This is a genomic window from Streptomyces clavifer, assembly GCF_036345975.1.
GTDB classification, from domain to species: Bacteria; Actinomycetota; Actinomycetes; order Streptomycetales; family Streptomycetaceae; genus Streptomyces; species Streptomyces clavifer.
On record NZ_CP107793.1, the window covers coordinates 2,120,715 to 2,177,026 of the forward strand.

The 56,312-nt window shown below is 72.3% G+C and carries 51 protein-coding genes (1 of these 51 only partly in view); 29 read left to right on the forward strand and 22 right to left on the reverse strand.

Annotated elements, in window-relative coordinates:
• Window positions 1-321, forward strand: the 3' portion of a protein-coding gene (locus tag OG927_RS09060) for a phosphatase PAP2 family protein (protein ID WP_056784510.1). The gene continues 663 nt to the left of window position 1, outside the view; 321 of the gene's 984 nt are visible here — the last part of the coding sequence; its start codon lies beyond the left edge, outside the window; the stop codon is at window positions 319-321.
• Between the two features lie 103 nt (window positions 322-424).
• On the opposite strand, the gene OG927_RS09065 is transcribed toward OG927_RS09060, so the two are convergent.
• On the reverse strand, window positions 425-3,418 hold the full coding sequence (locus OG927_RS09065) for a bifunctional [glutamine synthetase] adenylyltransferase/[glutamine synthetase]-adenylyl-L-tyrosine phosphorylase (RefSeq protein ID WP_124282572.1): 2,994 nt from the start codon (window positions 3,416-3,418) through the stop codon (window positions 425-427).
• Between the two features lie 145 nt (window positions 3,419-3,563).
• Here OG927_RS09065 and OG927_RS09070 point away from each other — a divergent pair, with 145 nt between their 5' ends.
• A complete protein-coding gene (locus tag OG927_RS09070; protein WP_124282571.1) occupies window positions 3,564-4,115 on the forward strand; it encodes a pyridoxamine 5'-phosphate oxidase family protein in 552 nt (183 codons plus the stop codon).
• A gap of 25 nt (window positions 4,116-4,140) precedes the next feature.
• Here the strand turns inward: OG927_RS09070 and OG927_RS09075 are convergent, their stop codons facing one another.
• Both OG927_RS09075 and OG927_RS09080 read right to left on the reverse strand, forming a co-directional pair.
• Window positions 4,141-4,929 carry a putative protein N(5)-glutamine methyltransferase gene (locus tag OG927_RS09075; protein WP_124282570.1) on the reverse strand — a complete coding sequence of 263 codons (789 nt, stop codon included), beginning with the start codon at window positions 4,927-4,929 and terminating at the stop codon, window positions 4,141-4,143.
• A 338-nt stretch (window positions 4,930-5,267) separates the two neighbouring features.
• Window positions 5,268-6,767: an MDR family MFS transporter gene (locus tag OG927_RS09080; protein WP_206431855.1), complete on the reverse strand. Its 1,500-nt coding sequence runs from the start codon at window positions 6,765-6,767 to the stop codon at window positions 5,268-5,270.
• A 146-nt stretch (window positions 6,768-6,913) separates the two neighbouring features.
• Between OG927_RS09080 and OG927_RS09085 the strand changes: the two genes are divergently transcribed.
• Entirely contained in the window at window positions 6,914-7,504 is a 591-nt protein-coding gene (locus tag OG927_RS09085; RefSeq protein WP_056784523.1) for an acyl-CoA-like ligand-binding transcription factor, read from the forward strand.
• Window positions 7,505-7,714: 210 nt separating this feature from the next.
• Here OG927_RS09085 and glnA read toward each other — a convergent pair whose 3' ends face one another.
• The gene (glnA, locus tag OG927_RS09090) at window positions 7,715-9,076 is read right to left on the reverse strand and encodes a type I glutamate--ammonia ligase (RefSeq protein WP_057573648.1); all 1,362 of its coding nucleotides are present in this window, start codon (window positions 9,074-9,076) and stop codon (window positions 7,715-7,717) included.
• 243 nt (window positions 9,077-9,319) lie between these two features.
• On the opposite strand from glnA, the gene OG927_RS09095 reads away from it, so the two are divergent.
• The 4 genes from OG927_RS09095 to OG927_RS09110 all read left to right on the forward strand — a co-directional run bounded on the left by OG927_RS09095 (window position 9,320) and on the right by OG927_RS09110 (window position 13,328).
• Window positions 9,320-10,003: a DUF3105 domain-containing protein gene (locus OG927_RS09095; RefSeq protein WP_319100008.1), complete on the forward strand. Its 684-nt coding sequence runs from the start codon at window positions 9,320-9,322 to the stop codon at window positions 10,001-10,003.
• Complete coding sequence (locus tag OG927_RS09100) at window positions 10,000-10,746, forward strand: DUF305 domain-containing protein (RefSeq protein WP_319100009.1); 747 nt, start codon at window positions 10,000-10,002, stop codon at window positions 10,744-10,746. Before OG927_RS09095 ends, OG927_RS09100 begins: the two co-directional genes overlap by 4 nt.
• A 126-nt stretch (window positions 10,747-10,872) precedes the next feature.
• Entirely contained in the window at window positions 10,873-11,298 is a 426-nt protein-coding gene (locus tag OG927_RS09105; protein WP_056784536.1) for a CBS domain-containing protein, read from the forward strand.
• 275 nt (window positions 11,299-11,573) lie between these two features.
• Window positions 11,574-13,328 (forward strand): NAD+ synthase, encoded by a 1,755-nt coding sequence (locus tag OG927_RS09110; protein WP_319100013.1) that lies wholly within the window; start codon window positions 11,574-11,576, stop codon window positions 13,326-13,328.
• 96 nt (window positions 13,329-13,424) lie between these two features.
• Here the strand turns inward: OG927_RS09110 and OG927_RS09115 are convergent, their stop codons facing one another.
• The 4 genes from OG927_RS09115 to OG927_RS09130 form a co-directional block, all read right to left on the reverse strand.
• Window positions 13,425-14,633: an MFS transporter gene (locus OG927_RS09115; protein ID WP_056784541.1), complete on the reverse strand. Its 1,209-nt coding sequence runs from the start codon at window positions 14,631-14,633 to the stop codon at window positions 13,425-13,427.
• A 581-nt stretch (window positions 14,634-15,214) separates the two neighbouring features.
• Entirely contained in the window at window positions 15,215-16,240 is a 1,026-nt protein-coding gene (locus OG927_RS09120) for an endonuclease/exonuclease/phosphatase family protein (RefSeq protein ID WP_056784545.1), read from the reverse strand.
• A gap of 167 nt (window positions 16,241-16,407) precedes the next feature.
• Window positions 16,408-17,085, reverse strand: coding sequence for a TetR/AcrR family transcriptional regulator (locus OG927_RS09125; RefSeq protein ID WP_330319956.1), 678 nt, complete (start codon window positions 17,083-17,085; stop codon window positions 16,408-16,410).
• Window positions 17,086-17,377: 292 nt separating this feature from the next.
• On the reverse strand, window positions 17,378-19,000 hold the full coding sequence (locus tag OG927_RS09130; RefSeq protein WP_056784551.1) for an MFS transporter: 1,623 nt from the start codon (window positions 18,998-19,000) through the stop codon (window positions 17,378-17,380).
• 161 nt (window positions 19,001-19,161) lie between these two features.
• Here OG927_RS09130 and panB point away from each other — a divergent pair, with 161 nt between their 5' ends.
• The 3 genes from panB (at window position 19,162) to OG927_RS09145 (ending at window position 22,039) form a co-directional block, all read left to right on the forward strand.
• Window positions 19,162-20,049 carry a 3-methyl-2-oxobutanoate hydroxymethyltransferase gene (panB, locus tag OG927_RS09135; RefSeq protein WP_056784554.1) on the forward strand — a complete coding sequence of 296 codons (888 nt, stop codon included), beginning with the start codon at window positions 19,162-19,164 and terminating at the stop codon, window positions 20,047-20,049.
• A gap of 122 nt (window positions 20,050-20,171) precedes the next feature.
• A complete protein-coding gene (locus tag OG927_RS09140; RefSeq protein WP_330319957.1) occupies window positions 20,172-21,194 on the forward strand; it encodes an ATP-binding cassette domain-containing protein in 1,023 nt (340 codons plus the stop codon).
• Window positions 21,191-22,039, forward strand: a complete 849-nt coding sequence (locus tag OG927_RS09145) for an ABC transporter permease (protein WP_319101556.1) — start codon at window positions 21,191-21,193, stop codon at window positions 22,037-22,039. The genes OG927_RS09140 and OG927_RS09145 overlap by 4 nt, the downstream gene beginning before the upstream one ends.
• Here the strand turns inward: OG927_RS09145 and OG927_RS09150 are convergent, their stop codons facing one another.
• Entirely contained in the window at window positions 22,040-25,378 is a 3,339-nt protein-coding gene (locus OG927_RS09150; RefSeq protein ID WP_124282564.1) for a BTAD domain-containing putative transcriptional regulator, read from the reverse strand.
• A gap of 124 nt (window positions 25,379-25,502) precedes the next feature.
• Here OG927_RS09150 and OG927_RS09155 point away from each other — a divergent pair, with 124 nt between their 5' ends.
• A complete protein-coding gene (locus OG927_RS09155) occupies window positions 25,503-26,318 on the forward strand; it encodes a site-2 protease family protein (protein WP_056784564.1) in 816 nt (271 codons plus the stop codon).
• A 4-nt stretch (window positions 26,319-26,322) separates the two neighbouring features.
• On the opposite strand, the gene OG927_RS09160 is transcribed toward OG927_RS09155, so the two are convergent.
• The 3 genes from OG927_RS09160 to OG927_RS09170 form a co-directional block, all read right to left on the reverse strand.
• Window positions 26,323-26,508 (reverse strand): hypothetical protein, encoded by a 186-nt coding sequence (locus OG927_RS09160; protein WP_056784566.1) that lies wholly within the window; start codon window positions 26,506-26,508, stop codon window positions 26,323-26,325.
• An 80-nt stretch (window positions 26,509-26,588) separates the two neighbouring features.
• Window positions 26,589-27,299 (reverse strand): NADPH-dependent F420 reductase, encoded by a 711-nt coding sequence (npdG, locus tag OG927_RS09165; protein ID WP_124282563.1) that lies wholly within the window; start codon window positions 27,297-27,299, stop codon window positions 26,589-26,591.
• A 10-nt stretch (window positions 27,300-27,309) separates the two neighbouring features.
• Complete coding sequence (locus OG927_RS09170) at window positions 27,310-27,648, reverse strand: hypothetical protein (protein ID WP_124282562.1); 339 nt, start codon at window positions 27,646-27,648, stop codon at window positions 27,310-27,312.
• Window positions 27,649-27,767: 119 nt separating this feature from the next.
• Here OG927_RS09170 and OG927_RS09175 point away from each other — a divergent pair, with 119 nt between their 5' ends.
• Window positions 27,768-28,370, forward strand: a complete 603-nt coding sequence (locus OG927_RS09175) for a hypothetical protein (protein WP_056784572.1) — start codon at window positions 27,768-27,770, stop codon at window positions 28,368-28,370.
• Window positions 28,371-28,479: 109 nt separating this feature from the next.
• Window positions 28,480-29,751 (forward strand): MFS transporter, encoded by a 1,272-nt coding sequence (locus tag OG927_RS09180; RefSeq protein WP_056784573.1) that lies wholly within the window; start codon window positions 28,480-28,482, stop codon window positions 29,749-29,751.
• 10 nt (window positions 29,752-29,761) lie between these two features.
• Here the strand turns inward: OG927_RS09180 and OG927_RS09185 are convergent, their stop codons facing one another.
• The gene (locus OG927_RS09185; protein ID WP_056784576.1) at window positions 29,762-29,989 is read right to left on the reverse strand and encodes a hypothetical protein; all 228 of its coding nucleotides are present in this window, start codon (window positions 29,987-29,989) and stop codon (window positions 29,762-29,764) included.
• Window positions 29,990-30,047: 58 nt separating this feature from the next.
• Here OG927_RS09185 and map point away from each other — a divergent pair, with 58 nt between their 5' ends.
• Both map and OG927_RS09195 read left to right on the forward strand, forming a co-directional pair.
• Window positions 30,048-30,905 (forward strand): type I methionyl aminopeptidase, encoded by an 858-nt coding sequence (gene map, locus OG927_RS09190; protein WP_056784577.1) that lies wholly within the window; start codon window positions 30,048-30,050, stop codon window positions 30,903-30,905.
• Between the two features lie 183 nt (window positions 30,906-31,088).
• Window positions 31,089-31,754, forward strand: coding sequence for a biliverdin-producing heme oxygenase (locus OG927_RS09195; protein ID WP_056784580.1), 666 nt, complete (start codon window positions 31,089-31,091; stop codon window positions 31,752-31,754).
• A gap of 55 nt (window positions 31,755-31,809) precedes the next feature.
• On the opposite strand, the gene OG927_RS09200 is transcribed toward OG927_RS09195, so the two are convergent.
• The 3 genes from OG927_RS09200 to OG927_RS09210 all read right to left on the reverse strand — a co-directional run bounded on the left by OG927_RS09200 (window position 31,810) and on the right by OG927_RS09210 (window position 35,639).
• Window positions 31,810-32,481: a PhzF family phenazine biosynthesis protein gene (locus OG927_RS09200; RefSeq protein WP_056784583.1), complete on the reverse strand. Its 672-nt coding sequence runs from the start codon at window positions 32,479-32,481 to the stop codon at window positions 31,810-31,812.
• A gap of 94 nt (window positions 32,482-32,575) precedes the next feature.
• Window positions 32,576-34,171 (reverse strand): HtaA domain-containing protein, encoded by a 1,596-nt coding sequence (locus tag OG927_RS09205; RefSeq protein WP_330319958.1) that lies wholly within the window; start codon window positions 34,169-34,171, stop codon window positions 32,576-32,578.
• A 55-nt stretch (window positions 34,172-34,226) separates the two neighbouring features.
• Window positions 34,227-35,639 (reverse strand): HtaA domain-containing protein, encoded by a 1,413-nt coding sequence (locus tag OG927_RS09210; protein WP_056784589.1) that lies wholly within the window; start codon window positions 35,637-35,639, stop codon window positions 34,227-34,229.
• 130 nt (window positions 35,640-35,769) lie between these two features.
• Here OG927_RS09210 and OG927_RS09215 point away from each other — a divergent pair, with 130 nt between their 5' ends.
• From OG927_RS09215 to OG927_RS09245, 7 genes are all read left to right on the forward strand, one after another.
• Complete coding sequence (locus OG927_RS09215) at window positions 35,770-36,837, forward strand: heme/hemin ABC transporter substrate-binding protein (protein WP_330319959.1); 1,068 nt, start codon at window positions 35,770-35,772, stop codon at window positions 36,835-36,837.
• Entirely contained in the window at window positions 36,834-37,919 is a 1,086-nt protein-coding gene (locus OG927_RS09220) for a FecCD family ABC transporter permease (RefSeq protein WP_056784593.1), read from the forward strand. Before OG927_RS09215 ends, OG927_RS09220 begins: the two co-directional genes overlap by 4 nt.
• Complete coding sequence (locus OG927_RS09225; RefSeq protein WP_319101541.1) at window positions 37,916-38,755, forward strand: heme ABC transporter ATP-binding protein; 840 nt, start codon at window positions 37,916-37,918, stop codon at window positions 38,753-38,755. Before OG927_RS09220 ends, OG927_RS09225 begins: the two co-directional genes overlap by 4 nt.
• A 187-nt stretch (window positions 38,756-38,942) precedes the next feature.
• Window positions 38,943-40,079 carry an iron uptake system protein EfeO gene (gene efeO, locus OG927_RS09230; protein ID WP_124282557.1) on the forward strand — a complete coding sequence of 379 codons (1,137 nt, stop codon included), beginning with the start codon at window positions 38,943-38,945 and terminating at the stop codon, window positions 40,077-40,079.
• Window positions 40,079-41,335 (forward strand): iron uptake transporter deferrochelatase/peroxidase subunit, encoded by a 1,257-nt coding sequence (gene efeB, locus OG927_RS09235; RefSeq protein WP_124282556.1) that lies wholly within the window; start codon window positions 40,079-40,081, stop codon window positions 41,333-41,335. Before efeO ends, efeB begins: the two co-directional genes overlap by 1 nt.
• A gap of 40 nt (window positions 41,336-41,375) precedes the next feature.
• A complete protein-coding gene (gene efeU, locus OG927_RS09240) occupies window positions 41,376-42,344 on the forward strand; it encodes an iron uptake transporter permease EfeU (RefSeq protein WP_079099537.1) in 969 nt (322 codons plus the stop codon).
• A complete protein-coding gene (locus OG927_RS09245; RefSeq protein WP_330321307.1) occupies window positions 42,232-43,221 on the forward strand; it encodes a hypothetical protein in 990 nt (329 codons plus the stop codon). The genes efeU and OG927_RS09245 overlap by 113 nt, the downstream gene beginning before the upstream one ends.
• A 52-nt stretch (window positions 43,222-43,273) precedes the next feature.
• On the opposite strand, the gene OG927_RS09250 is transcribed toward OG927_RS09245, so the two are convergent.
• Both OG927_RS09250 and OG927_RS09255 read right to left on the reverse strand, forming a co-directional pair.
• Window positions 43,274-44,017: a bifunctional DNA primase/polymerase gene (locus OG927_RS09250; protein ID WP_056784607.1), complete on the reverse strand. Its 744-nt coding sequence runs from the start codon at window positions 44,015-44,017 to the stop codon at window positions 43,274-43,276.
• A 120-nt stretch (window positions 44,018-44,137) separates the two neighbouring features.
• Entirely contained in the window at window positions 44,138-44,779 is a 642-nt protein-coding gene (locus OG927_RS09255; protein WP_330319960.1) for a TetR/AcrR family transcriptional regulator, read from the reverse strand.
• Between the two features lie 148 nt (window positions 44,780-44,927).
• Between OG927_RS09255 and ddaH the strand changes: the two genes are divergently transcribed.
• Window positions 44,928-45,836 carry a dimethylargininase gene (ddaH, locus tag OG927_RS09260; RefSeq protein WP_371612234.1) on the forward strand — a complete coding sequence of 303 codons (909 nt, stop codon included), beginning with the start codon at window positions 44,928-44,930 and terminating at the stop codon, window positions 45,834-45,836.
• Here ddaH and OG927_RS09265 read toward each other — a convergent pair.
• Entirely contained in the window at window positions 45,833-46,834 is a 1,002-nt protein-coding gene (locus tag OG927_RS09265) for a small ribosomal subunit Rsm22 family protein (protein WP_209470632.1), read from the reverse strand. The two genes, ddaH and OG927_RS09265, sit on opposite strands and share 4 nt — an antisense overlap.
• 146 nt (window positions 46,835-46,980) lie before the next feature.
• The gene (locus OG927_RS09270) at window positions 46,981-48,312 is read right to left on the reverse strand and encodes a Bcr/CflA family multidrug efflux MFS transporter (protein ID WP_056785912.1); all 1,332 of its coding nucleotides are present in this window, start codon (window positions 48,310-48,312) and stop codon (window positions 46,981-46,983) included.
• A gap of 83 nt (window positions 48,313-48,395) precedes the next feature.
• On the opposite strand from OG927_RS09270, the gene OG927_RS09275 reads away from it, so the two are divergent.
• Window positions 48,396-49,403 carry a Gfo/Idh/MocA family protein gene (locus OG927_RS09275; RefSeq protein ID WP_209470630.1) on the forward strand — a complete coding sequence of 336 codons (1,008 nt, stop codon included), beginning with the start codon at window positions 48,396-48,398 and terminating at the stop codon, window positions 49,401-49,403.
• 26 nt (window positions 49,404-49,429) lie between these two features.
• Here the strand turns inward: OG927_RS09275 and OG927_RS09280 are convergent, their stop codons facing one another.
• The gene (locus OG927_RS09280; protein ID WP_209470629.1) at window positions 49,430-51,094 is read right to left on the reverse strand and encodes an alkaline phosphatase D family protein; all 1,665 of its coding nucleotides are present in this window, start codon (window positions 51,092-51,094) and stop codon (window positions 49,430-49,432) included.
• A gap of 142 nt (window positions 51,095-51,236) precedes the next feature.
• On the opposite strand from OG927_RS09280, the gene OG927_RS09285 reads away from it, so the two are divergent.
• From OG927_RS09285 to OG927_RS09300, 4 genes are all read left to right on the forward strand, one after another.
• A complete protein-coding gene (locus OG927_RS09285) occupies window positions 51,237-51,989 on the forward strand; it encodes an SDR family oxidoreductase (RefSeq protein ID WP_124282549.1) in 753 nt (250 codons plus the stop codon).
• A 147-nt stretch (window positions 51,990-52,136) separates the two neighbouring features.
• On the forward strand, window positions 52,137-52,601 hold the full coding sequence (locus OG927_RS09290) for a lamin tail domain-containing protein (RefSeq protein WP_319101524.1): 465 nt from the start codon (window positions 52,137-52,139) through the stop codon (window positions 52,599-52,601).
• Between the two features lie 331 nt (window positions 52,602-52,932).
• Window positions 52,933-53,787 (forward strand): PhzF family phenazine biosynthesis protein, encoded by an 855-nt coding sequence (locus tag OG927_RS09295; protein WP_330319962.1) that lies wholly within the window; start codon window positions 52,933-52,935, stop codon window positions 53,785-53,787.
• A 26-nt stretch (window positions 53,788-53,813) separates the two neighbouring features.
• Window positions 53,814-54,137, forward strand: a complete 324-nt coding sequence (locus OG927_RS09300; RefSeq protein ID WP_330319963.1) for a MazG-like family protein — start codon at window positions 53,814-53,816, stop codon at window positions 54,135-54,137.
• A 7-nt stretch (window positions 54,138-54,144) separates the two neighbouring features.
• Here the strand turns inward: OG927_RS09300 and OG927_RS09305 are convergent, their stop codons facing one another.
• On the reverse strand, window positions 54,145-54,756 hold the full coding sequence (locus OG927_RS09305) for a TetR/AcrR family transcriptional regulator (protein ID WP_330319964.1): 612 nt from the start codon (window positions 54,754-54,756) through the stop codon (window positions 54,145-54,147).
• Between the two features lie 104 nt (window positions 54,757-54,860).
• Here OG927_RS09305 and OG927_RS09310 point away from each other — a divergent pair, with 104 nt between their 5' ends.
• Window positions 54,861-56,312, forward strand: coding sequence for an MFS transporter (locus OG927_RS09310; protein WP_124282547.1), 1,452 nt, complete (start codon window positions 54,861-54,863; stop codon window positions 56,310-56,312).

Consider the following 56,312-nt stretch of genomic DNA (forward strand, 5'->3'; position numbering starts at 1 on the left):
AGCGCACCGTGGGCGCGGATCCTGGGGCTGCTGTACCCGACGGCCACGCTCGTCGTGATCGTGGCGACGGCGAACCACTTCTGGCTGGACGCGGTGGGCGGGATGGCGTGCCTGATGTTCGGCTACGCGGTCTCGTACGCCTGGTACGGGTCGCTGCCGCACCGGCTGCCGAAGCGGGTGCGTCCGACGGGGGGCCGCGGGCGTCCGCGCTTCCCGTTCCGGGGAAGGCGCGCGGCGGTGCCCGTGTCCTCGGCCGCGGCCCGTGCCGCGTCTCCGGCGGATCCGGCCCCGGCCCGCCCGGTCCCGCCGGGCTCCGCCTGACCTCCCCCGGGGCGGCTCGATGCGGCCCCCTCACCCGGGGACACCCCTCGGCCCGTCCGGCGCCCAGGGAGCGCGGCACGGACGGGCCGCGGTCGCCGGTTCCTCAGCCGGCCGCCCCGTAGAACCGCTCCTCCACCACCGCCCGCGCCCGCCGGGTGATCCGCCGGTAGTCCTCCAGCATGTCCCCCGCGTGCCCCGGCTCGTACCCGAGGTAGCGCCCGACCGCGGTCAGCTCCCGCGGGTTGGAGGGGAACGTGTCGCTCGGCCGTCCCCGTACCAGCATCACGGCGTTCCGCACCCGGGCGGCCAGCACCCACGCCTCGTCCAGGGTCTGCGCCTCCTCCGCGGGGATCAGCCCGGCCGCACAGGCCGCGGCCAGCGCCGCGCGCGTGCGGGTCGTGCGCAGGCCGGGCTCGGCCGAGCCGTGCTGCATCTGCATCAGCTGCACGGTCCACTCGACGTCGCTCAGACCGCCCCGTCCCAGCTTGGTGTGGAGCGTCGGGTCGGCGCCCCGCGGCATCCGTTCGGACTCCATGCGCGCCTTGAGCCGGCGGATCTCGCGGACCGCGTCCTCCCCCAGCCCCCCGGCCGGGTAGCGGAGCGGATCGATGAGGTCGACGAACGCGCGCCCCAGGTCCTCGTCCCCCGCCATCGGCTCCGCGCGCAGCAGCGCCTGGCTCTCCCAGACGAGTGCCCAGCGCCGGTAGTAGGCCTCGTACGACTTCAGGGTGCGCACCAGCGGACCGCTCTTGCCCTCCGGGCGCAGGTCGGCGTCGATCAGCAGCGGCGGGTCGGCCGTCGGCAGCTGCAGCAGTCTGCGCATCTCCGTGATGACGGTGTTCGCGGCCCGGGCGGCCTCCTCGTCGCTCACGCCCTCGCGCGGCGCGTGCACGAACAGGAGGTCCGCGTCGGAGCCGTAGCTCAGCTCGTGACCGCCGAAGCGGCCCATGCCGATGACCGCGAAGCGGGTCGGCAGGGTGTCGCCCCACTGCTCGCGGACCGCTGCGCGCAGGGCCCCCGAGAGTGTGGCGGCGTTCAGGTCGGTGACCGCGGAGCCGACCCGGTCGACGAGCGCGCCCGGATCCTGCTCCGCCGGGCTCTCCTCGGTGCCGTACGAGCCGATGAGGTCGGCCGCCGTCGTGCGGAACAGCTCCCGCCGCCGCACCCCGCGCGCCACCGCGACGGCCGCCTCGGCGCCCTGCGCCCGGCCGACCGCGGCCAGCACCTCCTGGTCCAGGTTCTCCCGGGTACGCGGCTTCAGCCCTTCCGGGGCGCCGAGTATGGCGACGGCCTCCGGCGCACGCATGAGCAGGTCGGGGGCGAGCCGGCCGGCCGAGAGGACCCGGGCGAGGTTCTCCGCCGCAGCCCCCTCGTCCCGCAGCAGCCGCAGGTACCAGGGGGTCTTGCCGAGTGCGTCGGACACCTGCCGGAAGCCGAGGAGCCCGGCGTCCGGATCGGCGGAGTCCGCGAACCAGCCGAGCAGCACCGGCAGCAGGGTGCGCTGGATGGCCGCCTTGCGGGACACCCCCGACGACAGTGCCTCCAGATGCCGCAGTGCGGCCGCCGGATCGGCGTACCCGAGGGCCTCCAGCCGGACGACGGCCGCCTTCGCACTGAGCCGCCTCTCGCCGGGCGCGAGCTGGGCGACGGCGTCGAGCAGGGGCCGGTAGAAGAGCTTCTCGTGCAGCCGCCGCACCACGGAGGCGTGCCGCCGCCACGCCTTGTTGAGCTCGGCGACCGGGTCCGTACGCAGTCCCAGGGAACGGCCGAGGCGCCGCAGGTCGGCCTCGTCCTCGGGAACCAGGTGGGTGCGGCGCAGCCGGTAGAGCTGGATGCGGTGCTCCATGGAGCGCAGGAAGCGGTAGGCGTCGTCCAGCTGCGCCGCGTCCGTCCGCCCGACGTACCCGCCGTCGGCGAGCGCCGCCAAGGCCGTCAGGGTGGATCCGGAGCGCAGGGTGCTGTCGCCGCGCCCGTGGACGAGCTGGAGCAGCTGTACGGCGAATTCGACGTCCCGCAGCCCGCCGGGTCCGAGCTTGAGTTCGCGGTCGACGCGGTCGACGGGGATGTTGTCGACGACGCGGCGGCGCATCTGCTGGACGTCGCCGACGAAGTTCTCCCGGTCGGCGGCCTGCCACACCAGGGGCGAGACGGCCTCGACGTACTCCGCGCCGAGCTCGGGGTCCCCGGCGACCGGCCGGGCCTTCAGCAGCGCCTGGAACTCCCAGGTCTTGGCCCAGCGCTGGTAGTACGCGAGGTGCGAGGACAGGGTCCGCACCAGCGGCCCGTTGCGGCCCTCGGGGCGCAGGTTGGCGTCGACCGGCCAGATGGTGCCCTCGACGGTGGTGTCGGAGCAGATCCGCATCATGTGGGCGGCGAGCCGGGTGGCGGCCTGCATGGCCGTCCCCTCCGCCCCGTCGACGGGCTCCGCCACGAAGATGACGTCGACGTCGGAGACGTAGTTCAGTTCGTGCCCACCGCATTTGCCCATCGCGATGACCGCGAGCCGGCACTGGGCGGCGTCGGCGGGCGCGGCGGTACGGGCGATGGCGAGGGCGGCCCGCAGTGTGGCCGTCGCCAGGTCGGCCAGCTCGGCGGCCACCTGCACGAGGTCCGTCGTGCCGCACACGTCCCGGGCCGCTATGGACAGCAGGGACCTGCGGTACGCGACGCGCAGCGAGTCCGGGTCGACGGCATCGGCGAGCATGTGCTCGAATTCCGCGACCCCGGGGTGCAGATCGGTGGCCTCGTAGGTGACGAGCGCCTGCCAGTCGCGCGGGTGGCGCGCCAGGTGGTCCCCGAGGGCCTCCGAGGCGCCGAGGACGCCGAGGAGCCGGTCCCGGAGCGGCTTGGCGGTGACGAGCGTGTCCAGCAGGATCTGCCGCTCGTCGGTCGCCTCCGCCTCGACGAGCCGGACGAGGCTGTGCAGGGCGAGGTCGGGGTCCGAGGTGGCACCGAGGGCGTCGAAGAGGACCGGATCGGACCGTACGGAGGCGAGCTCGGGAAGGTCGAGCAGCCGTTCGGCGGCGGACGGATCGGTGAAGCCGTGCCTCAGCAGTCGGGTGAACGTACTGCTCCTGCGTCCCGGCACCGTCGTCATTCCGTGTTCTCCTGCCCCAGCCGACCACACTTGCCCGCCCTCCGAGCCTAGCCGTGCACCGATGAATTGGGCGCGGAGGCGGAGTCCGTACTTCGTGGACACGATGACCGGACCGATCACACCCGACGCTTCCAGGAGGTTCGCCATGCCGGACGACGACAAGGGCGAGAACACCGCTGCCGCTCCGGGCACCGCCCCCGAGACGGAGCTGGACACCCGCTACAGCAGTGAGGGGGCCGCCGCACGTCCGTGGCGGGAGGCGGTCGTGCTCCTCACCGACGCCGAGCTGTACTGGCTCTCCACGGTCCGGCCGGACGGCCGCCCGCACGTCACTCCGCTGATCGGGGTGTGGTCGGACGGCGCGCTGCACTTCTGCACCGGCCCCTCGGAACGCAAGGCGCGGAATCTGGCCGTCAATCCGGAGGTCGTCCTGACCACCGGCGCCAACGCCCTCGGGGAGGGCTTCGACGTGGTGGTCGAGGGGAGGGCGGCGCGGGTGACGGACGAGGAGCGGCTGATCGCGCTGGCCGAGGCATGGGAGGCGAAGTACGGCTCCGACTGGCACTTCGGTGTCACGGACGGCATGTTCTCCAACGGTGCCGGTGGCCGTGCGGAGGTCTTCGCGGTGACCCCCCGCACGGCTTTCGGCTTCGCCAAGGGCGACCCGTTCGGCCAGACGCGCTGGCTGTTCGCCTGACCGCGGGCGCGCGGGCGGGCGGTGGCTACCGGGGGCGGGTGCCGATCACGACGGTGGCGTACAGCTCCTCGGAGACGACGACGCGGGCGACCAGTCCGCTGTCGCCGACCGTCCGCGCGGCGCGCGCCGCCTGCCGCTCGCTCGTCTCGACCAGCAGCCGTCCGCCCGGGGCCAGCCACTCCGGTGCCGCGGCCACCACCCGCCGCAGGACGTCGAGCCCGTCGCCGCCCCCGTCGAGCGCTACGCGCGGCTCGTGGACGCGCGCCTCCGCGGGCAGCAGGTCGACGTCGTCCGTGGGCACGTAGGGCACGTTGGCCAGCAGGACGTCGACGCGTCCGCGCAGCGAGCCGGGCAGCGGCTCGAAGAGGTCGCCCTCGTAGACCTGCCCCAGGCTCCCCACGTTGCGCCGCGCGCAGCGCACGGCCGCGGGGTCGACGTCGGTGGCGTGCAGTTCGACGCGCGGCAGCACCGCCGCCAGCGCGGCGCCGAGCGCCCCGGAACCGCAGCAGAGGTCGACGACGACGGCCTCACCGGAGCCCGGGGCGGCAGCCTGCCGGACGAGGAACTCGGTACGACGACGGGGCACGAAGACCCCCGGGTCCACGACGACCCGCAGCCCGCAGAACTCGGCCCAGCCCAGGACGTGTTCGAGGGGCAGACCACCGGTGCGGCGTTCGACCATGGCGGCGAGTTCCGCCGGATCCGAGGCGGTGGAGAGAAGGAGCGCGGCCTCGTCCTCGGCGAAGACGCAGCCGGCGGCACGCAGGGTGGTGACGATCGAGGAAGGGGTGAGCGGTGACAGGAATTCCGGCATGCGGAGAAGCCTTTCGGGGAAATCCGATGGGCGCTCCGCGGTCGCCTATGCCGTGTCCGGCACGCGGCGGCGAGGGATGAGCACCCGACCTGCGACAGCGGTAATGGGTCTCACCTCCTGGGTCGGTCCCGGTCTCGGGACGGGTCACACTACCGGAACGGGGCGGGCCGCCCCGCGTACCGCCCGTGCTCATCGCGCCGGTGCGCGTCCGCACGGGCCGCTCCGGCCCGAACCCGCCCCGCCCGTCGTGCGGATGGGTGCCGGGACGGCCTGTGCCCCCGCACCGTGACGGGTGCGGGGGCACGGGTGCCTGGGCACGGGTGTGTGCGGTGGTGCGTCTACAGGTCCACGCTGTCGCGCAGCTTCGTCGAGGTCAGGAAGAGGCTCGCGATCACACCGACGACCGCGATGCCGGCCGAGATCAGGAAGATGTGCCCGGTGGCGTCGCCGTACGCCGCGCGCACGATCTCCTGGATCTGCGGGGGCATCGCCGCCACGTTGAGCGTGGAGCCGCTCGACGCCGGGGCCCCGGGGTCGATGCCCGCCTTCGCCAGCCCGTCGGCGATCTTCGTGGCGACCTGGTTGGCGAGCACCGCGCCCAGGACGGAGACGCCGATCGTGCCTCCGAGGGACCGGAAGAAGGTGATCGCACCGCTGGCCGCGCCGAGTTCGCTGAGCGGGACGGTGTTCTGGAGGACGAGCACCAGGTTCTGCATCGACATGCCGACCCCGATGCCGACGGCGAGCATCCCCAGGGACACGATGACCAGCGAGGTCTCGTGGTCGATCGTGGACAGTCCCAGGAAGCCGAGGGTGAGGACGACGACGCCCGCGATGATGTACGGCTTGACCTTGCCGGTCCTGGAGACCAGCCGGCCCGCGACGGTCGACGAGACGAGCACACCGGCCATGAGCGGGATCGTGAGCAGCCCGGCTTCGGTGGGTGAGTAGCCGCGGCCGATCTGGAAGTACTGGCCGAGGAAGACCGCTCCGCCGAACATCGCCATGCCGACCGCGAGGCTCGCGACGATGGCCAGGGCGGGGTCGCGGCGGCGCACGACGTGGAGCGGGACGACGGGCTCCTTGACGCGGGCCTCCACCGCGACGGCCGCGCCCAGGATCGCGACGCTCGCGCCGACCATGACGACGGTCTGCCAGGAGAGCCATCCGAAGTCGTTGCCGACGAAGGTGACCCAGAGGAGCAGCAGGCTGACGCCGGCGGCGATCAGTGCGGCACCGAGGTAGTCGACCTTGACGTCGGGGCGGCGCACCTCGGCGAGGTGCAGGGTGCGGGTGAGCATGACGAACGCGACGAGGGTGAACGGTACGGCGATGAAGAAGCACCAGCGCCAGCCGAGCCACGACGTGTCGGTGATGAACCCGCCGAGCAGCGGTCCGCCGACGGTGGCGACGGCCATGACGCCGCCGAGGTAACCGTTGTAGCGGCCCCGCTCCTTGGGGCTGATCATCGCGGCGATGATCACCTGGACGAGGACCTGGAGCGCGCCCATACCGAGGCCCTGGACCGCACGGAAGGCGATCAACTGCTCGGTGGACTGGGCGAATCCGCAGGCGACGGACGCGACGACGAAGATGCCGATGGATATCTGCAGCAGCAGCTTCTTGCTGAACAGGTCGGCGAGCTTCCCCCAGATCGGGGTGGAGGCCGTGGAGGCCAGCAGCATCGCGGTGACGACCCAGGTGTACTGCGACTGGGTGCCGTTGAGGGAACCGATGATCTGCGGGAGGGCGACGGAGACCACCGTGCTGCTGATCATCGCCACGAACAGCACGATGAGCAGACCGCTCAGGGCCCGCATCACATGGCGGTGGTCCATGGGCGCGGCGTCGGTGGGCGCAGCCGTTTGTGCGCTCACGCGCAACCTCCGGAGGTTCGGGCAGGAATGGGAAGGCTTCACCCTACATGCACATTGGGCAATATTGCACAATGTGCAAAAATACTGAAGGTGTAGATAATGGCGTCATGGACAGCTCTGTGGGACTGCGGGAGCGCAAGAAGGAAGCCACCCGGCAGGCCGTGCACGAGGCGACACTGCGCCTGACCGTCGAGCACGGCTTCGATCGCGTGACGGTGGAGGCGGTCGCCGACGCGGCCGGCATCTCCCGCAGGACGTTCTCCAACTACTTCACCAACAAGGAGGACGCGCTCCTGTACGGCGAGGAGGAGCACATCCGGGCCTTGGTCCAGGAGGTCCGCAACCGTCCCGCCGAGGAGGACGCCTGGCCGGCGCTCCGCGCGGCGGTGGCCGAGTTCTCGCAGCGCATGGCACCACCGGAGCGCGAGTGGGCCGTCCGGACCCGGCTGGCCATGCGCCATCCCTCACTGCTCGCCCGCCAGCTCGCCAACCACGCCGCTCTGGAACGGGACCTGGCCGAGGCGGTGGCCTCCCGCCGGGGGCCGGCCGCGGAGGACGTACGCCCCCTGGTCCTGGCCGCGGCGTTCCTGTCGTCGCTGCGGATCGCGATGCGGCTGTGGATCGAGGAGGACGAGGCGCGGGGTCCGGGCGCGGTGATCGACGAGATCCTCGACGAGATGGGCCGCGGCTTCGTCTGAGGGCGGCGGCGCGCGTCCGCGTGTTCCTCCGCGGTACGTGACCACCGGACCGGCGCCGGAGCCCCGCCGGACCTCCGTCCCGCCTCCGCCGGACGACCGCCGGGCAGGGGGTCCCGCGAGCAGCCCCTCACCGGCCGCGCGGAGAAACGGCTTCGGGCCGACGGTGTGTGCCCGTCGGCCCGAAGCCGTTCATGTGTACGGGACCTGCGCCTACAGCACCGGCAGCAGCGCCTTCAGCTCGAAGGCCGTGACCTCGCTGCGGTACTCCTCCCACTCCTGCTTCTTGTTGCGGAGGAAGAAGTCGAAGACGTGCTCGCCGAGCGTCTCCGCCACCAGCTCGCTCTTCTCCATCAGCGCGATGGCCTCGCCCAGATTCTGCGGCAGCGGCTCGATGCCCATCGCGCGGCGCTCGGCGTCGGAGAGCGCCCAGACGTCGTCGTCGGCACCGGCCGGGAGTTCGTAGCCCTCCTCGATGCCCTTGAGGCCCGCGGCGAGCAGCACCGCGTACGTCAGGTAGGGGTTGGCGCCGGAGTCGATGGAGCGGACCTCGACCCGGGCGGAGCCGGTCTTGCCGGGCTTGTACATCGGGACGCGGATCAGCGCGGAGCGGTTGTTGTGCCCCCAGCAGATGTACGAGGGGGCCTCGCCGCCGGCACCCGCGGAGCGGGAGGAACCGCCCCAGATGCGCTTGTACGAGTTGACCCACTGGTTCGTCACGGCCGAGATCTCCGCCGCGTGCTTCAGGAGGCCCGCGATGAACGAGCGGCCGACCTTGGAGAGCTGGTACTCGGCGCCGGACTCGTAGAACGCGTTGCGGTCGCCCTCGAACAGGGAGAGGTGGGTGTGCATACCGGAGCCCGGGTACTCCGAGAACGGCTTCGGCATGAAGGTCGCCTGGACGCCCTGCTCCAGCGCGACCTGCTTCATGACCAGGCGGAAGGTCATGATGTTGTCGGCGGTGGAGAGCGCGTCCGCGTACCGCAGGTCGATCTCCTGCTGGCCCGGGGCGCCCTCGTGGTGGCTGAACTCGACCGAGATGCCCATCGATTCGAGCATGGTGATCGCCTGGCGGCGGAAGTCCATGCCGACGTTCTGCGGCGTGTGGTCGAAGTAGCCGGAACTGTCCGCCGGGGTGGGGCGGGTGCCGTCGACCGGCTTGTTCTTCAGCAGGAAGAACTCGATCTCCGGGTGGGTGTAGAAGGTGAAGCCCAGGTCGGAGGTCTTGGCGAGGATGCGCTTCAGCACGTAGCGCGGGTCGGCGAAGGACGGCGAGCCGTCCGGCATCAGGATGTCGCAGAACATCCGGGCCGTCCCCGGGGCCTCCGCGCGCCACGGCAGGATCTGGAACGTGCCGGGGTCCGGCTTGGCGATCATGTCCGATTCGTATACGCGGGCGAAGCCCTCGATGGCCGAGCCGTCGAAGCCGATGCCCTCGTCAAAGGCCTGTTCGAGCTCCGCCGGGGCCACGGCGACGGACTTGAGGTAACCGAGAACATCGGTGAACCACAGCCGTACGAAGCGGATGTCGCGCTCCTCAAGCGTCCTGAGGACGAATTCCTGCTGCTTGTCCATAGCCACATCCTTGCAGTTCAGACGGTCCGTGCACCACCGCCGGGGGTAGGGGAGACACTCCAGTATCACGACCCGGGATTTCACCCAGATTACGCACTCGGTGTGAGAGAAAGCACTCGGCCACCCACTACGATCGGCGCCCTGGGTGTGCAAGGGGTGCAGCGGCGGGCCCGCGGCCCCGCGCCCACCCGTTTCCCGACCCGTTCCGTCCCTCCCTACTTCTTGGCAGAAGGACCCGACGACATGAGCTTCGACCACCGGACCACCGTCGACCCGACGCGCAGTGCCGACCGTGCGCGGAGCCGCCGCAATCGTGTCGTCGCCATAGGCCTGGGTGCCGTCGTGGTCGCAGGTCTGCTCGCTTTCGGCTCCTACACGGTGCTGGAGGAGACCGCTTCGAAGGACTCGGGTACGGACTCCGGGACGCAGGACGCCAAGCAGGCGGAACCGACCGAGCAGGGGAAGCGGGGCCTGTCGGCCGAGCCCGTCGCGGGCGAGAAGTCGTGGGACGCGGCGAAGCTGACCCGCAATCACGTCGCCACCGACGTGGCGTACCCCATGGAGCCGCCGGTCGGCGGGGACCACGCCCAGGCCTGGCTGAACTGCGACGGCGTCGTATACGAAAAGGCCGTCCGGAACGTCAACGCGGTGCACTCGCTGGAGCACGGGGCGGTGTGGGTCACGTACAACGACGAGGCGGCCGACGGCGACGTGCGCAAGCTCGCGTCGCGGGTCGGGAGCACCCCGTACTCGCTGATGAGTCCCTACGCCGGCCAGGACGGAGCGATCATGCTGACCGCCTGGGGCAAGCAGGTCACGGTGGACGGTGCCGACGACCGCCGGGTGGCCCAGTTCTTCGCGAAGTACGTCCAGGGCGCGCAGACACCCGAGCCGGGCGCGCCCTGCACCGGCGGGATCGACGGGTGAGCGCGTCAGGCACCCGGCGTACGCGGTGGGTGGCGGGTTCCGCCGTGGCGCTCGCAGTGCTGTTCGCGGGGGCGGCGACGATCGCCTCGGCGCGGGACGAGGGAGCGGCCGCCGCTCCCCGTACGCCGTCGGCGGAGTCGGCGGACGCGGGCTTCGCCCGGGACATGGCCGTCCACCACCAGCAGGCCGTGGAGATGTCCTTCCTCGTCCGGGACCGCACACGGGACGAGGACGTACGGCGGCTGGCGTACGACATCGCCAACACGCAGGCCAACCAGCGGGGCATGCTGCTCGGCTGGCTGGACCTGTGGGAGCTGCCGAAGACCGCACCCGACGACCAGGGACCGATGGCCTGGATGTCCGGCGGCCACGACTCGCACGACGCGGGCGGCCCGCACGACGCACACGGCTCGCACGACGCGGGCGGCTCGCACGGGACCGGCGGGACCGCGCACGGCGGGGCCGGTTTCGCGGCCCATGACGGGGCCCTGATGCCGGGCATGGCCACCAGGACGGAGCTCGCCCGGCTCGGCAGGGCCGAAGGGGAACGGGCCGAGATCCTCTTCCTGCAGCTGATGACCGACCACCACAAGGGCGGTATCCCGATGGCGCGCGGTTGCGTCGAGCGGTGCACGGTCGGGGTGGAGAAGCGGCTCGCCCGGGGCATGGTCGAGGGGCAGCGGTCCGAGCTGGACCTGATGGCGGACATGCTCGCGGCGCGGGGCGCGGCACCCCGGTCCTGAAGCTTCCGGCGCCGGGGTGGGTGCACCCGAACGGGTGACAGCGGTCGCGTGCCCCGGCGATCCCGAGGACGATGGTTGCGCTCGGGGCCGTACGGCAGTGCCCACCGGCACGCAGGAGGAATCCCCATGACGACCGCCAAGGACATCATGCACACCGGGGCCCACTGGATCCCGGCCCACGAAACGCTGGACCGCGCCGCGCAGATGATGCGGGACCACAAAGTGGGGGCACTGCCCGTCTCCGCCAACGGTGAGCAGGACAGGATGGTCGGCATCATCACCGACCGCGACATCGTGATCAAGTGCGTGGCGTCGGGGCGCGACCCCTCGAAGGTCACGGCGGGCGAGCTCTGCGACGGAACGCCGCGCTGGATCGACGCGACCGCCGATGTCGACGCGGTGCTGGAGGAGATGCAGAGCCACCGGATCCGTCGGCTCCCCGTGGTCGAGAACAAGAAGCTCATCGGCATGATCAGCGAGGCGGACCTGGCGCTCCACCTCTCGGACGAGCAGGTCGCCGGCTGGGCGGAGAAGGTCTACTCCCGCTCCTGACCCCGACCGCGGCCCGGGGCGGTCGCGCCTCCCCGGTGTGCCACCAGGTCGCTCCCGTCCCGCCGCCGTGAGGCAGTCCCGGGCCCGGTGTCCCGTGTGCGCGCGAGGGGCACCGGGCCGTGGGCCGCCGGGGTCGCGGGATGCCGGGTCGTCGGGATGCGGGGTCGTGGGCCCGCACGCGGTGAGCTCCCCGGACCCCCCGCAAGCCTGCCGGAATCCGTTTCCCGGCAGGCCCGCCAGGACATCGCGTCAGAAAGACGATTACACTGGGCCGCGTGCCTCAACTACGTCTCGCACTGAATCAGATCGACTCGACCGTCGGTGACATCGCCGCCAACTCCGAGTCCGTCGTCCACTGGACGCGGCACGCCGCCGAGCAGGGCGCTCATCTGGTGGCCTTCCCCGAGATGGTGCTGACCGGATACCCGGTCGAGGACCTGGCCCTGCGGTCGTCGTTCGTCGAGGCCTCCCGGGCGGCGCTGCGCGCGCTCGCGGTCCGCCTCGTCGACGAGGGCTTCGGCGAACTGCCGGTCGTCCTCGGCTACCTGGACCGCTCCGAGCACGCCGCGGTGCGCTACGGGCAGCCCGCGGGGTCCCCGCGCAACGCCGCGGCGGTCCTGCACCGCGGGCGGGTCGCGCTGAACTTCGCCAAGCACCACCTGCCCAACTACGGCGTGTTCGACGAGTTCCGGTACTTCGTGCCCGGAGACTCGATGCCCGTCGTGCGGGTGCACGGCATCGACGTGGCGCTCGCCATCTGCGAGGACCTCTGGCAGGACGGCGGCCGGGTCCCGGCAGCCAGGGCCGCCGGGGCCGGGCTGCTGCTGTCGATCAACGCGTCGCCGTACGAGCGGGACAAGGACGACACCCGGCTCGAGCTGGTCCGCAGGCGTGCCCGGGAGGCCGGTTGCACGACCGCGTATCTGGCGATGATCGGCGGTCAGGACGAGCTGGTCTTCGACGGTGACTCGATCGTCGTCGACAAGGACGGCGAAGTGATCGCCCGCGCACCGCAGTTCGCCGAGGGCAGCGTGATCCTGGACCTGGATCTGCCGGCCGCCGCGGCCGTGGCCCCCTCCGGGGTCGTGAACGACGGGCTGCGCATCGACCACGTGGTGATCTCCGGAGAGCCCCTTCCGGCGTACGAGCCGGAGCTGGCCGGCGGCTATGCGGAGCGGCTGGAGGACGACGAGGAGCTGTACTCGGCGCTGGTCGTCGGCCTGCGGGCGTACACCGCGAAGAACGGTTTCAGCAGTGTGCTGATCGGGCTCTCGGGCGGCATCGACTCGGCGCTGGTCGCGGCCATCGCGTGCGACGCCCTCGGCGCCGCGAACGTGTACGGCATCTCGATGCCGTCGAAGTACTCCTCGGACCACTCCAAGGGAGACGCGGCCGAGCTGGCCCGGCGCACCGGGCTGAACTTCCGCACCGTGCCGATCGAGCCGATGTTCGACGCGTACATGGGGTCGCTGGGGCTCACCGGTCTTGCCGAGGAGAACCTCCAGTCACGGCTGCGCGGCACGATGCTGATGGCCGTCTCGAACCAGGAGGGCCAGATCGTCCTCGCGCCGGGCAACAAGTCCGAGCTGGCGGTGGGCTATTCCACGCTGTACGGGGACTCCGTCGGCGCGTACGGGCCGATCAAGGACGTGTACAAGACGTCGGTGTTCCGCCTCGCGAAGTGGCGCAACCGCGCCGCGGAGGAGCGCGGGCAGACCCCGCCGATCCCGGAGTCCTCCCTCACCAAGCCGCCGAGCGCCGAGCTGCGCCCGGACCAGGTGGACACGGACTCGCTGCCGGACTACGACGTGCTGGACCGGATCCTGGAGATGTACGTCGACCGGGACCAGGGTCTCGACGCGATCGTCGCGGCCGGCTTCGACCCGGAGTTGGTGGCGAAGACGCTACGGATGGTGGACACGGCGGAGTACAAGCGGCGGCAGTACCCGCCGGGCACGAAGATCTCGCCGAAGGGCTTCGGGAAGGACCGGCGTCTGCCGATCACGAACCGGTGGCGCGAGTCGGTCTGACGCGCGCGGGCCTGCGCCCGCCGCGTCAGGACTGCTGACACGAAAGGCGTACGCCGGAACCGTCCGGCGTACGCCTCCTGGGGTCGGGATGCGCGGTCAGCGCACCCCGGCCTTCTCCTTGTCGCGCACCCCGGCGGCACTCGCCACCACCCGGGAGGTCCCCGGGGTCCGGTCCAGCACGCCCGCCGTGACCGCGACCGCGAGACCGGCGACGGCCAGGACCGCGCCGACCAGGGCCGGCGACGTCCAGCCCCAGCCCGCCGCGATGGCCACGCCGCCGAGCCAGGCACCGCCCGCGTTGGCGAGGTTGAAGGCCGAGTGGTTGGACGCGGACGCCAGGGTGGGGGCGTCCTTGGCCTTGTTCATCACCAGCATCTGCAGCGGCGTGGTGGTCATGAAGCCGATGCCGCCGAGCAGCACCACCATCACCAGCGCCGCCCACTGCACGTGCACGGTGAACGGGAAGACCACCAGGACGACGGCCAGCGCGGCCAGCGACCCGTAGAGGGTGGGGCGCAGCGCCCGGTCCGTCAGCGGTCCGGCCGCCAGCGCACCCAGGGTCATCCCGATGCCGAACAGGGCCAGGACGAGCGTCACCGAGGACTCGCCGAAGCCCATCGCCTCGGTCGTCATCGCCGAGAGGTACGAATAGACGGCGAAGACACCCGCGAAGCCGAGGACCGCGGTGAGCAGTCCGAGCAGTACCTGCCGGTTGCCGAGCGCCCGCATCTCGCGGCGCACGTTCTGGTGCGCCTCGGTGGGCATCTGCGGTACGAGCCGGGCGAGCGCGGCCATGGCGACGAGCCCGATCACCGCGACGACGACGAACGTGGCGCGCCAGCCGAGGTGCTGGCCGAGCAGGGTGGCCGCCGGTACGCCGACGATGTTGGCGACGGTCAGCCCGAGGAACATGGTCGCGACGGCGCGGGCCTGCCGGCCGTCCGGGACGAGCCGGGCGGCGACGACGGCGCCCACCCCGAAGAACGCCCCGTGCGGCAGCCCGGCCAGGAAGCGGCCGGCCAGCAGCCAGCCGAAGTCGGGGGCGAAGGCCGAGGCGAGGTTGCCGACGGTGAAGAGGGCCATCAGCAGCAGGAGCATCCGCTTGCGCGGTACCCGCGAGCCGAGGGTGGTGAGCAGCGGGGCGCCGAGGACGACGCCGATGGCGTACGCGGAGACGAGGTAGCCGGCGGTCGGCACGGACGTTCCCAGATCGTCCGCGACGTTGGGCAGCAGGCCCATCATCACGAACTCGGTGGTGCCGATGCCGAAGGCGCTCACAGCGAGGGCGAGCAGGGCCAGGGGCATGGAAGAGACCTTTCGGGCAGGCGCGCGGCCCGGCTTGTCGGGCCGGGTGGCGGAAGGGTGTGGGAGCGTCGGCTTCATTGCCGGTCCGGACTATGTATACGTCCGGAACAAAGTGTCGCAGACGATTTATGCCCGGAGGTGAACAGGCCGTTGCGACCAGATGTGAACACGGCCCGCTTCTGTACCCCGGTGACGCCGGGACCGCTGGTCAGGACTGATTCGGGCGGCCCTCCGGCGCCCGCGGGAGGGTGGTCGCCCCCTTCGGCCGGTGGCGAAGATCACGGACGGTCCGGGTGCCCAGGTCCGCGGCGCGGGGCCGGAAGCCCGGGACGCGCCTCGGTGTGCCCCGTGCGGGGCGCGCACACCACGCACCCCGTGCGCTTCGAGGCGCGCGCGGCCAGGAACGGCACGGCCCGGCGGCCCGGGCGTCGAACCGCTGCCGCGGGCGCTGCCGCGGGCGCAGACGTCACGGGGCTTGCTCGAAAGGCTGCGGCAGGCCGACCGGTTGGAGCCTGGACCGCCGGACCCGGGGCCGGACAGGCGGGAGAGCGTCCGCCCCGCGGTGGCGCGGCGCCCGGAGTTCAGAGTTGGATGCGGGCCGCGATCGGGAGGTGGTCGCTGTCCGTGGCGGGGAGGGTCCAGGAGGAGAGGGGTTCCACTCCGCGGACCATGATCTGGTCGATCCTCGCCATCGGGAACGACGCCGGCCAGCTGAAGCCGAAGCCGTCGCCGGCCGCGCCCTGGGTGGAGCGCATCTGGGCCGTGACCGCGTTCAGGGAGCGGTCGTTCATCGTGCCGTTGAGGTCGCCGAGCAGGGCCACCCGGTCGAGCCGCTCGTCGGCGATCGCCTCACCCAGGGCGTCGGCGCTCTTGTCCCGCTGGTTGGCGGTGAAGCCCGCGTGCAGTTTGACGCGTACGGAGGGGAGGTGAGCCACGTACACCGCGATCGGGCCGTCCGGTGTGGTGACCGTGGCGCGCATCGCGCGGGTCCAGCCCAGCTTGATGTCGACGGGGCGGGAGTTCGTCAGGGGGTACTTGCTCCAGAGACCGACCGTGCCCTGCACCGAGTGGTGCGGGTAGCGGGCGGCGAGGGCCTTCTCGTACGCGGCCACCTGGCCGCCGGGCAGTTCCTGGAGCGCCACGACGTCCGCACCGGAGCCCGCGACCTGCTGGGCGGTCCCCGCGGGGTCGGGATTGCCCGCGTTGACGTTGTGCGTGGCGACGGTGAGGTTGCCGCCGGTGCCGGACTTGTCGGCGAACAGCAGGCCGCCGAAGACGTTCAGCCAGACGACGACCGGCAGCAGCAGGGCGATCAGCGCGGTCGCCGAACGCCGGAGGAGGCCGAGGATCAGCAGGGGCGCCACGAGGAGGCCGAACCAGGGCAGGAAGGTCTCGACGAGGCTGCCGGTGTTGCCGATGCTGTTGGGGATCTCCGCGTGGAGGACCAGCACCAGCGTGAGGAGGACCGAGCAGAGCGCGAGCAGGATGCCGCGCCGCCAGAGTCCCCGGTCCGTCGTCAGTCTGTGGCGCAGGGCCTGCAGGCGGGATCCGGGTCCCTGCGGACCTCGGCCGGCGTTCTCGGTGTCCGCCCTGTACGCCTGCACCATCGCGCTTTCCTCACTGCCTTGCCGTACACATCGCCGCGCCCCACGACCCTAGGCGATGGACGGCGGTATTCCTGCCGTCGACGACGGCCGTGTGGGCATCAGGACGACGGAAGTGGTGTCGCGGGTTCCGTTCGGCGGGGTGGTTGTGGGGGCTTGTGACGGAACGCTCACATCCGGGTGGTGGCAGGGATCTCGGTGGTCACCCGCGGTTTCGGTGCGAGTCCCTGGAGCAGTACCTCGATGATGCGGTCGACGAGGTCCTCGGGCAGGGGCGCGTCGGGGCGGTGCACGGTCCGTACGAGCATCGGGCCGAGAAAGAGGTCGTTCATCAGCTCCACGTCGAGGTCGGCGCGGAGCTCGCCCGCTTCCACCGCGCGCCGCACGGCGGCCGTCAGCGCGACGCGGCGAGGCGCGATGACCGTGCCCTGGTACTCGGCCCACAGCTTGGGGTGGCTCTTCATCTGCGCGAACACGTTGTGCAGGAGTACGGACGAGCGCTGGGCGAGGCCGCGGGTGCGCATGGACTCCAGCAGGAGGCGAAGGTCGTCGAGGCCCGCTGTGCCGGAGACGGTGGGCTCGGCCGGCTCGATGTCGCGCAGGACGTCGACGAAGAGCTCCTCCTTGCCGCTCCAACGGCGGTAGATGGTGGCTTTGCCGACGCCCGCGGTGCGCGCGATGCGCTCGATGGACAGGCCGGCCAGGGGCTCGCCGGCCTCCAGCAGCTCCACGACCGCGTCGAGGATCGCCCGCTCGACTGCGGCGCTGCGGGGTCGTCCGCGGCGAGGGCCCTGAGGTCCCTGACCGCTCACGGCCTGGTCCTGGGGCCGGTCCTGTGCCGCCTGCACGTAAGTCACCTCTCGCCGTGCCGTCCGCCGTCCGCCGTTCGCCGTGCACGCCGATTCTCGCCGACCGGCGGGGCCGGTGCGACCGCCGGCCGGCGCAAGGGCCGGCGCGACGGGCCGGGCCCCGACCCGGGGCGCTGCCCGGTACGGCCGGCCCCGGACGGACCGTACCGAGCCGCCCCTCCCCCGCCACCGTCCTGCGCCAGGCACCGGAGGCACCGGTCGGTGGCGGACCAGGCACGTCCGGAGGCGGCGGGGCCTTCCGGGCGGCCGGTGGCCCGGGCGGGCCCACCGGCTACCGCTTCCCGGTTCCTCCGGTCAGCGCCTGGTCGGCCTCCGGCGCGGGGGCGGCCGGGACCCCGTCCGGGAGGCGCTGCCTGCCCGGCAGGAACAGGCCCACCACCACCGCGCCGATCAGGGCGACCGCCGCCGAGCCGAGCGCCGTGACGTGCATCGCCGAGATGAACGCGTCGTTCGCCGCAGTGACGAGCGGCCTGCCCTCCGGGCCCATCCGGGCCGCGACTCCGAGCGTCGCCTCGATCGACTCGCCCGCCACGTCCCGCGCCGCGGCCGGCACGCCGCCGAGGTGGCCCTCGATGTCACCCCGGTAGACCGTGGACAGCACCGACCCGAGCACGGCGATGCCGAGCGCCCCGCCGACCTGGCGGAAGGTGTTGTTGATGGCCGAGCCAGAGCCCGCCCGTTCGCGGGGCAGGGCCTGCATCACGGCGACGGTGACCGGCGGCATGATGTGCGCCATCCCGGTGCCCTGGACGAAGAAGACGGCGCACATGACCCAGACCGGGGTGTCCGCGTCGAAGAGCGCGAAGGCCGCGAGGCCGCCGGCGACGAGCAGCATGCCGAGGGTGCAGACCGCACGGGTACCGAAGCGGTCGACGACCAGCCGGGCGCGCGGCGAGAAGACCATCTGCGCGACGGCGAGCGGCAGGATCAGCAGCCCGGACTGCAGGGCGCTGTAGCCGCGCACGCTCTGCAGGTAGAAGGCGGAGAAGAAGGTGACGCCCATCAGCGCGAAGAACACCAGCGCGATGGCGGTGACGGCGGCGGAGAAGGCCGGCTTCCGGAAGTACGAGATGTCGATGGACGGGTGGCTGCTGCGCTTCTCGTGCCACACGAAGACCGCGAGCACCACCAGGCCGCCGAGGGACGGCGCGAGCACGGTGACATCGGTGAAGTCGGCGAGCTCGCCCCCGCGGATGATGCCGTACACCAGCAGGACCAGGCCGACGATGGACAGGACGACGCCCGGCGGGTCGACGCGGCCGGGGTTCGGGTCCCGGGAGTCCGGTACGAGGACGGCCATGGCGATCAGTGCGACGATCACCACGGGGACGTTGACGAGGAAGATCGAGCCCCACCAGAAGTGCTCCAGGAGCACGCCGCCGGTGATCGGGCCGATGGCGATGCCGAGGCCGACACTGCCGGCCCAGATACCGATGGCCTTGGGCTGTTCGTCGCGTTCGAAGACGTTCATCAGGACCGCGAGCGTGGCCGGCATCACGAACGCCGCGCCGAAGCCCATCAGGGCGCGCCAGGTGATGAGCTCGCCGGGCGTGCTGGAGAGCGCGGCCAGGCCGGAGGCGATGCCGAAGACCAGGATCCCGGCCAGGAGCACCTTCTTGCGGCCGATGCGGTCGCCGAGCAGGCCGGCCGTGAAGAGCAGGCCGGCGAAGACGAGCGTGTAGGAGTTGATCGCCCACTCGAGCTCGCTCTGGGTGGCGCCGATACCGGTCGGCGCGGGGCTGGCGATCGTCTTGACCGCGACGTTCAGGATCGAGTTGTCCAGCACGACGATGAGCAGGCTGAACATGAGGACGGCGAGGATCGCCCAGCGGCGGCGGTGGACCGCTTCGGGGACGTGGGACTCGGCGGCGGGGGCGCCGGACGGTATGGACATGACGACGACCCTAACCTCTTTCCAATACGACACCGTCTCGTATTGGTAAGTCTTTACCCGCTCGGTGGGCCCACTTCCCGGGAACGGCTCCGGGATGCCACCATGGAAGGGATCCGGGGACGCCGTCAGGGCGCCACGAGATGACGAAGGAGCCGTAGGCCATGTCTATTCAGGCTGCGCAGAACCAGGCCACCACACCCTCAGCCGGTCCCTCCCCCGCCGCCGGCAAGGCGCTGTACGGGGGAAAGAGCACCCGCCGCATCACGGTCAACGACATCGCCGCCGCCAGTGAGCGCGGCGAGAAGTGGCCCATGCTCACCGCCTACGACGCGATGACCGCCTCCGTGTTCGACGAGGCCGGCATCCCGGTCATGCTCGTCGGCGACTCGATGGGCAACTGCCACCTCGGGTACGAGACCACCGTGCCCGTCACGATGGACGAGATGGCCATGCTGTCCGCCGCCGTCGTACGGGGCACCTCGCGCGCGCTCATCGTCGCCGACCTGCCGTTCGGCGCGTACCAGGAGAGCCCGGTCCAGGCCCTGCGCAACGCCACCCGGCTGATCAAGGACTCCGGTGTCGGCGCGGTCAAGCTGGAGGGCGGCGAGCGGTCGCACGAGCAGATCAGGCTGCTGGTCGAGGCCGGCATCCCGGTCATGGGCCACATCGGTCTGACCCCGCAGTCCGTCAACACCATGGGCTACCGGGTGCAGGGCCGCGGCGAGGAGGCCGCGCAGCAGCTGCTGCGCGACGCGAAGGCGGTGCAGGACGCGGGCGCGTTCGCCGTCGTCCTGGAGCTCGTGCCCGCCGAGCTGGCCGCCGAGGTGACCCGCACCCTGCACATCCCGACCATCGGCATCGGTGCCGGTCCCGACACGGACGCCCAGGTGCTGGTGTGGACGGACATGGCCGGACTCACCGGCGGCAAGGTGCCCCGCTTCACCAAGCAGTACGCCAACCTGCGCCAGGTGCTCACGGACGCCGCGAAGGAGTTCGCCGGCGAGGTCGTCGGCGGAACGTTCCCGCAGGCGGAGCACACGTTCCACTGACACCCCGCTGACCACTGCCGCACCACCGACAGCCCGCCGACTTCCCCCATCGGCGGGCTGTCGCCCTGTGGTCGGTCCGATGTCGGCGGCTTGTCGGTGACGTGTCGGTGGCCCCTGGTGTCATGGGGGACATGACGCGAAACGACAGGAACCCCAGGAGCGGCACGAACGCCGTGGAGGTGCGGGGGCTGGTCAAGCACTACGGCTCGACCAAGGCGCTGGACGGCGTGGACCTCGATGTGCGCGAGGGCACCGTCCTCGGCGTGCTCGGGCCCAACGGCGCCGGCAAGACCACACTCGTACGCTGCCTCTCCACCCTGGTCGTCCCGGACGCCGGCCACGCCGTCGTCGCCGGTTACGACGTGGTGAAGCAGCCCCGGCAGCTGCGCCGCACCATAGGCCTGACCGGGCAGTACGCCTCGGTCGACGAGAAGCTGTCCGGCTGGGAGAACCTCTACATGATCGGGCGGCTGCTCGATCTGCCGCGGAAGACCGCCCGGTCCCGTGCCGACGAACTGCTGGAGCGGTTCTCGCTCACGGAGGCCTCCAAGCGGCCCGCGATGGACTACTCCGGCGGTATGCGGCGCCGGCTCGACCTGGCCGCATCGATGATCGGCAGCCCGTCCGTCCTCTACCTGGACGAGCCGACGACGGGACTCGACCCCCGTACCCGCAACGAGGTCTGGGACGAGGTGCAGCGCATGGTCGCGGAGGGGGCGACCGTGCTGCTCACCACCCAGTACATGGAGGAGGCCGAGCAGCTCGCCAACGAGCTCACCGTCATCGACCAGGGCAGGATCATCGCCAGCGGCGGGGTCGACGAGCTCAAGGCGAAGGTCGGCGGCCGCACCCTGCAGATCCGTCCCTCCGACCCGGCGCAGCTCGCCGCCATGGCACAGGCGCTCAGGGAGGCCGGGCTCGACGGGATCGCCGGTGCGCAGGCCGTCCCCGACGAGGGACTGCTGTACGTGCCCATCCTCAGCGACGAGCAGCTGACCGCCGTCATCGGGCTCCTCGGCAACCGGGGCTTCTCGCTCGCCCACGTCGCCACCGCCCTGCCCAGCCTGGACGAGGTGTTCCTCGCCATCACGGGCGAGAAGTCCACCCACCCGACCGACACGATTCCCCAGGAGGTCGCGGCATGAGCACGGCGACACTGACGCCCACGCCCACCGGCCCCGTACCGGTGCGGACGCCTTCCGACGAGGGCCGGATCGGGCTGCGCGCCAACCTGCGGCACATCGGCGCGCTCGCGCGGCGCAACCTGCTCCAGATCAAGAAGGACCCGGAGTCGATGTTCGACGTCCTCCTGATGCCGATCGTCTTCACCCTGCTCTTCGTGTACGTCTTCGGCGGGTCCGTCGGCGGGAGCATGGGCGGCGGCCGGCAGGAGTACCTCAACTACCTGGTCCCCGGCCTGATGGCGATGATGGGGATGAACATCGCGTCGGCGGTCGGCACCGGCGTCAACGACGACTTCCGCAAGGGCGTCATGGACCGGTTCCGTACGATGCCGATCGCCCGTTCGTCGGTGCTCATCGCGAAGATCGTGGTCGAGCTCGGCCGGATGATGATCGCCACCCTGATCCTGCTCGGCATGGGTTTCGCGCTCGGTATGGAGCTGGGGACCTCGGTGGCCGGGCTGCTCGCCGCCGTCGCGCTCTCGGCGGTGTTCGCCGCCGCCATCATGTGGATCTTCATCCTGCTGGGGCTCGCCATGAAGACGGCCCAGGCGGTTCAGGGAGTGGGGTTCCTGGTGCTGATGCCGCTGCAGTTCGGTTCGTCCATCTTCGCGCCGACCCAGACGATGCCGGGCTGGCTCCAGACGTTCACCGACGTCAACCCGCTGTCGAATCTGGCGGACGCGGTGCGCGGGCTCATGATGGGCGGACCGGTCGCCCACTCGGTGTGGGTGACCCTCGCCTGGGCCGTGGGCATCACCCTGGTCGCGGGGCCGCTCGCGGTCAGCAGGTTCCGCAAGCGGACCTGATCACGGGGTGGCGTTCCGCTCCCGCACGTGCGCGTCCGTCAGGGCGGTGGCCTCGTCCAGCGTGAGGCCGCCGCCCTCGGCGCGCGCGGCGTCGAAGTCGGCGTCGTCCGGGAGGCACCTGCGGACGGTCTCCTCCGCGCGGGCGCGGCTCTGCCGCTCCGAGCCCGTCGGCACGTAGCCGTCCGGGAGCAGGGCCTCGTGCAGGCCGAGCAGCCGCGCCGCGTCCCTGCCCCGCCGCTCGCCGCCGAGCCCGCCGAGCGCCCAGGCGACGACGGCCAGGTGCAGGGCCGGCATCTGGGGTGCCACCATCTGCGACATCGATCCCCTCGACTGCACCAGCGCACGGAAGGACCGGTCCAGGCCGTCGGCGTACCGGCCGTCGAGGTTGTCCAGCCAGGCCAGCATGCCCAGCACGAACCCCTCGAAGATCGCCAGCGTCTCCGAGCCGAACTCCTCGCGCAGGGTGGCGATGTGCTCACGTGCCTCGCCCGTACGGCCGGTCCGCCCCAGCCACGTGACGAGGTAGAGCCGGGCGGCGGGCCTCGCCTCGTGCCCGGTCTGCCGGCCCGCGGCCAGCACTTCGCGCAGGATGCGCTCCCCCTCCTCGCCCCGGCCGTTCTCGCAGAGGGCGGAGGCGTACCTGGAGCGCAGCAGCGCGACCTGGGACTGGGCTCCGAGCTGCTCGGCATAGGTGACCGCGGTACGGAAGTCCTCGGCCGCAGCGGCGAACTCGCCGGCACGCTCATGGGCCTCCCCCCGGGAGGAGAGCGCTTCGGCGGCACCCCAGGCGTCGCCCACGCGTACGAAGATGTCCAGGCTCTCGTCCGCGTCGCCCCTGGCCCTGTCGACCCGGTCGGGATGGTTGGCCAGGACGTTGGCCCGCATCTGGAGGGCTGCGGCGAGCTCCCACTGGTAGCCGAACTCCCGGCAGGCGCGCACCGTTTCATCCATCAGCTCGCGCAGCCGTTCGGCCTTCCCGGTGAAGAGGATGGCGAACAGCCAGAGCGATCCCGGTGGACGGCACGTCTGCGGCTGGCCGACCTTGTAGGTGCGGGCGATCACCTTCAGCCGTTGCCTGCCCGCCTCACTGGCCCATTCGTCGCCGGAGTGGTCCATGTTGACCAGTTGGATCAGCCGCGCCCCGCGCCGGGCCTCCTTGAGCTGCTCGGGCTCCATCGGGGGCGGCCTGTCGGTGCACCGTTCCAGCAGGGAGGGCGCCGGCTCGACGGGCTCGGCGAACGGGTCGGGGCCGAGGCGCGCCGCCGCGTCGGCCCAGTGCCGGGCGTCGGTCCTGAGATCGCGCATCGCCCAGTACCAGCCGAGGGAGAGGACGAGGCAGAGGAGCTCGTGCTCGTCCTGTGCGGCCTCGGCCCGGCGCAGGGCGGTGCGCAGGTTCTCGTACTCACGCTGGAACAGGGCGATGGCGTCCAGCTGCCCCGCACCGCGGAGCAGAGGGTCGGTCAGGCGGGCGAGCTCCCGGTAGTGGACGAGGTGCCGCCGTTCGACGGCGGGCCGCTCCCCGGCCTCGTCGAGCCGGTCCGAGGCGTACTCGGTGACGGTCTCCAGGAGCCGGTACCGCATCCCGTCCTCGCTGTCGGGGACCGCGACGACCAGGGACTTGTCGACCAGGGAGCCGAGGAGCGCCGCGACGTCGCGTGCGTCGACGCCCGCGACGGAGCAGACCTCCTCGGCCGCGGTCAGCACACAGCCTCCGGCGAACACCGACAGCCTGCGGAGCACCGCGCGTTCGGCCGCGTCGAGGAGGTCCCACGACCAGTCGACGACGGCCCGCAGGGTCTGCTGGCGCGGCAGCAGCGTACGGCTTCCGCTGGTGAGCAGGCGGAAGCGGTCGTCGAGCCGGTCGGCGATCTGGCGCGGGCCGAGCATCCGCAGCCGGGCCGCGGCCAGTTCGATGGCGAGCGGCAGGCCGTCGAGACGGTGGCAGATCTCGGCGCAGGCGGCTGCGGTCTCCCCGTCGGCGTCGACACGGAAGCCGGGCCTGGCGGCGGCACCGCGGTCGGCGAGCAGGCGGAGGGCCATGGGGTCGGGCAGCGGGTCGACGGGGTGCAGCAGCTCGCCGGGGACACCGAGGGGTTCACGGCTCGTCGCGAGGACCGTGAGGCCGGGGCAGTGGGCGAGGAGGTGGTCGGTGAGCTCCGCCGCCGCCTCGATCACGTGCTCGCAGTTGTCGAGCAGCAGGAGCATGCGGCGCCCGGAGCAGTGCTCGGTGAGCTGGACGACGGCGCTCGCGGGGCGGTCGGAGCCCCTTTCCGCCGCGCGTTCGACGGCACGGATGCCCTCGGCTCCCGCACCCCGCAGCACGGTCTCCCGGGCACCGAGCGCGCTCAGTACGGCATCGGCGACCGCGGCGGGGTCGTCGACGGGAGCGAGCTCCGCGAGCCAGACCCCGTCGGGCCAGGAGGCCGCGACCGCCTCGGCGGCCTCCTGGGACAGCCTGGTCTTGCCGGCGCCGCCGGGGCCGAGCAGGGTGATCAGCCGGGACCGGGACAGGTCCTCGCGCAGGGCGGCGATGTCCGTCTCGCGGCCGACGAAGCTGGTGAGCCTGGACCGCAGGTTGCCGTGGAGCGTGCGCGCGGGTGCCGGGTCCGGAGGGGCCGGGTCCTGGTGCAGCAGTTCCTCGTACAGCTTCCGCAGCTCGGGTCCCGGTGCGGTGCCGAGGCGGTCGGCGAGCAGGGTCCGCGCCTTCTCGTACGCCTCGAGGGCCTGGGCGGGGCGCCCGGCGCCCCTCAACGCCCTGATGCGGAGGGCCTGCAGCGGTTCGTCGATCGGGTGGTCGGCGCAGAGCGCGGCGAGTTCGGGCAGGGCGTCGACGGCGCGGCCCAGGGCGAGGGACGCGGTGATCCGGGTGCGGCGCGCGTCCAGGCGCCGGGCCTCCCAGCGGGCGGCGGCCACGGCCCGGTCCGGCAGGTCGGCGAGGACGGGCCCGCGCCACAGGGCGAGCGCGTCGTCGAGGACGCCGGCCGCCCGCCCCGCGTCACCCTCCTCCAGGGCCCGTGCCCCCTCCCCCGCGAGCCGCTCGAAGCGGTACAGGTCCACCGCGTCGGGGGCTGCGGCGAGCCGGTAGCCGTTGTCCACCGAGTCGACCGCGTCCCGGCCGAGCGCGCGCCGGAGCCGGCCCACGAGTGCCTGGAGGGCGCCGGGGGCGTCGGCGGGCGGATCGCCGTCCCAGACCTCGTCCACGAGGACCCCGGCGGTGACCGTACGCCCGGGGCGCAGCGCGAGCACGGTGAGCAGGGCGCGCAGCCGCGCCCCGCCGAGGGCTGCGGCCGTGCCGTCGTCGCGGAACGCGCGGGTGGTACCGAGGATGCTGTAGTGCACGCGCCCATTGTCCGTGACGGCTGCGCGCTTCGTGGAACTACCACCCGTCCCCGTGACGTTCCCGCTGTGTCACCCGTAGTGTCGGGGCTCGCCGTCCGCCGTCCAGCCATCAGGAGTTCCGCCGATGACCACCGCAATCCGCCGGAGCGACCGGCGGGTCAGCCCGATCTTCCTCGGGATCGTCGCCGTCATGGCAGTCTCGGGCTGGGCGGTGTGGACGGACTTCGCCGCGCAGACCGGCTTCGCCGTCTTCCTGTTCGTCACGGCGGCCTGGATCGTCTCGCTCTGTCTGCACGAGTACGCGCACGCGCGCACGGCACTGCACAGCGGGGACATCTCGATCGGGGCGAAGGGCTACCTGACCCTGAACCCCCTGAAGTACACGCACGCCCTGCTGAGCATCGTGCTGCCCGTGCTGTTCGTGATCATGGGTGGCATCGGTCTGCCGGGCGGTGCGGTCTACATCGAGCGGGGCCGGATCAGCGGCCGCTGGAAGCACAGCCTGATCTCGGCGGCCGGCCCCCTGACGAACGTCCTGTTCGCGGTCGTCTGCACGGCGCCGTTCTGGCTCGGCGCGCTGGACGGTGTGCCGCTCTCCTTCCGCCTGGCGCTGGCCTTCCTCGCGCTGCTCCAGGTGACGGCCGCGATCCTGAACTCGCTGCCCGTCCCGGGCCTGGACGGCTACGGCGTGATCGAGCCCTGGCTGTCCTACAAGGTCCGGCGCCAGGTGGAGCCGTTCGCGCCGTTCGGCCTGATCGCGGTGTTCGCACTGCTGTGGATCCCGGAGTTGAACGGCTTCTTCTTCGACGCGGTCGACGCACTGCTGCGCGGGCTGGGCGTCAGCGAGATCGAGACGTACTGCGGGCTGGACACCTACCGCTTCTGGCAGGAGTGGTTCGGCGACCAGGACCCGGGCTGCGTGGTGCCGCAGGGGGCGTGAGCCCTCAGCTCGTGGCCGCTTCCGTCTCCGCCCGGTGCTTGCGGTAGTAGAACCACGTCATGTTCGAGGAGAGGCCGACGATCAGCACCCAGACGATCCCGAGGACGATGCTGCCCTGGACGAAGGAGACCACGGCCGCCGCGACGGCGAGGACGCAGACGGCGAGGGCGTAGAGAGCGAGGCGGGGCATGAGGGCTGGTGCTCCTGTCCGGGGATGGTGCGCGGTCCCGTCCAGTGTCCCTCATGCCCGTTTCGGCTCCGGGCACGGGCTCACACGTCGGTGGTGCGCAGCCCCGCGTGTGCCTTGTAGCGGCGGTTGACCGAGATCAGGTTCGCGACGAGCGACTCGACCTGGTGCGCGTTGCGCAGCCGGCCCGCGAAGACGCCCCGCATCCCGGGGATGCGGCTCGCGAGTGCCTGCACGGCGTCGGTGTCGGCCCGTGCCTCGCCCAGCACCATGACGTCGGTGTCGATCTCGTCGATCGCCTCGTCCTGGAGCAGCACCGCCGACAGGTGGTGGAAGGCGGCGGTGACCCGGGAGTCCGGCAGCAGGGCGGCGGCCTGCTCGGCGGCGCTGCCCTCCTCGGGCTTCAGGGCGTAGGCGCCCTTCTTGTCGAAGCCGAGCGGGTTGACGCAGTCGACGACGAGCTTCCCGGCGAGCTCCTCGCGCAGCGACTCCAGTGTCGCGGCGTGTCCGTCCCACGGCACGGCGACGATCACGATGTCGCTGCGGCGCGCGCACTCCGCGTTGTCCGCGCCCTCGACGCCGAGGCCGAGCTCGGCTGCGGCGGCCCCGGCCCGGTCGGCGGCGCGGGAGCCGATGACGACCTTCTGCCCGGCGCGGGCGAGGCGGTAGGCGAGACCGCGGCCCTGGGGCCCCGTTCCGCCCAGGACGCCGACGGTCAGCCCGGACACGTCGGGGAGGTCCCAGGGGTCCTTGGCGGGGGGCTTGGCTGCGCTGTCACTGTCATTCGTAGTCATGGCGCCGACCCTACTGCGAGGTAGCGAAGGGCACCCTGCGCCGGCGCCGCTCCGAGACGTCCGTCACGACGACGAAGAGGATCGCGGCGAGCACCGCCACCGGCCCCGCCAGGATCCGGAGGACGAACCAGTCGTCGGCGAAGACGCCGGCCAGCTGGAACGCCGACGACGTCACGGCGCTGCCCCAGAGGACCAGGCCTCCGATGCCGCGCGCCCGCAGCATGCGCGGCGTGGCCCGGCGGCGCGCCCACGCGGGGGCCCGGCCGCGCACGAGCGCGCAGGACAACGGCAGGACCAGGAGGGTCCAGCCGAGCATCCAGGACCAGGCGAAGACGTCTGCTGTGTTCATGGCGTCATCGTCCCAGGCCCGGTGGGGAACGGCAGGGCCCGGTCCCGGCAGCTCCCGTACGGATGGACTGCCGCGTTCCGGCAGTGCGCGGAGGACGGTCGGGGGCATGATGCCGGGTCATGGATGCTGTGCGTGTCGCGTTGTTGCGTGAGGTGCTCGCCGGGACCGAGTGGCCCGCGGCGGCCCGGTTGTTCGCCCGGACCCTGCGGTCGTCGGTCGTCCCCCGCGGCGGCGGCCTGCTGCTGGTGGGGACCGAGGTGTACGAGCCGTGGCACATGGCCGCGCACCTGGTGGACGAGTCCACCTGGTCGGGGCTCCCGCAGCTCCGGCCCACGCTCGTACGCCACCGGGTGGATCCGGACGATCCGGCGCACCTGTCGGCGGGTCTGGGCCGGATCGAGGCGGCCGGGCGGGGCGAGACCCTGCTCGTGGTGGCCCCGGAGCGGCCGGACGGCGGCCTGCTGGAGCGGGTGCACGACGCACGCCGGGCGGGGGCGACGGTGCTGACGCTGGACGGTGGTGACGCGGAGGTGCGCGGGCTCGCCCATGAGGCGCTGACGGTGACCGCGGGGGACGAGGTCGACCTGGACACGGTCCAGCACCTGGTCAGCGCGGCGGCCGGGGAGAACGGCGCGCCCGCTCCGCGGGGGCGCCGCACGTTCAGGGACCGGCTGTCGCGCCTGGCCGACCAGCTGACGGCCCCGCCGCCGGCCCGCTGGTGACGGGGCCCCGGCCGGGCGGGCACCCGGACGCCACCCCGGTCCCGGAAGGGGACCGCGGGCCGGATATACGGTTGCCTGCTGCTCATCGACCTCCGGAACATGGCTCCTCGTGACTTCCCGCCTCCTGCCCGACCTCTCGCCCTGGCGCTCCTCCGCCGACTTCCGACTGCTGTGGGTGCAGGGGCTGATCACCTACTTCGGCAGCTTCATGGCGCTCATCGCGCTGCCGCTCCAGATCAAGGACCTCACCGGTTCGCCGCTCGCCGTCGGCGCCATGGGGGCGGTGGAGCTCGTGCCGCTGATCGTCTTCGGGCTGTACGGAGGGGCGCTCGCCGACTCCGCGGACCGGCGCAAGGTCATCCTGGGCACCGAGGCGGGACTCGGGGTGCTCGCCCTCGTCCTGCTGGCGAACGCCCTCGCGCCCGAGCCCGCGCTCTGGCCGCTCTACGTCGTGGCCGCCGGGGTCTCCGCGCTCGCCGGGCTGCAACGGCCCGCACTGGACTCGCTGATGGCCCGCATCGTGCCGCACGACCAGCTCACCGCGGCCGCCGCGCTGAACTCGCTGCGCTGGCAGGCCGGCGCGATCGCCGGCCCCGCGCTGGCGGGTCTGGTCGTCGCGTACGCGGGGCACGCCACCGCGTACGGCGTCACCGTCGTGACCTTCGCCGTGTCCGTCGTGCTGTGTCTGCGGCTGGCCGCCGCCCCGCCCGCGCACGACGCGCAGAAGCCGTCCCTGCGGGGCATCGCCGAGGGCGCGCGGTACGCCTGGAGCCGGCCCGTCCTGCTGGGGACGTACGCGATCGATCTCGCGGCGATGCTCTTCGCCTTCCCGAACACGATCTTCCCGTTCCTCGCGGACGAGCTGGACGCCGAATGGTCGCTGGGACTGATGTACGCGGCCGGGGCGGTCGGCTCCCTGGTGCTGGGGCTGACCAGCGGCTGGACCTCGCGGGTCCGCCGGCACGGGCTGTTCGTCGTGGGCGGCGCGGCCGTCTGGGGGCTGGCCATCGCCGCGGCGGGATGGTTCGGCAACGTGTGGCTGGTGCTGTTGTGCCTGGCGGTCGCCGGAGCCGGTGACATGCTCAGCGGGCTCGGCCGCTCCACGATCTGGAACCAGACCATCCCGGACGAGCTGCGGGGCAGGCTCGCGGGCATCGAGGTGCTGTCGTACAGCGTCGGCCCCCAGCTGGGCCAGGTCCGGGCCGGTGCGATGGCCGGCTGGACGGGCACCCGGGCCGCCATATGGACGGGCGGGGTGGCGTGTGTCGCTTCGGTCGCGCTGCTGGCTGCGGCGCTGCCGAAGCTGCTCACGTACGACTCCGCGACGGACGAGGACGCGGCGCGCAGGCGGGCGGCGTCCACCGACCCCGCCGGGGTCTGAGGCGGTCCCCTCAGGCCTCGGGCGTCTCGTCCGTGCGGTCGTGCCACTTCGGGTCGTTCTCCCACTCGAGGTTCCGCTCACGCGCCGTGTCCATCGCGTGCTGCGCCTCCTCGCGGGAGGTGTACGGCCCGAAGCGGTCCTTCGCCGGGCACTCGGGACCTTCTTCGACCTTCTTGTGTTCCAGGCAGTAGTACCATTCGCCCGGTTTGCCGACCGTACGCTTCTTGAACAGGGCCATCGTCGGATCCTTTCCTCACTGCCATGCTGCCCCAGGGACGCTGGTTAGACTCGCCGGTATGTCTGGCCAGTCACTTCTCGTACCAGGGGAGATCACTCCCGTCCGTTCCGTTCCGGGAAACATCCGGCGCCCCGAGTACGTCGGCAAGCCCGCCCCCACGCCGTACACCGGGCCGGAGATCCAGGACTCCGAGACCGTGGAGCGCATGCGTATCGCGGGCCGCATCGCCGCGCAGGCGATGGAGGAGGCCGCGAAGCACATCGCCCCGGGCGTCACGACCGACGAACTCGACCGGGTCGCCCATGACTTCATGGTGGACCACGGCGCCTACCCGTCGACCCTCGGCTACCGCGGCTTCCCGAAGTCGCTCTGCTCCTCGCTCAACGAGGTCATCTGCCACGGCATCCCCGACTCCACCGTGCTGCGGGACGGCGACATCGTGAACCTCGACGTCACCGCGTACATCAACGGCGTGCACGGGGACAACAACGCCACCTACCTCTGCGGCGACGTGGACGAGGAGTCGCGGCTGCTCGTGGAGCGCACCCGGGAGTCGCTGAACCGCGCGGTCAAGGCCGTCCGGCCGGGGCGGCAGATCAACGTGATCGGGCGGGTCATCGAGTCGTACGCGAAGCGGTTCGGGTACGGCGTGGTGCGCGACTTCACCGGGCACGGGATCAATTCCTCGTTCCACTCCGGCCTCATCATCCCGCACTACGACAGCCCGCACGCCACGACGGTGATGCAGCCCGGCATGACGTTCACCATCGAGCCCATGCTGACGCTGGGGACCCACGAGTACGACATGTGGGACGACGGCTGGACCGTGGTGACGAAGGACCGCAGGCGGACCGCCCAGTTCGAGCACACCCTGGTGGTCACCGAGACCGGGGCGGACATCCTGACCCTTCCCTGACACCGCACCGCCGAGGGCGGCCGGACCAGGACCCTTACCGACAGCCCGTCGGCAACATATTGACTTAGGTAAGCCTAAGTAGGAGGATCGGCGTATCGGTGCCCGGCGGCGCGCACAGCTGTCGACGTCGATATTTATGCATCTGTCCTGATTTCCCGTCCCCTCGGCCCCCGGAGGCCCGCCTTGGACGCAAGCGCCACGCCCACCCCCTTCTCCACGCTGATCCGCACCGCCTCGCACGAGCAGCACACGGAGGCGGAGTCCTCCAGCTTCATGAGCGACATGCTCGGCGGGCGGCTCGGGGTGGACGCTTACGCGCGGTACACCGAGCAGCTGTGGTTCGTCTACCGGGCGCTGGAGGACGGTGCGGAGGTCCTGCGCGAGGACCCGGTCGCGGGTCCTTTCATACAGCCGGAGCTGATGCGCGCCGCCGAGCTGGAGCGCGACCTGGCGCACCTGCGGGGCGACGGCTGGCGGGACGGCCTGGAGCCGCTTCCGGCCACCGCCGCGTACGCGGAGCGGGTCGCCGAGTGCGCCCGCGACTGGCCGGCCGGTTACATAGCGCACCACTACACCCGTTACCTCGGGGACCTCTCCGGCGGCCAGATCATCCGGGGCACGGCGGAGAAGACCTGGGGCTTCGACCGCAAGGGCGACGGGGTGCGGTTCTACGTGTTCGAGGGGATCGCCAACCCGGCCGCGTTCAAGCGGGAGTACCGGGAGCTGCTGGACGCGGTGAACGCCGACGATCTGGAGAAGCAGCGCATCATCGACGAGTGCAAGCGCGCCTTCGCGCTGAACACGGCCGTCTTCCGTGAGCTCGGCGAGGTCTTCCCGCTGAGCGCCTGACCCACGCGTACGCCGGCCGGTCGTTCAGGTACCGGCCGGCGTACGGGTGCCGCCCTCAGCCCTTGGCCGCCAGCACGACGCGGCCCCCGACCTCCACCGTGCCGTCCGGCGCGGGTGCGGTGAGGATCTGGGAGCCGCGCCCCTGGGTGATGTTGAGGGCGCGGCCGAGCTCGACACTGAGCAGCATGGCCGCCGCGCCCGTCGCCTCGTCCTCCTCCACCCCGTCGTCCCGCCGGGGGAACGCCCGCGCCCGTACGCGCCCGGCCGCCTCGTCCTCCCAGGCCCAGACGTAGAGCCAGCCCTCACCGGGCGGCGGCCCCGTCAGCGCCTCGACCTCGGCGACCGACGCGTACCGCTCCAGGGCCCTGGGCTGCGCCCATTCCGGCCGCACCGTGATCCAGGTGAACTCGCCGTCCTGGCGGGCGAACACGTCCCCGACGGGCAGCTCCAGGATCTCCAGGTCGAGCAGCCACGCGGCGCCGACGAGCGGATGCCCGGCGAACGGCAGCCGCAGACCGGCTGTGCGGATGTCGACGGTCCCGCGCTCCGGGTCGTCCACGAACGCCGTCTCGCTGAAGCCGAGTTTCCGGGCGAGGGCCTGCCGGGACTCGTTGTCGGGGTACCTGCGCCCGTCCCGTACGACGCCGAGCGCGTTGCCGTGCCGTCCGTCCGGGGCGCAGAACACGCGCAGTACGTCGATGCCTTCGGGTACGTCGAACTCGTTCACGTGGGCATTCAAGCACCGTGCGACGGTCCGTGACGCCGCAGGGCCGCACCGGTGGCGTGCCGGTGCGGCCCCGCGGCGTGCCGTGCCGCCCGGATCAGACGGTGCGGCGACGGCGTGCCGCGATCACGACGCCCGCGCCCGCCGCGACGACGACGCCCGAGGCCGCGATCAGTGCGCCGGTCGGGAGGTCGGCGCCGGTGGAGGCGAGGGAGCCCGCGCCGCCGACGGTACCGGCGGTCGTGGAGCCGCCGACCGTACCGCCGGTCGTCGAGCCGCCGACCGTACCGCCGGTCGTGGAGCCGCCTGTCGTGGAGCCGCCGCCGGTCGAGCCCGTGCCGCTGGTGCCACTGGTGCCGCCCGGGAGTTCCGCGTCCTCGTCGAGCGCGACCGCGACGGTGAGGGCGTCGAGCTGCTCGCCCTTCCCGTACATGCCTCCGAACGCCTTCACGCCGTCGGCGCTCAGGGTCGCCGGGACACCCGACAGGGTCACGACGCCTTCCTTCGCGGCGAGTTCACCGGCGGGCAGCTTCAGATCGGCCACCGCGAGACCCGTGTGGGTGGAGACCTTCCCGGTCTCGCGGTCCTTGGTCGTGACGTCGGCGACCAGCGTGCCGGAGGAGCCCTTCACCCGGACCTCCAGGCCGGTGAGGGACAGGTCGAGCGTGTAGGCGTCGCCGTCCTTGTGGCCGAGGAAGTGCACCGTGCCCCCGAACGCGGCGTCCAGGGTCTGCTTCCGCGCGTCGAAGCGGCCGGTGGCGTCGGGGAAGCGGTAGCCGTCGGCCGACGCGGTGGCGCCGCCCGTCGTGACGACCTTGCCGTTGGCGATGGGGCCGGTGATGTACGTACGGAAGGACTTCTTGACGCCCCAGTCCAGGGTCCCGTCGACGACCGCGCCCTGTTCGGCGGCCGGGGTGGTGGCCGTCGCGGACGGCGCCGGGGACGCCGGCGTGGTGGGCTCGCCGGTGGGCGCGGCCGTCGGCTCCTTCGTCGGCTCCTCGGTCGGCTCCTTCGTGGGCTCCTCGGTCGGTTCCTTCGTGGGCTCCTTCGTCGGCTCCTCGGTCGGCGGCGGGGTGACCGCCTTGACCGAGAGGGTGGCGGGATCGAGCACCTCGCCCTCGGCGTACTGGCCGTCGACGGCGTCCGAGCCGGCCTTGGTGAGGGTGGCCGGGATGTCCTTGAAGACCATCGCGCCGCCCTCGCCCTGGCCGGGCCGGACCTTCGACAGGTCGAGCGCCGCGACCGCGACGTCGTCCTGGGTGCCCTGCGGGGTCTTCACGTCGGCGGTGATCGCGCCGCCCGTGCCGGCCGTGGAGACCTTCACGTCGGAGAGCGTGATGTCGAGGACTCCGCCGTGGGCGCTGAAGTTGACGCTGCCGTCGAAGGCCGTGTCCGTGCCGTGGGTGCCCGTGTCGTAGGTGCCCTCGCCGTTGGCGAAGGTGAACACCCCGTTGCCCGCGGCCTGGGTGGCGCCGTCCGCGACGGTGATCTTTCCGGCGGCGCCGATGTATCTGCGGAAGGACGCCTTGAAGCCCCAGTCCAGCGTGCCGTCCGTCAGCTCCATGACGGGGGCCGGGGCGGCCGCGGTGGCCGTGCTGTCGGCGGCGAGCGCGGGAAGGGTGAACGTCGCGCCGAGGGCGGCCGCGGTGGCGACGGCTGCGGCGAGGGCTGCGGGGCGGCGATGGGATGCCATGGGGTGTGACTCCTGGGGAACGGAAGTGGTGGGAGAGAACGGGAAGGGGAGTTCGTCACTCGTTCCGGGCGGTACGGCGCCTGCGCGCCAGGTACAGCACGGCGGCGAGCAGCGCCGCACCACCGCCCGCAGCGAGGTACGTGCCGGTGCGGGAGGTGGACTCGGCGGCGACCGGACGGGCGTCCGGGGTGGCGGCGGGCTTCGTCGCGGGTGTCCCGGACGGTTCGGCCGCGGTGCCCAGGTCGGGCAGGGCGGGCAGTTCCGCCTCGGCGTCGACGGCGACGGCCAGCGAGACCGGGTCCATCGCCGTGCCGGCCCTGTAGAGCGATCCGAAGGCCTTGGAGCCGTCGGCGGTGAGTGTCGCGGGGGCCTCGGTGAGGACGGCGAGTCCGTGCGCCGGGGTGAGCTTCCCGGCGGCGAAGGTGATCAGCGGGACGTCCTTGCTGGTGGCGCCCTTGCTGGTGACGTCCGCCAGGAGCGTCCCCCTGCCCGAGGCCACGCGGACCGCGACCCCGGCCAGTCGCAGGTCGAGGCCGTCCGCACCGGTGAAGCGGACGCTGCCGGCGAAGGCCGCGTCCAGGGTCCCCTCCTCCGCGTCGTACGAGCCCGTGCCCTTCGGGAAGCGGAAGAGGGCCCCGCCGTCCTGGGCTCCCCCGGCGAGCGTCCACTTCCCCCGGCCGACGGAGCCGGTGACGTACTCCCGGAAGGTGCGGCGCACTCCCCAGTCCACCGCGGCGTCCTCGAAGCGGCCCGCGGTCTCCTTCTTCGACGTCTTCGGCTTCCCGGAGGTCTTCGGCTTCTCCGGCGGGGCGGCGGACCTGGAGGCCTGCGGCTCCGCGGCCGGGGCGCTCGTATCCACGGAGAGGCTGACCGGGTCGAGCGGTGTGCCCGCCGCGTAGTAGCCGGCGAAGGCCGTCGCGCCCTGCGAAGTCAGCGTCGCCGGGATGTTGTCGAGGGCCACGGGGGTGGATCCGCCCCGCATGTCTATCCCGGAGAGGCCGAGCGTGGCGAGGGGCACCTGGGCGGACGAGGTGACCCGGCCGCTCCCCCGGTCCTTGCTGACCATGTCCGCGTAGACGGTTCCGCCTCCCCCGGAGATCCGGACGGTGGGGCGGCTGATGGTGAGGTCGAGTTCGCTGCTGCCGTCGGCCTTCCGATGGCCTGTGAAGCGCACCCCGCCGGAGAACCCGGCCCGGAAGGACCCGTCCGCCGGATCGTAGGAGCCGGTGGCGGAGTGGAAGCGGAACCGGCTTCCGCCGACCGTCGCGGCCCCGCCCGTCAGGCTCCAACCGCCCTGCGCGACGGGCCCGGTGACGTAGCTCTGGAAGGAGGACTTGATGCCCCAGTCCAGCCTGCCGCCCTGCACCGTACGGCCGGCCGCGTGCGCGGTGGTGGCCGGAAGCAGGGTCGCCGCCAGCGTCGCGAGAAGCGCGACGACGAGCGCGCGGACGGATCTGGACGGCGGCATGGAGACCCTCCGAGGACTGGTGAATAAGGCAAGGCTAACCTAACCTCAATCGAGCCTGTGCCGGAACCCCCTCCGTCACGAAGCTCCCGAACAACCCCGAAATCCCCCGAAACACCGAGGACGGTGCCCCGTGCGTTTCCCCCAGTACCCCGCCGCGACGGGCAGAGGAGGCGTACGGCCACGCACCGGACGGCTCGGATCCCTGGCCGCCCTCCTGGTGCTCTCCGCGGTGCTCACCGGCTGCGGCGGCACCGGAGATCCAGCGGCGAGGCCCGCCGGGGCGTCAACCGCCGCCGCCGCGGCCGACGTTGTCGAGCCCCTGGCCACGGCTCCCGACCCCCGGCTGCCCGTGACCGTGGAGTCGGCGGACGGGGCGGAGGTCACCGTGACCTCCGCCGACCGGATCGTTCCGCTCACCGGATCGCTCAGCGAGATCGTGTTCACCCTCGGATTCGCCGAGCAGGTGGTGGCCCGCGACATCACCGCCACCTTCGAACAGGCCCGGAGACTTCCGGTGGTGACCCGCGCTCACGACGTCTCGGCGGAGAGCGTGCTGTCCCTGCGGCCGACGGTCGTCCTCGCGGACACCACGACCGGCCCCGCCGAGGCCGTCAGCCAGATCCGCGACGCCGGGATCGCGCTCGTCGTCGTCGAACCCGCCAAGGAGCTCGCCGACGTGGGCCGCCGGATCGACACCGTGGCCGCGGCCCTGGGCGTGAGGTCCTCCGGGGACGAACTGAAGGCACGCACGGAGTCCCGCATCGACGCCGTGCGCCGGACGATCCCCGCCCACGAGGACGGCGCCGGACCACGCGTCGCCTTCCTCTACCTGCGCGGCTCGGCCTCGGTCTATCTCCTGGGCGGCCGGGAGTCCGGCGCCGGTTCGCTGCTCGAGGCCGCGGGCGCGGTCGACGCGGGCAGGGCCTCCGGGCTGACGAAGGACTTCACCCCCATCACCAGCGAGGCGCTGGCCGAGGCGGCACCGGACGCGATCCTCGTCATGAGCAAGGGGCTCGACTCGGTGGGCGGTCCCGACGGCCTCGTCAGGATCCCCGGTGTGGCCGAGACGCCTGCCGGCATGGACCGCCGGATCGTCTCGATCGACGACGGGGTACTGCTCAACTACGGGCCGCGCACCGACCGGGTGCTGGCGGAACTCGTCGACCAGCTCTACCCGGCGGGCGGGGACGGCGCATGACGGCCGCCGCCCACCACTCGCCCGCGGGCACCGACGGCGTGAGGACCGTCCGGCGGCGCGGCAGGGCGTTCACCCTCACCGTCGTGCTGACCGCCGCGCTCCTCGTCGGCTGCCTCCTCTCCGCCGGACTCGGTGCGTACAGCATCCCGCTGGGCGACGTCCTCTCCTCCGTCCAGCACCGGACCGGCCTCGGCGGGCAGGCGCTGGACAGGGTCGGCGAGAGCGTCCTGTGGAACGTACGGCTGCCGAGGGTCGTCCTCGCCCTGCTCGTCGGGGCTTCCCTGGGCTGCGCGGGGGCTCTGATGCAGGGGGTGTTCGGCAATCCGCTGGCCGAGCCCGGGGTCATCGGGATCTCCTCGGGCGCGGCGGTCGGCGCGGTCGCCTGCATCGCGCTCGGGCTGGACTTCTTCGGCAACTGGACGATCACGGTCTGCGCGTTCGTCGCCGGCCTGGCCACGGTCCTCCTGGTGTACGTGCTGTCGCGCTCCGGCGGCCGGACCGAGGTGGTGACGCTGATCCTCACCGGTATCGCGGTCAACGCCTTCGCGGGTGCGCTGATCGGCCTGTTCATCTTCTTCGCGGACAACGCGCAGATCACCCAGATCACCTTCTGGCAGCTCGGCTCGCTGGCCCAGGCGACCTGGCCCAAAGTGCTCGCGGTGCTGCCGTGCGCGGTGCTCGGTCTGCTCGTCGCCCCCTTCTACGCGCGCGAGCTGGACCTGCTGGCCCTCGGGGAGCGCCCCGCCCGCCATCTGGGAGTGGACGTCGAACGGCTCCGGATCGTGCTCGTCCTCGTCGTGGCGCTGCTGACCGCCGCCGCGGTGGCCGTCGCCGGGATCATCTCCTTCGTGGGCCTGCTCGTCCCGCATCTGCTGCGGATGGCCAACGGCCCCGGCCACCGCTTCCTCGTCCCCGGCAGCGCGCTCGGGGGTGCGCTGGTGCTCGTGGCGGGCGACCTCGCGGCGCGCACCGTGGCCGATCCCGCCGAGCTGCCGCTCGGTGTGCTGACCGCTCTCCTCGGCAGTCCGTTCTTCTTCTGGCTGCTGCGCAGGACCCGTCGCAAGCAAGGTGGTTGGGCATGAATCCGGTGCGCAGGCTGTTCGCGGTACGCGACCGGGAGCTGCCCTCCCCCGTCCCCGCGGGCTCGCCCGTCGCCGAGGCGGACGGGCTGAGTGTCCGGCTGGGACGGCGGCAGGTCCTCGACTCCGTGGGGCTGGCCGCCCGGGCGGGCGAGGTACTGGCGCTCGTGGGACCGAACGGGGCCGGGAAGTCGACCCTGCTGGCGGCACTGGCCGGCGATCTGCCCGCGGCCGTCGGCGAGGTGCGCATCGGCGGCCGTCCGGCCGCCGCCTGGTCGGCGCCCGAACTCGCCCTGCGCCGGGCCGTGCTGCCGCAGTCCGCCGTGCTCTCCTTCCCGTTCCCGGTCGAGGACGTCGTACGGATGGGGCGGGCGCCCTGGGCGGGGACGGCCCGGGAGGACGAGGACGACGCGGCCGTCGCCACGGCGATGGCCGCGACGGAGGTCACGGACTTCGCCGCCCGCCCGTTCTCCGCGCTGTCGGGCGGGGAGCGGGCCCGGGTCGCACTGGCCCGGGTGCTGGCGCAGCGCACCCCGCTGCTGCTCCTGGACGAACCGACGGCCGCGCTGGACCTGCGCCACCAGGAGCTGGTGCTGCGGATCTGCCGGGAGCGGGCCGCCGCCGGCGACGCGGTGGTGGTGGTGCTGCACGACCTGGGGCTCGCCTCGGCCCACGCCGACCGGGCCGCCGTGCTGCACGGCGGCCGGATAGCGGTGGCCGGGCCGCCCGCCGAGGTGTTCACGGGTGCACTGCTCGGCGAGGTGTACCGGCAGCCGGTGGAGGTGTTCCCGCATCCGCGGACCGGGGTGCCGCTCATCGTGCCGGTAAGGGGCTCTTGACCCACGTTTGACCTTCCTGTGGGTTCCCCATGAACAGGCCGTGACCAGGCCGTTTCCCCTGCCCCCGGGTGAGAGCCGAATCACTTCCGTGACGGGTATGCGCCAGGTAAGGCAGCGTTAAGTTAGGTCCGCCTCACCTCCTTTCGTCCGACCCTCCTCCCGTTCTTACGTCCCCCGTGGAGCCCGCATGCGAGCCGTTCGTTTCTCCGTCGTCACCGCTGCCGCGACCGTGGCCGCTCTGACCGCCGTCACGGGCTGCGCCGAGAAGAGCGACGCCAAGGGGGACGGTGCCGTCCAGGTCGTCGCGAAGGACGACTCCTGCGAGGTGTCGAAGACGAGCATCCCGGCCGGCCACGTCGAACTGGCCGTGGAGAACAAGGGGTCCAAGGTCACCGAGGTGTACGTCCTGTTCCCGGACGACCGCATCGTCACCGAGCGCGAGAACATCGGCCCCGGGACCAGGGCGCGGATCACGGCCGAGATCAAGGCCGGGACGTACGAGATCGCCTGCAAGCCCGGTATGAAGGGCAAGGGCATCCGGCAGACCGTCGAGGTCACGGGCGGCAGGTCCGCGGCGCGGAGCCCCGAGATGGACACGGCCGTCGCCGGCTACCGCACCTACGTACAGGCACAGGCCGACGAGACGCTGCCGAAGGTGAAGGTCTTCACGGACGCCGTGGCCGCGGGTGACGTCGAAGCCGCGAAGAAGGCGTACGCCGGCTCCCGCATCGGCTGGGAGCGCACCGAGCCGGTCGCCGAGTCCTTCGGGGACATCGACCCGAAGGTCGATGTCCGCGAGGACGGCCTGGAGGACGGCCAGAAGTGGACCGGCTGGCACCGCCTGGAGAAGGCGCTGTGGCAGGACGAGAAGCTGGGTGCCGAGGAGAAGGCGCTCGCCCCCCTCCTCCTCGCGGACCTGACCGACTGGCAGAAGCGGGTCGGCAGGGCAGAGATCACCCCGACCTCGATGGCGAACGGCGCCAAGGAGCTCCTGGACGAGGTCGCCACCGGCAAGGTCACCGGCGAGGAGGAGCGCTACAGCCACACCGACCTCGTCGACTTCAAGGCGAACGTCGAAGGCGCCGAGAAGTCCTACGAACTCCTCAAGCCGATCGCGACGAAGAACGACGCGGCACTGACCGCCTCCCTGGACAAGCAGTTCGCGTCGCTGAACACCCTGCTGGACACCTACCGCGCGGACCGCACCTCCTACGACTTCACCTCGTACGACAAGGTCGGCAAGGCGGACCGCAAGAAGCTCTCCGACGCCGTCAACGCGCTGGCTGAGCCGCTGTCCAAGCTGGCAGCCGCGGTGACGAAGTAATGGGGCCGGCGAGCCCCGGGGAGCGGGAGCCGGCCCCGTCCCGCCGCGCCCTGCTGGGCTGGGGCGGCGCGGGACTGGCCCTCGGCGCCGCGGCGGCGGGTGGCGCGGTCGCCGCCGTGCGCGCGGGCGGGGACCCGGAGCCGGCCGCGGACAGTGGGGCGGCGGTGCCGTTCCACGGGCCGCACCAGGCCGGCATCGCCACCGCCGTACAGGACCGGCTGCACTTCGCGTCGTTCGACGTGACGACCGAGGACCGGGCCGAGCTGGTCGCGCTGCTCCGGGAGTGGACACGCGCCGCCGAGCGCATGACGGCCGGGCACACCGTGGGCGAGGGCGCGTACGGCGGCCTCGCCGAGTCGCCGCCGGACGACACGGGCGAGGCCCTGGGCCTGCGTCCGTCGCGGCTGACGCTCACCGTCGGCTTCGGCCCGTCCCTGTTCGCCAGGGGCCGGTTCGGCCTGGACGGCCGGCGCCCCGAGGCGCTGGTGGATCTGCCGAAGTTCCCCGGCGACAACCTCGACGCCACCCGCAGCGGCGGCGACCTGTGCGTCCAGGCGTGCGCGGACGACCCGCAGGTAGCGGTGCACGCGATCCGCAACCTCGCCAGGATCGGCATGGGCCGCGCCTCGGTCCGCTGGTCGCAGCTGGGCTTCGGCAAGACGTCCTCGACGACGCCCGACGCCCAGACCCCCCGCAACATGATGGGCTTCAAGGACGGCACCCGGAACATCGCGGGCACGGACGCCGCCGCACTGAAGAAGCACGTGTGGGTCGGCGGGTCGGACGACGCCGGGTGGATGACCGGGGGTTCGTACCTGGTGGCCCGGCGCATCCGCATGCACATCGAGACCTGGGACCGGGCTCCGCTCCAGGAGCAGGAGGACATCTTCGGCCGGGACAAGGGCGAGGGCGCTCCGGTCGGCAGGTCCGCGGAGCGCGACGAGCCCTTCCTGAAGGCGATGCTGCCGACCGCGCACGTACGGCTCGCCCACCCGGACACCAACGACGGGGCGACGATCCTGCGCCGCGGCTACTCCTTCACCGACGGTACGGACGGCCTGGGCAGGCTCGACGCCGGACTGTTCTTCCTCGCCTACCAGCGCGACGTCCGCAGGGGCTTCGTGCCGGTGCAGCGCAGCCTCGCGGCCCACGACGCGCTCAACGAGTACATCCAGCACGTGGGTTCGGCCGTCTTCGCCGTTCCGCCGGGCGTCCGGGACAAGGACGACTGGTGGGGCCGGGCACTGTTCTCGTGACCCGGGCCGTTTCCCTGACCGACACCGTGGAAGGACCGGCATGTTCGGCAACTATCTGATCGGCCTGCGCGAGGGCCTGGAGGCCGGCCTGGTCGTCTGCATCCTCGTCGCGTACCTGGTCAAGACCGGCCGCCGTGACGCACTGCGCCCGGTGTGGACCGGGATCGGCATCGCCTGCGGCATCTCGCTGGCCTTCGGCGCCGTGCTCGAATTCGGCTCCCAGGAGCTGACGTTCGAGGCGCAGGAGATGCTCGGTGGTTCGCTGTCGGTCCTCGCCGTGGGTCTGGTGACCTGGATGGTGTTCTGGATGCGGCGGACGGCGCGGCACCTGAAGGCGGAACTGCACGGCAGGCTCGACGCGGCGCTCGCGATGGGTACCGGCGCACTGGTCGCCACCGCCTTCCTGGCGGTGGGCCGCGAGGGCCTGGAGACCGCGCTGTTCGTGTGGGCCTCGGTGCGGGCGAGCGGTGAGGGCTCCTCGTCACCGCTGGTGGGTGTGCTGCTGGGCATAGCGACCGCGATCGTACTGAGCTGGCTGTTCTACCGGGGTGCCCTGAAGATCAATCTGTCGAGGTTCTTCACGTGGACGGGCGGCATGCTCGTGGTCGTGGCCGCCGGGGTGCTCGCCTACGGGGTGCACGACCTCCAGGAGGCCCGCTTCCTCGGCGGTCTGCGGAACAAGGCGTTCGACATCACGACCACCATTCCGCCGGACAGCTGGTACGGCACCCTGCTCAAGGGCGTCTTCAACTTCCAGGCCGACCCGACCGTCCTCCAGGTCACGGTGTGGGCGCTGTATCTCATCCCCACGCTCGCGCTGTTCCTCGCCCCGGTAGGGTTCGGACGGTCAGTGCGGACGACGGATCAGAAGGCGCAGAAGGCAACGGATGAGAAGGCTGGGTCGACTGGCGGCGGGTCTCGCGACGGTCACGGTGCTGAGCGTGACGGCGAGCGGCTGCGTGACGGTGCACGGCGAACTGGAAGTCGTACCGGGAGCGACGAAGTCTGAGGCCGCGCAGGCCCTGGAGGACTTCACCGCCGCCTACAACAAGGCGGACGAGGCGTACGATCCGGCGCTGGACGCGGACCGGGTGACCGGTTCGCTCGGCGCGATCAACCAGGCCGGCCTGACAGCGCGTCAGAAGAACAACCCGGGCGGCAACAAGGCGCACAGGCCGCTGGAGCTGACCGACGCCTCGTACACGATTCCCAAGAAGGCGGGCTGGCCGCGCTGGTTCGTCGCGGACACCGACTCCAACCGCGACCAGGACGGCGGGAAGCTGGACACCCGCTGGCTGCTGGTGTTCGTCCGCGCGGGAGCGGACGCGCCGTGGAAGGCCGCCTACCTGGCGGTCGTTCCCCCGTCCCAGGTCCCGAAGTTCCGCAAGGACGCCGACGGCTGGGCGCAGCCCGTGCCCGGCGGGGACGCGGACACGACCCTGGCCACCGCTCCCGCGGAGCTGAGCACGGCCTACACGGACTACCTCAAGGACGGCACCCCGGACGTCTTCGCCCCGGGGGCGACGACCACGGGCTGGCGGGACACGCGGAAGAACACCCGGCGGGCGGGCTTCTCGTTCCAGTACGTCGATCAGCCGCTGGACACCGGGACGTTCGCTCCCCTGGGTCTGACGACCGAGGACGGCGGGGCGCTGGTCTTCTTCAGCAGCAAGCACTTCGAGCGGCAGACGGCGGCCGAGGGGCTGCGGCCGGCGGTCACCCCGGACGTCAGGGCCCTGCTGACCGGCGAGGTCAGGACCACCCTCACCAAGGAGCGGGTCTCCAGCCAGCTGGTCTACGTGCCCAAGAGGGGCGCCGGGGACGAGGGGGGCAGGGTCAGGGTGCTGAACAGGCTGCCCGGCCTGATCGCCGCGAAGGGCTCCTGACCGCGGCAGGAGCCCCTTGCCCCTTCGGGCCGCCGCCCGTCGGGGGCGGTCCTCAGCGGCTGAGCGGCCAGCCCACCGCGTCGTGGTCGAGATCGCTCGCCGCGGCCGAGTCCGCGTACCGCGCACAGGCGTCGGTGAGCGTCTCCAGCAGGTTCAGCGGATCCGGCAGCGGGTTCTCCGGACCGCGGATCCAGTGCACGTCCAGCTCACCGGGGAGCCGGGCCGGCGGCAGGAGGACATAGCTTCCGCGGCAGTGCCAGCGGAGCCCCGGATGTTCGTCCATCGTCTCCGGGTGGCAGTCCAGCTCGCAGGGCCACCACTCGTCCTCGTCCTCGGGGGTGCCGCGGGTGGCGGTGAAGAAGAGGATCCGGTCATCACCGGACTGGGCCACGGGACCGACGTCGACACCCGCCTCGATGAGGCGCTCCAGGGCGGCCAGGCCGGCCGGGAGGGGGACGTCGAGCACGTCGTGCACCATGCCCGTCGCCGTGATGAAGTTGGCCAGCGGCTGTCCCTCGGCCCAGCGCTCGATCTGGTCGCGGTCGGTCGTGGACTGCGTCTGCCAGGCGAACGAGACGGGATGCCGGGCGGGGGTGGGGCAGCCGACGCGCTCGCACGAACATCGGTAACCGGACGGATGCGCGGCGGGTGAGATCGGCATTCCTGCCTCGGCGACGGCCAGGAGCAGCGCCAGCCGGGCCGCGTCGTCGGCTTCCGGCTGTGGTTTCGGCCGCCGGCGCAGCCACTGGGAAATCCTGCTCTCTGTGCCGCGAAAGCGGCCGGAATCGGCGCCCATCTATCCCCTCACCTCAGCGGTTACCTGTCCATCGTCCCACCATCCTGCTCCTGGAGTGGCCAGAGTCCCCAAGCGGGGTCCCCGGAGCACCACGCAGAGGCGGACGTCGGCTACCGGGTGTCATGGACGGAGGGCTCCGCCTCGGGGCTCGGCGGACAGTCCTCCGAGGGCGTAGTCGACGATCGCGTCCGCGTACGCGTGGGTGAGCGGCAGGGTTCTCAGCAGCCAGCGGTGGGTGAGTGGGGCGATCAGCAGCTCCAGCGCGATGCGCGGATCGATGTCCGCGCGCAGCTCGCCCGACGCCTGCGCGGCGCGCAGGCGTGTGACATACAACTGGATCGACGGATCGAGCAGATGCTCGACGAACCGGGCGCCGAGGTGGGGATCGACGATGCCCTCGGCGGTCAGCGCGCGGGTGGGCCCCGCGATGGCGGGGTCGTTCAGTTCGTCGACGGTGGCCCGCAGGACGAGCCGGAGGTCGGCCGCCAGGTCCCCGGTGTCCGGGATCCCGCCCTCGCCCTCCCCCGCGGCCTCCTCGGCCTGCCGGGCCGCGAGGTCGAGGAACGCCTCCATGAGGACGGCGGCCTTCGAGGGCCACCAGCGGTAGATCGTCTGCTTGCCGACCCCGGCGCGGGCGGCGATACCCTCGATCGTCGTCCGCGCGTAGCCCGTCTCGCCGACGAGGGCGAGGGCCGCGTCGTAGATCGCGCGGCGGGAGCGGTCGCTGCGGCGGCTGGAGTCGGGAGCCTTGTGCGGTGACATCCGCCCAACCTACACCTCACGGTCCGATACGTATCGTCTTGCCGTGTGCCGCCCGCGTCCGGAGCTCCGGCCTGCGCCGCCCCCGACCGCCCCCGTGTGAACCACCCGATCGGATCACTGCGCAACGGCCGGGAGCGGCGCACCATGAATGCACGCACAGACCGTGCGCATCCCACCGTTCCGCAGCCCCGCTGCCGTTCGTGAGGAGCCTGCATTGAACCGTGACGCCACCCCCCGTCGCTACCTGATGTGCGCCCCGGCCCACTTCAGGGTCACGTACTCCATCAACCCGTGGATGGACCCCTCGAAACCCGTGGACCTGCCCCTGGCCAACACCCAGTGGGAGGATCTGCGCGACCGGTACCGCTCGCTCGGCCACACCGTCGAGCTGCTCACCCCCCGCCCCGACCTGCCCGACATGGTGTTCGCCGCCAACGGGGCCACCGTGATCGACGGCCGGGTGCTCGGCGCGCTGTTCGCGTACCGGGAGCGGTACGCGGAGGCCGAGGCCCACCGGGAGTGGTTCCGGACCGACGGCTGGACCGACATCCATGAGCCGGCCCATGTCAACGAGGGCGAGGGCGACTTCGCCGTGACCGCCTCGTACCTCCTGGCCGGGCGCGGCTTCCGTTCCAGTCCGCTGTCCCACGGCGAGGCACAGGAGTTCTTCGGGCGGCCGGTGATCGGCCTGGATCTGGTGGACCCGCGCTACTACCACCTGGACACGGCGCTGTGCGTCCTCGACGACGCGGCCGACGAGGTCATGTACTACCCGGGGGCGTTCTCGCCGGGGAGCCGGGCCGTGCTGGCCCGGCTCTTCCCGGACGCGCTCGTCGCCGAGGAGGCCGACGCCGTGGCGCTGGGCCTCAACGCGGTCAGCGACGGTCGTCACGTGCTGCTCCCGCAGGCCGCCACGGGGCTGCTGGACCCGCTGCGGGACCGGGGCTTCGAACCGGTGCCGATGGATCTGGGCGAGCTGCTCAAGGGCGGCGGCAGCGTGAAGTGCTGCACCCAGGAGCTGCGGCCCCGGCCCGTGCCCCGGGAGGGCGCGGTCTAGAGGTCCCGCTGCGCGGGGGGCGGCCAGGGGTCCCCCCACGCGGTGTCCCGGGCGGCGCGGTACAGCTCGCCGTGCCGCTTGGTGACCGTGGCGCGCCGGAGGCCCTCGTCCCGGGTGCAGAGCTCCAGCAGTACCTGGCCCTTGCGGATCTGGGGCCTGCGGGTGACCCGCTCGCGCACCGGGCCGGTGGGGAAGCGGGTCGCCACGACGTAGCTGAACTTCTCGTCCTCGTGGCTGAGCGAACCTCCCTTCACCTGGCGGTGCAGGGAGGAGCGGCTGACCCGCGCCGAGAAGTGGCACCAGTCCTTGCCCGGTTCGATGGGGCAGGCGGCGCTGTGCGGGCACGGCGCCGCGACGGTCAGCCCGGCGGCGACGAGCCGGTCGCGGGCCTCGATGACACGGTCGTAGCCGTCGGGGGTGCCCGGTTCGACGATCACCACGGCCCGGGCGGCGTCCGCGGCGGCGTCCACCAGCGCGGTCCGGTCCGCGGGCGTGAGCTCCTTGAGGACGTACGAGACGGTCACCAGGTCCGTGGGCGCCAGCTCCAGTGCCGTCCCGATCCGGGCCCGCTCCCAGGTGGCGGCGCGCAGCCCGGGGATGCCGGAGGCGTCGGCCAGCTCGCGGCCGAGGGCGAGGGCGGGCTCGGCCCAGTCCAGGACCGTGGTCCGCGGCCCGTCCCAGGCCCCCGCGACGGCCCAGCTCGCCGCGCCCGTACCGCCCCCGATGTCGGTGTGCGTGGCGGGCTCCCACTCCGGTGCGGCTTCGCGCAGCGCGGCGAGGCAGGCGCGTACGGCCTCGAACGTCGCGGGCATCCGGTACGCGGCGTACGCGGCGACGTCCGAGCGGTCGCGCAGGACCGGGGCGTCGGTGGGGGTGGTCCCGCGATAGCTGGCGATGAGCCGGTCGACGGCGCGCGCGGCCTGGGTGGGCGGCAGCCCGTCGAGCAGTGCGGCCAGGGCCGTGCGCAGGGCTTCCGCGGTGGGGAGGGTGGCGTTCACCGCCGAATTGTAGGCGCAGTGGACCGTCCCCCCGCAGCCCGGTGGTCCGGCACGGACCGGGACCGAACGCGCGGCTGCCGGACGAGTCCCCGTCCGGCAGCCGCGCGTTCCGCCGGAAAGGCCAAGGACCGCCTGCGCCTGCCGGGTTATCCGCGCGTCGGCTGATCCCGCAGCCCGGGCCTGTTCCGCCACGGCCTGCACAGGACCAGGAAGCAGGCCATGGCGGACAGGGCGCAGACGACCTGCACCACGGCCATGGGCACGGCCGTCCGCTCGCCCGCGATGCCGACGAGCGGTGAGGCGATGGCGCCGATGAGGAACGACGACGTACCGAGCAGGGCGGAGGCCGACCCGGCGGCGTGGCGCGTCCGCATCAGGGCCTGGGTGTTGGTGTTGGGCATGGCCAGGCCCATGGCCGACATGAGCACGAACAGCCCGGCGGCCACCGGCAGCAGGCCGACGTCGCCGAAGACTCCGGAGGTCATCAGCAGCAGGGCGATCGCGGCCAGCGAGATGACCGCGAGGCCGAAGCCGAGTGCCTTGTCGAGGCTGACCCGGCCGACCAGGATCTTGCCGTTGATCTGGCCGACGGCTATCAGGCCGATCGAGTTGATCCCGAAGAGCAGGCTGAAGGTCTGCGGCGAGGCGCCGTAGATCTCCTGCACGACGAAGGGCGAGGCCGCTACGTAGGCGAAGAGCGCGGCGAAGGCGAGGCTGCCCGCGACCATGTAGCCGGTGAACACCCGGTCGGCCAGCAGTCCGCGCATGGTGCGCAGGGCGTCACCGACGCCGCCGGTGTGCCGCTGCGACTCGGGCAGCGTCTCGTGCAGCCACTTCCAGACGACGAGGGTGAGCAGGACGCCGACGACGGTCAGGACGGCGAAGATGCCGCGCCAGTCGGTGAACCGCAGGACCTGTCCGCCGATCACGGGCGCGATGACGGGGGCGACACCCGAGATGAGCATCAAGGTCGAGAAGAACCTGGCCATCTCGTCGCCGTCGTAGAGGTCGCGCACCACGGCCCGGGAGATGACGATGCCGGCCGCGCCGGCCAGGCCCTGCAGCAGGCGGAAGCCGATGAGGAGTTCCGCGGAGGGGGCGAAGGCGCAGATCGCGGTGGCGATCACGTAGACGATCATGCCGAGGAGCAGCGGCTTGCGCCGGCCCCAGCGGTCGCTCATCGGCCCCACGACGAGCTGGCCGAGGGCCATGCCGGTGAGACAGGCGGTCAGGGTGAGCTGGACGGTCGAGGCCGGGGCGTGCAGCGAGTCGGTGACCGCGGGCAGCGCCGGCAGGTACATGTCCATGGACAGCGGCGGCAGGGCGGTGAGCCCGCCGAGGACCAGGGTGACCAGGAGTCCGGCGCGCCGCGCGGCAGCGGTGACGGTGGCGGCGCCGGGGAGGGTCGGTGGGGGTACGTGGACCGTGTGTTCTTCGTGTCGTTCCTGCTGGGCCCGGCTCACGCCGCTGTCCGGCATCATCGTCTCCGCTTCGTTGAATCCGCATCTATGCTCTCAGGTCAGTCGTAGTGGTCGATACCTTTTTCTGTGAGGCGGGCGGCATGAGCGGGACTGTGCGTTGGGGTGTTCTGGCGACGGGCGGCATAGCCGCCACGTTCACGGCGGACCTGCTGGCGATGAAGGACTCCGGGGCCGAGGTCGTGGCGGTGGGCTCCCGTTCGGAGGCGTCCGCCAAGGTGTTCGCCGACCGGTTCGGGATCGAGCGGGCGTACGGCAGCTGGGCGGAGCTCGTCGCCGACGACGACATCGATGTCGTCTACGTGGCCACGCCGCACTCCGCGCACCGGGAGGCGGCCGGGCTGGCACTGGAGGCCGGGAAGCACGTGCTGTGCGAGAAGGCGTTCACGCTCAACGCGCGGGAGGCGCGGGAGCTGGTGGCCCTGGCCCGGGAGCACGGGGTGTTCCTGATGGAGGCCATGTGGACGTACTGCAATCCGCTGATCCGCCGGATGACCGAGCTGGTGCGGGACGGCGCCATCGGCGAGATCCGCACGGTGCAGGCCGACTTCGGTTTCCTGGGCACCTTCGGCGCCGAGCACCGGCTGCGGGATCCCGCCCTGGGCGGCGGTGCGCTGCTGGACCTCGGCGTCTATCCGGTGGCGTTCGCGCAGCTGCTGCTGGGTGAGCCGGACCGGGTGCAGGCAGACGCGCTGCTGTCCCCGGAGGGCGTCGACCTGAACACCGGGATGCTCCTGGGCTGGGAGTCGGGGGCCACGGCGCTGCTGAGCTGCTCGATCGTGGGTGACCTGCCCACCACGGCGTCGGTCACCGGCACGGCCGGCCGGATCGACTTCCCGCAGGGCTTCTTCCATCCGGAGCGCTTCGTCCTGCACCGGCCCGGCCGGGAGCCCGAGGAGATCACCACGGGCCCGGGCCCCGAGGGCCTCACGGGCATGCAGTTCGAGGCGGCCGAGGTGATGCGTGCGGTGCGCGCGGGTGAGACGGAGTCCCCGCTGGTGCCGCTGGACGGCTCGCTCGCCGTGATGCGGACGCTCGACGCGGTACGTGAACGCGTCGGCGTCCGCTATCCGGCGGACGACCTCGTCTGACCGTCCCGGCCGGCGGCGGGGCCGGGTCACGCGGGGGTGAGCCCCTGGTGCCCGGCCTCGGTGACGAAGGACGCGGCCGTGGTCACGGGCGCGCCGGGGGTGGTCACGGCCGGCACCGTGCGGAAGTCGGCGCGCGCCTGGTCCGCGCCGAGGGTGACGAGCGCGTAGCCGCGGCGGCCGTCGTAGAACTTCATGTGCGGGTTCGCCCGCGTCAGGTTGTTCCAGTTGGCGGGCTTCTCGGCGCCGTCCTTGCCGCTGGAGATCGAGGTGGCCACGATCTCCGTGCCGAGGGTCCGGGAGGCCGGGTCGTCGAAGTCCTTCTTCAGGTCGAAGCCGTAGCCGACGTGCACGTCACCGGTCAGCACCATCAGGTTGTCGATCCCGGCGGCCTCCGCTCCGGCCAGGATCCGCTGCCGGGAGGCCGGATAGCCGTCCCACGAGTCCATGGACAGCTTGTAGGCGTCGGTCGGCACGTCGCGCCGCCGGGCGAAGGTGACCTGCTGCGGTACGACGTTCCACCGGGCGTCCGAGTCCTTCCAGCCGTCGAGCAGCCAGCGCTCCTGGGCGGCGCCCGTCATGGTGCGCGCCGGGTCCTCGGACTCCGGTCCGGGGACCTTCCAGCCGTCGCCGTACGCCTGGTTGCTGCGGTACTGGCGGGTGTCGAGTATGTCGAACTGCGCGAGCCGGCCGAACTGCAGGCGGCGGTAGAGCCGCATGTCGGGACCGGTGGGGCGCTGCGGGGCGCGCAGCGGCTGGTTCTCCCAGTAGGCCCGGTAGGCGGCGGCCCTGCGCAGCAGGAACTCCTCCGGCGGCACGCTGTTCTCGGGAGTTCCGCCCGCGTAGTTGTTCTCGGTCTCGTGGTCGTCCCAGGTGACGACGAAGGGGTGCGCGGCGTGGGCGGCCCGCAGGTCGGGGTCCGACTTGTAGAGGCCGTACCGCATCCGGTAGTCCTCCAGCGTCACCGTCTCGCGGTTGTAGTGGGCCGGCAGGACGCGGTCGGTGTAGCCGCGGGCGCCGCCGGTGGCGGTGACCGCGTACTCGTAGAGGTAGTCGCCGAGGTGGAAGACCACGTCGACGTCCTCCGCGGCGAGGTGCCGGTAGGCCGTGAAGTAGCCGTCGTGGTAGGCCTGGCAGGAGACGGCGGCCAGGGTCAGGGAGCTGTTGCGGGCACCGCGGGCGGGTGCGGTCCGGGTGCGGCCGGCGGGGCTGGTCCAGTCGCCCACCCGGAAGCGGTAGAAGAACGCCCGGTCGGGGGCGAGGCCCCTGACGTCGGCGCGGACGCTGTGGCCGAACTCCGGATGGGCGGTGACGGTGCCGCGCCGGACGGCGCGGGTGAAGCGCTCGTCGCGGGCGATCTCCCAGCGGACCCGGATCCGGGCTGCGGGCAGTCCTCCGTCGGCCTCGTAGGGGCGGGGGGCGAGTCTCGTCCACAGGAGGACGGAGTCGGGCAACGGGTCGCCGGAGGCCACTCCGAGGGTGAAGGGGTCCTCGGTGATCCTCCGGGCGTCGAGCTCGGCGGCGCCCGCGACCCCGGCGGACGGAAGGTTGACGGCGAAGGCCAGCGCGGCGGCGGCACCGGTGACGGTGAGGAACCTGCGGCGGTCCACCCCGGCTCCGATCCGCCGGGCGGCGGCCCGCAGCTCCGCGGAATGCCCCTGACCGGGCGAACTGCTGATCTGTACGGCTGTCATGTGCCCCTCCGGTGCCGGATGTTGTCAGAGGCATTTGAGTGCGGGGTGACGACGTTCCGTTGGCGGGTACACAACATCCTTATGGCGGTGCGATGAGAACCGGATGCCGTACGCCGCGAAACCTCCCGTACGCTGCCGGGCCATGAACGCTGAGCAGAGAATCGCTGTCGTCACGGGTGCGGGATCGGGCATCGGCAGGGCCGTCGCCCTCACGCTCGCGGAGGCGGGCTGGACGGTGGTGCTGGCCGGGCGGCGGGCGGAGGCACTGGAGGAGACCGCCGCCGCCGCGCCGGGTGGGGCGGTGTGCGTGCCGACGGACGTGAGCGACCCGGACGGGGTGGCGGCGCTCTTCGCCACCGTCCGGGACCGCTTCGGCCGCCTCGACCTGCTCTTCAACAACGCGGGGACGTTCGGTCCGCGCGCGGTTCCGGTCGAGGACATCGCGTACGAGGACTGGCGGGCGGTGGTGGCCGTCAATCTGACGGGGGCCTTCCTGTGCGCGCAGGCGGCGTTCCGGCTGATGAAGGAGCAGGAGCCACGGGGCGGCCGGATCATCAACAACGGTTCGGTCTCCGCCCACGCGCCGCGCCCGCACTCGATCGCGTACACGGCGACGAAGCACGCCGTCACGGGCCTGACGAAGTCCCTGTCGCTGGACGGCCGCCCGTACCGCATCGCCTGCGGGCAGATCGACATCGGCAACGCGGCCACGGACATGACGGAGCGGATGCGAACGGGGACCCTCCAGGCCAACGGGGAGGTGGCCGTCGAGCCGGTGATGGCGGCGGCCGACGTGTCCCGGACGGTCCTGCACATGGCGGAACTGCCGCTGGAGGCCAATGTGCAGTTCGCGACGGTGCTGGCGACCGGGATGCCGTACGTGGGCCGAGGCTGACGAATTCGCTTCACTTGCAGCTCAGAACGGGCCTACGAATGACAGATTTTGAGCACTTTCAACGAATTTACCTCCTGTGGTCCGACAAGCGCATGCTGCCCGTATGCTGCTGACCTTCACCTGATGCACACAGGAGGACCACACCGCATGCGCATACGTACCACCGCACCCCTCGCCCTGGCCGCAGCCACCGCCCTGGCCTGCTCGCTCCTCGCCACGGCCCCGGCTTCGGCCGCCTCCCACCAGGGCGGACTGCACCTCGGCAAGATCCAGTACGACAGCCCCGGCAAGGACACCCGGACGAACACGTCCCTCAACGCCGAGTACGTGGACATCCACAACAACGGGAAGTCCAAGCTGCAGCTCAAGGGCTACAAGCTGAAGGACAACACCGGCTACACGTACACCTTCGGCACCCTCGGCCTCGCGGCGGGCAAGACGGTCCGGGTGCACACCGGCAAGGGCAAGAACACCTCGTCGCACGTCTACTGGAACCGCGGTTCGTACGTCTGGAACAACACCGGCGACAAGGCGCGGCTGTACAAGCCGACGGGCACCCTCCGGGACTCCTGCTCCTGGACGAAGGGCAACGGCGTCAAGGTCTGCCACTGACCACAGTGAACGGGCCGCCGCGGACCGGGGGGCCGCGGGACCGGCCGGAGGGTGGCCCGGGGTGTCAGGACCCCGGGCCACCCCGGGAAGCCTTCCCGGACCGCTCCGGGGAATGCCCCCGGAGCGCACCCGGAAATCCGCGGACCGGGCACGGACCGCTCCGCACGCCACCCGCTCCGGGCAGGCTCCGGACCCGGTCCGGTCTCGGTCCACGCCCTGTCGGGGCGCGTTCCACCCGCGTTCCGCACCCCGGTCCGCCCTGCGGCCCACGCCCGGCCGGCTCCCGCCCGTGCCCGGGAATGCCCGCGCAGACGCCTTGGTTGACGTGCCCATGAGCCGACTGCCCAGCCCCGAGGTCCTCCGCTACACCGCCTTCTCCGCCGATCCCGAGGGGGGCAACCCCGCAGGCGTCGTCCTGGACGCCACCGGGCTCGACGACGCGGCCATGCTCGCCGTCGCCGCCGGGCTGGGCTACAGCGAGTCGGCGTTCCTCACGGCACCGGACGGCCGGGGCGGGTACACGATCCGCTACTTCAGCCCCAGGGCCGAAGTCCCGTTCTGCGGCCACGCGACGGTCGCGACAGCCATCGCCCTCGCCGAACGCGACGGTCCGGGCGACCTCGTGTTCACCACCCGCGCGGGCACGGTCCCGGTCACCGTCACCCGGGAGGGCGGCGAGCTCCGGGCGACCCTGACCAGCGTCGAGCCGCACGTCGAGGACATCGCCCCGGACGACCTCGCGGAGGCCCTGGCCGCCCTGGACTGGCAGGCCGCAGACCTGGACCCCGCGCTGCCGCCCCGCATCGCCTACGCGGGCGCCCGCCACCTGGTGCTGGCAGCCGCGACCCGTGAGCGACTGGCGGACCTGGACTACGACTTCGCCCGGCTGGAGGCGCTGATGCGCCGCCAGGACCTGACCACGCTCCAGCTGGTGCGGCGCGCATCGGAGACGGTCTTCCACGTCCGCGACCCGTTCCCGGTCGGCGGGGTGGTCGAGGATCCCGCGACGGGTGCGGCGGCGGCGGCTTTCGGCGCGTACGCGCGCGAGCGCGGCATCGTCCCGGACGACGCGGTCCTGACCCTGCACCAGGGCGCCGACCTGGGCCGTCCCGGCACCCTCACCGTGGAGCTGCGGCCCGGCGACGCACGGATCAGGGTGAGCGGCACGGGAACCCGCATCGCCTGACGGACGCGACCGGCATCCTGTTCGCCATGAACACTCACCCCTGGGACACCGTCGACCACCTGCACGCCTGGCTGGACTCGGCGACCGGGGTCCCGCCGGAACAGGACCTCCTGTTGCGGATGCTGAAGCTGTCGGAGGAGGTGGGCGAGGTCTCCCGGGCCGTCATCGGCGCCACCGGCCAGAATCCGCGCAAGGGGGTCACCCACTCCTGGCAGGACGTGGAGGCCGAACTCTGCGACGTCATCGTGACCGCGATGGTCGCGCTGCGCACCCTCACCCCGGACGCGGCCGCGGTCTTCGACGGTCATCTGCACCGCATCGCCGAGCGGTCGGCGGGCACCGGGTCCTGACGCCCTCTCAGCGCACGTACACCCCCGCCCGCGCCGCCACCGCCGCCGCCTCGGCCGCCCGGTCGGCGGCGGCCTCGTCGAGGGGGTCGCCGCTGGCCAGCATCCGGTAGTAGAGCGGGGCGGAGACCGCCCGGATCACCTCGCCCGCGTCGGTACCGGCGGGCACGTCGCCCCGCGCGACCGCCGCGTCGACACAGCCCGACCACTCCGCGATGCGCACCGCGTAGAAGCGGTGCAGCGCCTCGGCCGTACGCGGATCGCAGGTGGCCGCCGCGATCACGGCGGCGAAGAGCGCCCCCTGGCGCGGGTCGGCGAGGGTCCGCACCACCAGCCGGGCGTTGGCCCTGAGGTCCTCGGCCAGGGAACCCGTGTCCGTACGCGGTACGGACTGCTCCGCCATGTCCGCGAGCAGGTCGGCGACCAGACCGGCCGTGCCGGCCCATCGCCGGTAGACCGTCGTCTTGCCGACTCCTGCGCGGCGCGCCACGTCGGCGAGGTCGAGCCGGTCGAATCCCTGCTCGGCCAGTGCGTCACCGGCCGCCCGCAGGACGGATTCCCGTACCCGGGCCGTGCGCCCACCGGGCCGGACCATGCCCGGCTCCGCTCCCTCTGCATCCATAACGGGTCTCCAGTTCCATTAATCAGCTCAGCCCTGCTACGGTGACCCCACCCTAACGGAACCCGAGACCCGTTAGAGCCTCCGCCTTCAGGAAAGGGCTCACCATGTCCACGTCCCGCACGGCGCTCCCCGCCGCTCCGCCACCCCCGGCCGGCCCCGTCCCGCGCATGACGGGACGGCAGAAGCTCGTCCTGACCCTCCTCCTCGGGGCACAGTTCATGGTCGCCGTGGACTTCTCGATCCTGAACGTGGCGTTGCCCGCCGTCGGCGAGGGGCTCGGATTCACCCTCTCGCACCTCCAGTGGATCGCCACCTCCTTCGCGCTCGCCGCCGCCGGATTCACGCTGCTGTTCGGCCGCATCGCCGATCTCGTCGGCCGTAAGCGCCTGTTCGTCGGCGGCATGGTCGTCCTCGGACTGTCCTCCGCGCTCGGCGGTCTCGCCACCTCCCCGGAGGTGCTGCTCACCGCGCGGGTCCTTCAGGGCCTGGCCACCGCGGCGGTCACCCCGGCCGGGCTCGCGCTGCTCACCACGGCGTTCCAGGAGGGTCCGCTGCGCGAACGCGCCCTCGGCCTCAACGGCGCCCTGATGTCGGCCGGCTTCACCGCCGGGGCGATCCTCGGCGGCCTGCTGACCGATCTGCTCTCCTGGCGCTGGGCGTTCTTCGTCAACGTCCCCGTCGCCGCACTCGTCGTGGCCCTGGCCCCGTCGGTGATCACCGACTCCCGGCCCGCCGTCCGCCCGAAGCTCGACGTCCCGGGCGCCGCGACCGTCACCGGCGGTCTGCTGCTCCTGGTGTACGGCCTGACGCGGGCCGGCGAGTCCGGCTGGTGGGCGCCCGCGACCCTGGCCACGCTGCTCGCGGGTGCGGCGCTCCTCACCGGCTTCTGGTTCGTCGAGAAGAGGGCGGCGGCGCCCCTGGTCCCGGTGCACATCCTGAAGCGGCGCAGTGTCATCTGGGGCAACGCCACCGGGCTGATCGCCTTCGTCACCGAGACCTCCCTGGTCTTCCTGCTCACGCTCTACCTCCAGGAGGTCCTCGGCTACTCGCCGCTCGCCACCGGGCTCGCCTTCGGCGTCCTGGGTGCCGGGACCGTCGTCGGCGGGCTGGCCGCCGGACGTGTGGTGGGCAGGTACGGCAAGCGGCGCACGATCGTCCTGGGCGGTGCGGTCCAGGCCGCCGCCACCCTCTCCCTGGTGGCGCTCGGCACGTCCGGCGGCTGGATCGTGCTCCTGCTGGCCGCGACCTTCGTGGGCGGCGTCGGCAACATGCTGATGATCGTGGGCTTCATGGTCACCGCGACCTCCGGGCTCCCCGACGAGGAGCAGGGCCTGGCCACCGGGCTCGCCACGATGACGCAGCAGGTCGGGATCACGATGGGCATCCCGGTCATGAGCGCGGTCGTCACCGCTCGGACGGGCGCGGCGACGGGGCCCGACGCCGTGCTGTCCGGCGTCTCGGCGGCGGTCCTGGTCAACTCCGCGCTCGTACTGGCCGGCGCCCTGCTCGCCGGAGCCTTCCTCGGCCGTCCCGGCCGGAGCGCCTCCGCCGGGTGA

Coding starts and splice junctions, on each gene's coding strand:
- OG927_RS09065 (WP_124282572.1), bottom strand. CDS start 3,418: ATGACGACGGTGCCGGGACGCAGGAGCAGTACGTTCACCCGACTGCTG.
- OG927_RS09070 (WP_124282571.1), top strand. CDS start 3,564: ATGCCGGACGACGACAAGGGCGAGAACACCGCTGCCGCTCCGGGCACC.
- OG927_RS09075 (WP_124282570.1), bottom strand. CDS start 4,929: ATGCCGGAATTCCTGTCACCGCTCACCCCTTCCTCGATCGTCACCACC.
- OG927_RS09080 (WP_206431855.1), bottom strand. CDS start 6,767: ATGGACCACCGCCATGTGATGCGGGCCCTGAGCGGTCTGCTCATCGTG.
- OG927_RS09085 (WP_056784523.1), top strand. CDS start 6,914: ATGGACAGCTCTGTGGGACTGCGGGAGCGCAAGAAGGAAGCCACCCGG.
- glnA (WP_057573648.1), bottom strand. CDS start 9,076: ATGGACAAGCAGCAGGAATTCGTCCTCAGGACGCTTGAGGAGCGCGAC.
- OG927_RS09095 (WP_319100008.1), top strand. CDS start 9,320: ATGAGCTTCGACCACCGGACCACCGTCGACCCGACGCGCAGTGCCGAC.
- OG927_RS09105 (WP_056784536.1), top strand. CDS start 10,873: ATGACGACCGCCAAGGACATCATGCACACCGGGGCCCACTGGATCCCG.
- OG927_RS09115 (WP_056784541.1), bottom strand. CDS start 14,633: ATGCCCCTGGCCCTGCTCGCCCTCGCTGTGAGCGCCTTCGGCATCGGC.
- OG927_RS09120 (WP_056784545.1), bottom strand. CDS start 16,240: ATGGTGCAGGCGTACAGGGCGGACACCGAGAACGCCGGCCGAGGTCCG.
- OG927_RS09130 (WP_056784551.1), bottom strand. CDS start 19,000: ATGTCCATACCGTCCGGCGCCCCCGCCGCCGAGTCCCACGTCCCCGAA.
- panB (WP_056784554.1), top strand. CDS start 19,162: ATGTCTATTCAGGCTGCGCAGAACCAGGCCACCACACCCTCAGCCGGT.
- OG927_RS09140 (WP_330319957.1), top strand. CDS start 20,172: ATGGGGGACATGACGCGAAACGACAGGAACCCCAGGAGCGGCACGAAC.
- OG927_RS09145 (WP_319101556.1), top strand. CDS start 21,191: ATGAGCACGGCGACACTGACGCCCACGCCCACCGGCCCCGTACCGGTG.
- OG927_RS09155 (WP_056784564.1), top strand. CDS start 25,503: ATGACCACCGCAATCCGCCGGAGCGACCGGCGGGTCAGCCCGATCTTC.
- OG927_RS09160 (WP_056784566.1), bottom strand. CDS start 26,508: ATGCCCCGCCTCGCTCTCTACGCCCTCGCCGTCTGCGTCCTCGCCGTC.
- npdG (WP_124282563.1), bottom strand. CDS start 27,299: ATGACTACGAATGACAGTGACAGCGCAGCCAAGCCCCCCGCCAAGGAC.
- OG927_RS09170 (WP_124282562.1), bottom strand. CDS start 27,648: ATGAACACAGCAGACGTCTTCGCCTGGTCCTGGATGCTCGGCTGGACC.
- OG927_RS09175 (WP_056784572.1), top strand. CDS start 27,768: ATGGATGCTGTGCGTGTCGCGTTGTTGCGTGAGGTGCTCGCCGGGACC.
- OG927_RS09185 (WP_056784576.1), bottom strand. CDS start 29,989: ATGGCCCTGTTCAAGAAGCGTACGGTCGGCAAACCGGGCGAATGGTAC.
- map (WP_056784577.1), top strand. CDS start 30,048: ATGTCTGGCCAGTCACTTCTCGTACCAGGGGAGATCACTCCCGTCCGT.
- OG927_RS09205 (WP_330319958.1), bottom strand. CDS start 34,171: ATGGCATCCCATCGCCGCCCCGCAGCCCTCGCCGCAGCCGTCGCCACC.
- OG927_RS09210 (WP_056784589.1), bottom strand. CDS start 35,639: ATGCCGCCGTCCAGATCCGTCCGCGCGCTCGTCGTCGCGCTTCTCGCG.
- OG927_RS09220 (WP_056784593.1), top strand. CDS start 36,834: ATGACGGCCGCCGCCCACCACTCGCCCGCGGGCACCGACGGCGTGAGG.
- OG927_RS09225 (WP_319101541.1), top strand. CDS start 37,916: ATGAATCCGGTGCGCAGGCTGTTCGCGGTACGCGACCGGGAGCTGCCC.
- efeO (WP_124282557.1), top strand. CDS start 38,943: ATGCGAGCCGTTCGTTTCTCCGTCGTCACCGCTGCCGCGACCGTGGCC.
- efeB (WP_124282556.1), top strand. CDS start 40,079: ATGGGGCCGGCGAGCCCCGGGGAGCGGGAGCCGGCCCCGTCCCGCCGC.
- efeU (WP_079099537.1), top strand. CDS start 41,376: ATGTTCGGCAACTATCTGATCGGCCTGCGCGAGGGCCTGGAGGCCGGC.
- OG927_RS09250 (WP_056784607.1), bottom strand. CDS start 44,017: ATGGGCGCCGATTCCGGCCGCTTTCGCGGCACAGAGAGCAGGATTTCC.
- OG927_RS09255 (WP_330319960.1), bottom strand. CDS start 44,779: ATGTCACCGCACAAGGCTCCCGACTCCAGCCGCCGCAGCGACCGCTCC.
- ddaH (WP_371612234.1), top strand. CDS start 44,928: ATGCACGCACAGACCGTGCGCATCCCACCGTTCCGCAGCCCCGCTGCC.
- OG927_RS09270 (WP_056785912.1), bottom strand. CDS start 48,312: ATGCCGGACAGCGGCGTGAGCCGGGCCCAGCAGGAACGACACGAAGAA.
- OG927_RS09275 (WP_209470630.1), top strand. CDS start 48,396: ATGAGCGGGACTGTGCGTTGGGGTGTTCTGGCGACGGGCGGCATAGCC.
- OG927_RS09280 (WP_209470629.1), bottom strand. CDS start 51,094: ATGACAGCCGTACAGATCAGCAGTTCGCCCGGTCAGGGGCATTCCGCG.
- OG927_RS09285 (WP_124282549.1), top strand. CDS start 51,237: ATGAACGCTGAGCAGAGAATCGCTGTCGTCACGGGTGCGGGATCGGGC.
- OG927_RS09290 (WP_319101524.1), top strand. CDS start 52,137: ATGCGCATACGTACCACCGCACCCCTCGCCCTGGCCGCAGCCACCGCC.
- OG927_RS09295 (WP_330319962.1), top strand. CDS start 52,933: ATGAGCCGACTGCCCAGCCCCGAGGTCCTCCGCTACACCGCCTTCTCC.
- OG927_RS09300 (WP_330319963.1), top strand. CDS start 53,814: ATGAACACTCACCCCTGGGACACCGTCGACCACCTGCACGCCTGGCTG.
- OG927_RS09305 (WP_330319964.1), bottom strand. CDS start 54,756: ATGGATGCAGAGGGAGCGGAGCCGGGCATGGTCCGGCCCGGTGGGCGC.
- OG927_RS09310 (WP_124282547.1), top strand. CDS start 54,861: ATGTCCACGTCCCGCACGGCGCTCCCCGCCGCTCCGCCACCCCCGGCC.